Here is a 55,686-nt window from a genome sequence, read left to right as displayed (position 1 = left end):
CCCGATGGACCGGTACATGCAGTCCGAGTTCTCCAGCAGTTGCAGCACCGCGTCCCGGTTGCGCGAGGTCTCCCGCTCGATGACCTCGTCAGGCGGGTAGAAGCCGCCTCCGGAGCTGGAGGAGGGGTACATCTCGAAGGTGTACGAGAAGATCTTGTGCGTCCCCCAGAGATAGTCGTCGATCGACCCGTCGGTGATGTACAGGTCGCTCGCCTGCTCCGGCGTGTACCCGTTGCTCGCGGCCATCTTCTGCCCGACCGCCTTGAACACGGCGTTGTCGTCCGCCGTCATGCCGGTCGCCGTGTCGGAGTACGTGTACCCGTAGGGCCACAGCACCAGTTCGCTGTACGTGTGGAAGTCGATGTTCGTCTTGATCTGCTGGACGCCGCCGACGACCCGGCTGCGCACGAAGTTGGCGACCACCTTGACCTCGGGCGCCGACTCGGCGGACGGTCCCCGGTAGGTCTCGGAGGACGTCGACCCGGACGAACCGCCGCAGCAGCCCCAGCGGTAGGCCCAGTTGCGGTTGAGGTCCGTACCGACCGCCGACGAGCCGGAGTTGGGCTGCCGGTTCTTGCGCCATGAGCGGTAGGAGCCGCTGGCGATGTCGTACTCGCCGCCGTCCGGGTTGAGGTCGGGGATGATCCAGATCTCCCGGCTGTTCACCATGTTGGTGATCCGGGAGTCGCTGCCGTAGCCCGCGCCGAGTTCGCGCAGCAGGTACAGGGCCATCTCCACCGTGAGGTGCTCGCGGGCGTGCTGGTGATGGGTGAACAGCACCTCGGGCTCGGCCTCGTCGGTCGCCACGTTGTCGCTGATCTTGATGGCGACGATGTCCCGGCCCTGGTACGACGTGCCGATGACCCGCTTGCTCATGATGTTCGGGTAGGCGGCGAGACGCTGGTCGATCTCGGCGTTCATCTCGGCGTAGTTGTGGTAGCGCGAGTCGGCCGAGGGGAAGTCGTAGAGCCGGGCCTCGTCCGCCGCGGCACGGTTCGGAGCCGCCCCCACCGCGGTGACCTCGTAGCCGAGTTGACGCAGCTTTCTGATCTGGTCGGCGCGTCCGGAGACCACGACGGTCTCCTCGTCGGCCTCGTCCACCGTCACGCCCGTGCGCTGGATCGCCGTACGGGTCACGGGTGTCGAGTGCTGGTGGATCTCGTACTGGCGGACGTCCTCGGCGCCCGGTGCCGCCTTCGGGGCGCTGTCGGCGTTGGCGGAGAGCGGGGCCGCGAGGGCGAGGGCCAGAACGGCGGCGAGGGCGGCGTAGCGGGTGCCGCCGCGGGCGCCGGAACCGCGTATGCGAAGTCGCATGAAGTCTCCTGTGTTCTCCGGGGTTTCCGGGATCTCCGGAAGTGGGGGAGTGGAGCGGGGGTTGTTCAGCGACGTGCTGCCGGTGCGGGTGTGCCGCTCATCGTGCGCGTATGGCATGAGCAGGTCAAGGGCGAACAGAGGCGCGGATGGCGTGAACTGTGCGTCGGCTGTGCGTGGTTGAGGGCGCGAGGCCGGCGCAGTGTACGCGGATCCAGGTGGCCCGGCGTGGTCCCCGGGGAAGTGCACCCGCTGGTGTGAGCGGCACGTGCATATATGTAAGGGCCGGGACCACAGTGGGGTCTCCGACCACCCCCGGAGGACTGGCTGATCATGGGGCACCCGCCGGTCGAGACGACCGGTTTCGTCGCCCGGCGCGGTGGACAGGCCGCGAACTGCCCGCGCGCGGCCGCCCGGACATCCACTCACCGAAGGACCTGCCATGACCGCCGCCTTCGACCACCGCATGGCCAGCTACGGCACCGACGGCGCATTCCTCACCGCCGCCGTTCCCTTCCTCGCCGAAGCGCTCGACGTCCCCGAGGAACCCCGGCCCGTGGCCATCGCCTCCCCGCGCAACCTCGCCCTGCTGCGGGACACCCTCGGCACGGACGCCGAGCGCGTCACCCTCATCGACCACACCGAGTGGTACACCGGCTCCGCCGCGAACGCGGTCGCGCAGGGCGCCGGTTACCTCGCCGCGCACGCCGGACCCGGCGGCCGTATCCACCTCCTCATGGAGCCCGTCTGGAACGGCAGGGCCGGCAGCTCCCCCCGCGAGACCACGGAGTGGATCCGCTACGAGGCCCTCGCCAACCTCCTGTTCGCGCCGCTCGCCGCCACCGCCCTGTGCGCCTACGACCTCCGCACCGCGGGGCCCGCGATCATCGACGCGGTCCGCAGGGCCCACCCCGGCACCGGCGTGTACGAGGACCCCGTACGCCTCGCCGCCGAGCTGGACGCCGTACCCCTCGCGCCGCCCCCGCCGGACGCGGAGCTCCTCACCGACCTGTCCGCCGACGCCGTGGGACGCAGAGCGCGGGCCCGCGGTCTCGCGGCCGCCGACGCGGAGCTGTTCGCGACGGCCGTGGCCGAGGCGGCGCAGGCCGTGGGGCAGCGGTCCGGTACCGCGCTGCTGTGGGGACGGGACACGCACTGCGTCTGCGAACTGCGCTCGCAGCGCCGGGTGGGTGATCCGCTGGCGGGGTTCGTCCCGCCGGACGCCACCGACCTGGAGCCCGGACAGGGCCTCTGGTACGCCCGCCAGGTGTGCGCGTACGTCGACGTGCGCGACGACCGGGACGGGGCGACCGTACGACTGCGGTACGCGTGACCGGACGGGTGGAGCAGGTATGGAACCGCGCAGGGGCCTCGGCCCCCGTCCCCGATGTGTCGCCCCTCGCCGGCACCGACTGGAGGCAGGTCACTTGAGCGTCGAGTACGACCCCTGCCCCTCCGCCGTGCGCGAGGCCCGGGCCGAGGTGCGCAGGCAGTTGCGGGGGTGGGGGCTCGCCGGGCGGGGCGACCTGGTGGACACCGCCGAACTCCTCGTGAGTGAACTGGCCACCAACGCCCTGCTCCACTCGGCGAGCCGCTTCACGCTCACCCTGTCCGCCGCGCCCGGCGTGCTGCGCTGCGAGGTGGCCGACTCCGGCCACCTCACCCCGCAGGTCCTGGACGCCGGGTTCGCGGAGCGCGGCCGCGGGATGTTCCTGGTGGAGGCGCTCGCACTGCGCTGGGGCTGGCACCAGGACGGGACCTGCGACGGGAGCGGCAAGACGGTCTGGTTCGAACTGGGCACCTGCTGACTTCCTTCACCGCACGCCCTCTTGCCGGACCACGATCTTTAGGGTTTCTTGACCTTCATGGCGGACACCACGGACAACAAAGTGACCGGTGAGGCGAACTCCGTACCCCGCAAGTCCAGTTGGCGCTACATCGGCCCGGGGATCGTCGTCGCCGCGACCGGCGTCGGCGCCGGAGACCTGGTCGCCACGCTCATCGCGGGCAGCAACTTCGGCTACACCCTGCTGTGGGCCGCGGTGATCGGCTGTCTGGTCAAGATCTCCCTCGCGGAGGCGGCGGGCCGCTGGCATCTGTCCACCGGCAGCACCCTGTTCGACGGCTGGGCGAGCCTGGGCCGCTGGACCACCTGGTTCTTCGCCGTCTACGTGGTCATCTGGGGATTCGTGTACGGCGCGGCGGCGATGTCGTCCAGCGCGCTCCCGCTCCAGGCCCTGTTCCCGGACGTGATGGACCTCGAATGGTGGGCCATCGCCTGCGGCCTTGTCGGCCTCGTCTTCGTCTGGTTCAACAAGTACGCGGTCTTCGAGAAGGTCATGACGGTCCTGGTGGGCGTCATGTTCGTGGTGACGGTGTACCTGGCGATCAGGGTCACCCCGAACCTGCCGGACGCCTTCGCGGGCCTGCTGCCCGTCCTGCCCGACGAGAAGGACTCCGTCCTCAACACCCTCGGCCTGATCGGCGGCGTCGGCGGCACCATCACGCTCGCGGCCTACGGCTACTGGGTCAACGCCAAGGGGTGGACGAACACCGGCTGGATGAAGGTGATGCGCCTGGACAACCGGGTCGCCTACATCACCACCGGCATCTTCGTCGTCGCCATGCTCTTCGTCGGCGCGGAACTGCTGCACAGCGCAAACGTGGCGATCGCGAGCGGCGACAAGGGGCTCGTCCAGCTGAGCGACATCCTGGAGGACGAGTACGGCTCGGCGACCGCCAAGTTCTTCCTCATCGGCTTCTTCGCCACGTCCTTCACCTCGCTGATCGGCGTCTGGCACGGCGTGAGCCTGATGTTCGCGGACTTCGTGGCGCGCTACCGCGACCGCGGGGGTGCGGCGGGCTCCGGCCAGGAGGTCGCCTCCGGCTCGCGCGAGCGCTCCTGGCCCTTCCGCGTCTATCTGCTCTGGCTGACCTTCCCCCCGATGGTCCTGCTCTTCCAGGGCCAGCCCTTCCGCCTGGTCATCATCTACGGCGTCCTCGGCGCGGCCTTCCTGCCCTTCCTGGCCGGCACCCTGATGTGGCTGCTGAACACCTCCCGCACCCCCAGCCAGTGGCGCAACGGCCCCCTGAGCAACGCCATGCTGGCCATCGCGGGCCTGCTGTTCCTGGTCCTGTGCGTCAAGCAGATCTGGGACCAGCCGTGGTCGGAGTTCTTCTAACTGCCGCTCCACCACCGGGCGTCGAGCGCCATCGTCCGCATCTGGGCGATGGTCAGCGCCGGGGCCTCACGGGTGGCGGGCTCGTTCTGGGTGCCGGCGTTGAAGGCGCTGATCACCACGCGCCTGCCGTCGGCGCGCATGGTGTCGACGGTCCACATGACCTGGTGGCCCCGGTCCCCGGGGCCCTGCTTCACGGCGACCCGGGTGCCGTCGGGCAGGGTCTCGGAGCCCGAGCCGAAGAGGTCGCCGGCCGCGTCCAGCATGTCGGGCTGCACATTGACCTGGACCAGGCTCCTGCCCTTGCCGTCATCGACCACGGCGTAGGCGAAGTCACCGTCGTCGCTGCTCTTGTCGGTCACCTTCAGCCCCTTCGGCAGCAGGGCCAGCAGGTCGGTGCGGGCGTGCAGGGCGGAGCCCGGGAGCTCCGGCTCGGGCAGGGGCTCGGGGAGCGCGTCGGCCACGGTGCGCCACTCCTTCGCCGCCGCCAGCCGCGTCAACTGCGCCGGGTCCAGCGGGGGATCGGTCCGGGTGACCGGCTTGTCCTTCTCGGCGGCCGCGTTCCACTCGCTGACGCTGATGTGCTGCCCCGTCGGGGTCACCAGCTCGGCGGTCCACAGCTTGGTGTCCACCCGGCGGTCGGGGTACTCGTACCTCTGGAGCACGGTGACCACGGAGCTGTCGGCGAGCCGACTCGTCCTGCAGGCGTCGTACGGGGTGTACACCCGGTCGGGGCACTGGGTCGCCTGCCGGGCCTCCGTGCTGCCCGGCTGCACCCGGCCCACGCTGACCTCGACGGCCGCCGCGCCGTGACCGTCGTCGAAGACGAGCCCGGCGTAGGGCGCGGGCACCTTCAGGTCGTCGGTCGGCTCGGTGCCCCGCCCGCGCTCCTCGCTGAAGTCGCCCTTGGGCAACAGCTTCTTGAGGGTCCCGATCATCTGCTTCGCGGTCGCGGGCGGGGCCGTGGCGCTCGGCTTCGGCTCGGCGGAGGCCGTCGGGGACGACGGCACGGCCTCGGTCGCCGTACCGCCCGGCCGCAGGACCAGCGCCCCGCCCACGCAGGCGAGCACGACGCTCGCGGTGCCCCCGGCGACGGCGGCCCGCCGTACGAACCGCTTGCGCCGGCCCCGCACCGCGCCGCGCGCGGCGAGGGCCGTGCGGTCGGTGTCGAACCCGCCGCCCGTCTCGTGCAGGGCGGCGGCGAGCCGCTCCTCGAAGGGGTCCTTGTCCTGGTCTGCGAGCATGGGGCAGCCACCGTTCCGGGTCGGTCGGTCGAAAGGGAAGTCGGGGGACGGTCAGGGCCGGGCGTAGGCGCCGATGTCCTCGCCCAGGAGCCCGCGCAGCTGCTTGAGGGCCCGGGTGCAGCGGGTGCGGACGGCAGCCGCGCTGGCGTTCAGGACACCGGCGGTCTCCTCTATGGAGCGGTCCTCCCAGTAGCGCAGGACCACCACGGCCCGGTCCTTGGCGGGCAGCCGTGCGAGGGCGTCGAGCAGCGTCAGCCGCAGGGGCGTGTCGACACCGGCGACGGCCACATCCGGAAGGACGTCGGTCGCGCGCTCCTTGCTGCTGCGCCGGCGCTGATGGGTCAGGAACACCCGGACCAGGACGGTCTGCGCGTACGCCGCGGGGTTGCCGATGCCGGAGATCCGGCTCCAGCGGACGTAGATCCGCCCGAGCGCCTCCTGCACCAGGTCCTCCGCGAGATGGGTGTCACCCGCGGTCAGCAGACACGCCGACCGGTACAGATGACCGGCCCGGGCAGCGGCGAACTCGGCGTACTCGTCCGCGCGGGCCTGTCTCATGTATGTCCCCCTGATGCTGTGCGCCCGGCTGTGAAGAGGTCCTCACTTCACTGACGTGGTGGGGCGGGGAGAATGTTTCACATGACTTCGAAGCAGTCCGCGACGCGAGGGGACGGATGCCGATGACCACCCCGCCGCCCGGCCCGCCCTACGGCGACCAGCCGCCGCCCCCTCCCGCGCCCATGGCGCCACCGACGGCGCCGCCGCCCGGCTTCGGTCCGCCGCCCGCGCACTACGGATACGGCTACCCGGCCCCGCCCCCGCCCGCCGAGGGCCCGGAGTTCATGGCCGTCGACCGTCACAACTCCGTCGTCGTCGACTCCGCGGGCGTCGCCTTCGAGTCCCACGGCCAGACCGCCGAGTTCGCCTGGCACGAGGTGCGCAGCGTCCACTACAAGGCCGGCCCCAACGGCAAGACCCTGATGGTGGCCGTCATCCACCTCGACGGCCGCTTCTACGAGTGCGTGGTGGACGCGAAGGGCCGGGACGCGCTGGGCCAGTGGTTCGCCCGGCTGGCACCGGTACTGGCCTACTACCGGCCGCTGGTGTGAGCGTGGACGCCGAACTGCAGATCCACGAGGTGCGCGGCGCCGGGGCCACGGAGGTGACCGTGGTCGTGCGCTGCCTCCGCGGCCCCGTCCGTCTCGGCGCCCGCTTCTCGCTGGTCCGCGACACCCGGGCGCCGATCGACCTGACCGTGACGGGCATCGTGCGCTACGGCCGGCCGGACCGCGCGATCGACCCCGTGCACTCCGGCCTCGTGACACTGCGGGGCACGGGAGGGCACGAGCTGAGGCCGGTGGTCGGGGAGGCGGGCCGGGAGGTCATGCCGGTCATCCAGGGGTGACAACCCGGCCGCGCCCTGACCCGTGACTACGGCAGCCCGTGCACGTGCGGTCCCACGGCACTGGACCACGTGTTCCCGGCTGCCGCGTCCCAGTTCGTCGACCAGGTCATGGCTCCGCGCAGGTCGGGGTAGGTCCTCGACGGCTTGAAGGAGCCGCAGCCCGTGCCCTTGGTGAGGCAGTCCAGCGCGTTGTTCACCACCGAGGGCGAGACATAGCCGCTGCCCGCCCCGCTCGTGGACGCCGGCAGGCCCAACCCCACCTGGGACGGGGCCAGTCCGCCCTCCAGCTGGATGCAGGCCAGCGCGGTCAGGAAGTCCACCGAGCCCTGCGAGTAGACCTTGCCGTCGCAGCCCAGCATCGAACCGCTGTTGTAGTACTGCATGTTGACGACCGTGAGGATGTCCTTCACGTTCAGCGCGGTCTGGAAGTACGCGTTGGACGTCGACTGCATGTCGATCGTCTGCGGTGCCATCGTCAGCACCAGGCCCGACCCCGCCTTTGCCGCGAGCGATCGCAACGCCTGGGACATGTAGGTGGCGTTGAGCCCGTTCTCCAGATCGATGTCGACGCCGTCGAAGCCGTACGTCTGCATCAGCGTGTAGACCGAGTTCGCGAAGTTCGCCGCGGACGTCGGGTCGCTCACCGAGACCGTGCCGTTCTGGCCGCCCACGGAGACGACGACCTTCTTCCCGGCCGCCTGCTTGGCCTTGATGTCGGCCTTGAACTGGTCGACCGTGTACCCGCCGAGCCCGGCCGAGTCCAGGGTGAAGGTGACCGCGCCCGGAGTCGTCGTCGCGTCCGCGAACGCCACCGCGATGATGTCGTACTGCGACTGCACGGCCGACAGCTTCTGGACCGTCGCCCCGTTGTTGAAGTTCTGCCAGTACCCGGTGACCGCGTGCTTCGGCACCGCGCCGCCCCCGGTGCCCGTCGACGCGCTCGTCGTCCCCGTCACCGTGCCCGACTTCGCGGACTCACCCGCCGAGTTCACCGCCGTGACCTGGAAGCTGTACGACGTCGAGGCGGTCAGCCCCGTCACGGTCGCCGACGTCCCGGTGACCGCCGTGACCTTCGTGCCGTTGCGGTAGACGTTGTAGCCCGTCGCGCCCGACACCGTGTTCCAGGTCAGGGAGACGGACGAGGAGGACGTGCCGGAGACCGCCAGGCCGGCCGGCGTCGCCGGGACCGTGGGAGCGGGATCGCCCCCGCCGCCCCCGTCGGGGCCGTACACCGACACGTCGTCGGCGAAGTACGCGGCCTGTCCGTACCAGCCGTGCGTGTACACCGTCACCGAGGTCGTCGAGGCCCCAGTGGTGAAGGTGGTCGTCAACTGCTTCCAGGAGGCGGAGTCCGGGGTCCAGGCCGACACGTCCGTGGTGCCGGTGCCGGTCGCGCCCAGGTAGGCGTAACCGCCCTGCACCCACGCGCTCAGCGTGTACGTCGCGCCCGGCTTCACGGCCACCGTCTGGACGCACTTGGCGTTGTCCTGCCCGGCGGGCGTCGCCTTCAGCGTGGCCGAGCCGCCGTGCACGGGCGACGAGACGGTCGTACCGCTGCTCGCCGAGCAGGTCCAGTTGGTCAGGCCGGACTCGAAGCCGGCGTTCTTCGCGTTGTTGACGTCCGCGGCGGAGGCCGGTCCCGCGACACCGAGGGCGCCGCCCAGGGCGAGGGCCGCGATGAGGGCCGCGGTCCGGAACCGCGCCGGTTTTCTGCTGAGTATGGGCATGACAAGAAAGTTGGTCCAGACCAATCCCGCTGTCAAGGAGGGCGGCGGGGATGAATGCACAACTGGCCTTTCTCCGGCCCGCGCACGTGGCAAGTGCGCCCCATCTGGGCAGGAATCGCCCGCTTTTGATCCGTCGGCCCGGCCAGGAAGTCACAGAATCGCTGTTCTCCGGTCACAGAGCCGTGGTTACAGTGCTCAGGTAGTCACGCAGTGAAGTCGACCGGGTGCGACGGAGTGATCCGCCGGACCCTCGGGCATGGGATACGGGGAGCTGCGCGTGCCAACTGCCATCGCAGTGACCGGTGCCGACATGGCGCTGCCGGCACAGGACGAGCGGACCCTGCCCGCCGTCGTGCTCGACGGCCTCGACCGGCAGCCGCTCGACCACTCGCTCGCCGCCCTCCAGGCGCTGATCGACCAGCACGGCCATGTGGTCGTCGTGTACTCCCGTGCCGTGCCCCCGGCGGTGGACCAGCGGCTGCGTACCGTGCGGTCCCTGCTGGAGAGCGACCGGATCGCCCTGTTCCAGCCCGAGCTGCCGCCCCTGGGACTCGCGGTCCTCGCCCGCCAGTTGCGACAGCTCGCCTCCTGCGACCTCAGCCCCGGCGTGCTCGCCTCGGCGGGCCGGCTGCTCACCCACTACCTCCACGCGGGCGCGCTCCTCGGCTCGGTGGCCAGGCTCGACCGGATCCCCGTCGGGCTCAAGTCGCACGCCAAGTCATGGGTGCCGGGCAGCCAGTTCGCCGTGCTCGCCCATCCCCAGCCGCAGCTCGTCAGGATCGCCCCGGACGCCACGCTCGCCGGCCCGGAGTTCGCCACCTCGATGCTCGTCGCGCGCGGGCAGCTCCAGTCCGACTGGGTCTCCGGTGCCCTGGCCAGGTCCTGGCGGATCCAGGGGCTGCGGGAGGCGCCGCTGCCCGCCGAGTCCGCCGAGTGGTGGGGCACCGGCAAGCTGATCGAGTTCTGCACCTTCCTGCCCGACCTGTCCGTCCTTTACCAACTGGTCACCTCGGTACGGCAGAACATCTGTCACTGGTGCGGTATCGACGTCATCGGTGACCGCTGCGTCTTCTGCTCGGCCACCGCGCCCGTGACGCCCGTCCCGCAGCAACAGCAGCACCCGCAGCATCAGCACCAACTGCCCGCCGGGTGAGCCGTACCGGATCGCCCCCGTCCCCGATTCCGCTCGACCGAGCCCCCCAACGAGGTTGTACGGTTCATGAACTCCCGTCAGCGCCGCGGCGTGATACTCCTGCTCCTGTCGGTCCTGGGCGCCCTCGCGGCCTTCGCCGGCGTGCTCTCCGTCATCGACGACGTGAAGTCCAAGGTCGGCCCCGAGGTCACGGCGTACGAGGTCAAGAAGGACATCGAGCCCTACACCCGGCTCACCGCGGCGCAGTTCGAGAAGACCGAGATGCCCAAGCGCTGGCTGTCGGCCAACGCGGTCACCGACCTCGCCGCCGTCCGCGACAAGATCGCCGTGACGACCCTGAAGAAGGGCTCGCTGCTCCAGAGCGACATGATCGTCGACCAGCCCGCCCTGCAGCCCGGGCAGCAGGAGATCGCCATCATGATCGACGCGGCGACCGGCGTCGCGGGCAAGATCACGGCGGGCTCCTCGGTCAATGTGTACGCCACCTTCGAGGGGCAGAAGGAGGGTGATCCCGACCTTTCCAAGATCATCGTGACGAACGCGCGTGTCCTGGACGTCGGCGACCTCACCTCGCTCCAGCCCGACGCCGACGAGCGCACCCGCGCCGCCACCGAGGCCCGCCCCATCACCTTCGCCCTCTCCGCCCTCGACGCCCAGCGCATCACGTACGCCGAGTCGTTCGCCAAGCGGGTCCGGCTCGCCCTGGTCGCGCCGGGCGAGACCGGGACCGTGCCCGAGCAGGAGCGCACGTACGAACTCGCGAAGGACAAGTGAGAGGCCGCCATGCCCACGAGGATCCTCCCGGCAGTCGGCGACGCGGACGCGGTCCGCTCCCTCACCACGCTGCTCAGCCAGCTCCCGGACGCCGAGCCCGTCGCCCCGGTCACCGACTCCACCCAGCTCATCGACACCCTCGCGCGCCTGGCCTCCGAGTCGATCGACGAGCTGCCCGAGGTCGTGGTCGTCCACGAGCGCATCGGACCCGTACCGGCCCTGGAGCTGATCCGCGAGGTCGCCCTGCGCTTCCCGGCCGTCGGGGTCATCCTCGTCACCTCCGACGTCGGCCCCGGCCTCTTCCAGGCCGCCATGGACTACGGCGCCCGCGGCCTCATTGCCCTCCCGCTCGGCTACGAGGAACTCGCCACCCGGGTGCACGCGGTCGCCCAGTGGTCCACGGGCGTACGACGGCACCTGGGCGCCGCCACCGACGTGTTCACCGGAGTCGGCGGCACCGTCGTCACGGTCAGCGGGGCGAAGGGCGGCGTCGGCGCCACCACGACCGCCGTCCAGCTGGCCCTCGCCGCCCAGGCCTCCGGCCGTCCCACCGCCCTGCTCGACATGGACCTCCAGACCGGCGACATCGCCTCCTACCTCGACGTCCAGTTCCGCCGCTCGGTCGTCGACCTCGCCAGCATCACCGACATCTCCCCGCGCGTCCTCGCCGACGCCGTCTTCGCCCACGACACCGGCCTCGCGCTGCTGCTCGCCCCCGGCGAGGGCGAACGCGGCGAGGAGGTCACCGAGCGCGCCGCCCGCCAGATCGTGAGCGCTCTGCGCTCCCGCTACGAGGTCGTGGTCGTCGACTGCGGGGCGCAGCTCAGCGGGGCCGGCGCGGCGGTCGTGGAGATGGCCGACACGGCCCTGCTGGTCACCACGCCGGACGTGGTCGCCGTACGCGGCGCCAAGCGTGCCGTGCGCATGTGGGACCGCCTCCAGGTCCGCAAGGCCGAGGAGACCACCGTCGTCGTCAACCGGCACAGCCGCGGTACGGAGATCCAGCCCACGCTCATCCAGAAGATCACCGGCACCGGCGTCGCGGCGACCGTGATCCCGGCGAACTTCAAGGAGCTCCAGGGCGCGGTGGACGCGGGCCGGGTCCACGAACTCGACGCCAAGGGCACGGTCAAGCAGGCCCTGTGGACGCTCGCCGGTGAACTGGGCCTGGTCAAGGGCACGGAGGCGAACTCCCATCGCAACGGCGGCCGGGAGCGCGGCGCGCTGGCCTTCCGGCGACGCAAGGAGCTCGGGAGGTGAGGGCCGCGACCGTGTGGGCCCGGCCGACGGGCAGGGCACGTCGGCGCAGGGGACGCTTCACGGACGACCTGGGCCGTCGGCGCGAGGGGCGCTTCCCGGCCGGGTCGGCAGGGCGCCGGTGCGGACAGCCACGAGGCGGGGTTTCGGCGGCCGACGACACCGCGGCCGGGGGCGTGCTCTCCGGAGGGCCGGGTGCGGGGGGACGGCTGCCCGGGGACATGAGCACCGCGGGCGCGCTCCCCGCGGGCACGGGTGCCGTGTCCCGCGGCGCCGCCGGGCCGACCGGCCGGACGGCTTCTCGGCGGCCCCGCGAGGACGCCGGCCAGGTCACCGTCGAGTTCCTCGGGATGACCCCCCTGATCCTGATCACGCTGGTGCTGCTGTGGCAGTTCGTGCTGCTGGGGTACACCTTCACGCTCGCGGGGAATGCTGCGGACGAGGCGGCGCGGGCGGGGACGGCGGTTCCGGCCGGCGAGCGGCAGGCGGCATGCCAGGAGGCGGGTACGGACAAGCTGCCCGGCGCGTGGAGCGGCACGGTGAGCTGCGTGACCGGGGGCGGCTACGTCAGGGCCACCGTCACTCTCCAGGTCCCCGTCCTGTTCCCGGGCTCGATCGGTTTCCCCTTCGACGTGGAGGGCCACGCCGGCGCGGTGGAGGAGGACAGGGACTGAGATGCCGTACTCCGGAGAGAGCCGCGCCCGCCGCGACCGCGACCGCGGTCAGGTCGCCCTCGAATACCTGGGGTTCATCCCGATCCTGCTCCTCGTCGCCATGGCCGGCGTCCAGATCGGGCTCATCGCCTACACCGCCCAGCAGGCCGGCACGGCGGCCAGGGCCGGGGCGCGGGCCGCCTCGCTCGACCTGAGCGCGCAGGACGGCTGTGTCAACGCGATCAGCGACTGGCTGTCCGTCGACTGCGCCGAGGGCGGGGGCGGCGACTCGGTCACCGTCACCGCCACCGTCCAGATCCCGTCGATCGTCCCCGGCTGGAGCTTCGACCCCGCGGTCAAGACCGCCACCATGCCGCTCGACCACTGAACGAGGTACCCCCATGAGTCTGCGGTCCCGCATCAACACCCCCGAGGAGAACGGCAACCGGGGCGAGGACGGCCACCTGGTCTCCTCCTACCGGGCCAAGCTCCTGGAGGAGATCGACCTCGCGGAGATGAGCTCGCTCGCGGCCGCCGAGCGCCGGGCCCGGCTGGAGCGGGTGCTCGGGCACATCATCAGCCGCGAGGGACCGGTCCTGTCGACCGTCGAACGCTCGCAGCTGATCCGGCGGGTGGTCGACGAGGCACTCGGCCTCGGCATCCTGGAACCGCTGCTGGAAGACGCCTCCATCACCGAGATCATGGTCAACGGACCGGACTCGATCTTCGTCGAACGCGGGGGCCGCGTCGAGCAGTTGCCGCTGCGCTTCCCCTCCCACGACCAGCTGATGCAGACCATCGAGCGAATAGTCTCCACGGTCAACCGGCGGGTCGACGAGACCAACCCGATGGTCGACGCGCGCCTGCCGTCCGGGGAACGCGTGAACGTCATCATCCCGCCGCTCTCCCTGACCGGCGCGATCCTCACGATCCGCCGCTTCCCGCGCTCCTACACGCTCCAGGAACTGGTCGGCTTCGACTCGCTCGACGAGAACATGCTGTACCTGCTGGCGGGCCTGGTGCAGGCCCGCTTCAACATCATCGTGTCGGGCGCCACGGGCACCGGGAAGACGACCCTGCTCAACGCGCTGTCCGGGCTCATCCCGGAGGGCGACCGGATCATCACCATCGAGGACTCGGCCGAACTCCAGCTCCAGCAACGGCACGTGGTCCGGCTTGAGGCGCGGCCGCCGAACGTGGAGGGCCAGGGCCGGGTCACCATCCGCGACCTGGTCCGCAACTCGCTGCGCATGCGCCCCGACCGGATCGTGGTCGGCGAGGTCCGCGGCGGCGAGTCCCTCGACATGCTCCAGGCGATGTCGACGGGCCACGACGGCTCCCTCGCCACGGTCCACGCCAACAGCGCCGAGGACGCGCTGATGCGGCTGAAGACCCTGGCCTCGATGTCGGAGGTGGAGATCCCCTTCGAGGCGCTGCACGACCAGATCAACAGCGCCATCGACGTGATCATCCAGCTCACCCGGTTCGCCGACGGCGCCCGCCGGATCACCGAGATCGCCCTGCTCGACAGCAACGGCAGCGAGCCGTACCGGCTGGCGACGGTGGCCCGCTTCGACGCCCAGCCCATGGCCGCCGACGGCCGGATCTACGGCCGGTTCACGTACTTCCCGCTCCCGCGCCGTACCGTCGACCGCCTCTACATGGCGAGCCAGCCCACGCCCCAGGCCTTCGGGGTGGCCCAGTCCGCGGCCCAGTTGGCCCTCCGAGAAGCCAGGTAGGACCCCCTCCCATGGACCTCCAGACCCTAGTCGCCCTGACCATCGGCGCCACCCTGCTCACCTGCGCCCTCGCCGTCGTGGGCGTCCACATCTACGCCAGGGGGCGGGCGCAGCGGGCGGCACTGGTCGACCGGCTGACGGCCGCGAGCCAGGTGCCGTACACCGGCCGCCGCCGGCACTTCCGCGACCTGGACCGCAGGCTGCGCCGCACCCGGCTCGGCCGGGAGCTGGAACTGCGGCTGGCGGCGACGGGCCTCGACGTGACGCCGGGCGAGTTCTTCGCCGCGATGATCGGGCTCGTCGGAGGCCTGTGGCTGATCGGCCAGGCCACCCTGGCACCCTTCTTCGGCCCGCTGGCAGGCCTCGCGGGCGTCTGGGCGGCGGTGCAGTTCCTCAACTGGCAGCGCCAGAAACGCATCGAGAAGTTCATCAACCAACTCCCCGAACTGGCCCGCATCCTGGCCAACGCCACCCACGCCGGCCTCGCCCTGCGCACCGCGATCGGCATGGCGGCGGAGGAGCTGGAGGCACCGGCCGGCGAGGAACTGGCCAACGTGGCGAACCAGTTGGCGGTGGGCGTGGCGATGGAGGACGCGCTCGACGAGATGGCGAAGCGGCTGCCGTCCCGGGAACTGGTGGTCCTGGTGACGACCCTGGTCCTGTCCAACCGCGCCGGCGGCCAAGTGGTCAGTGCCCTGCGCAACCTGACCGAGACGCTCGAGGAGCGCAAGGAGACCCGGCGCGAGGTCCGCACCCAGCTCTCCCAGGTGAGCATGACGTCGTACGCGGTCCCGGTCCTGGGCATCGGCTCGCTGTTCCTGATGAACGGCGTGAAGGACGGCGCGCTGGCGCGGATGACGGGCTCACCGCTCGGCCAGGGCGCGGTGATCATCGCGTTCGCCCTCTACGCGGTGGGCTTCGTGCTGATCCGCCGCATGTCACGGATCGACGTCTGAGGAGGGGGCGGCTGTGATCGGTATCGGACTGGCCCTGTTGATGGCCGTGAGCGTGTGGGGCGTCTTCGCCGGCATCCGCATGTACCGGGCGGAGGCGAAACTGCCGAACGACCTGGTGCTGGCACTGGAGGTCGGCTCGACCCGCACCGGCGCGGTCGACTCCCTGATCGACCGCATGGGCATGCGCTACGCCCCCGCCGTCCTGCGCCTGATGGGCCCCAAGCAGGTCGCCAAGTACCGCCGCAGGATCGACCTCGCGGGCAACCCCGGCGGCCTGACCATCAACCGCTACGCGGCCCGCAGGGCGGTCTACGGCGCCCTCGGCACCGTGGGCTTCCTGGTCTTCCTCCTCCGCGGCCAGATCCTGGTGGCCCTGCTCCTGCTGGCCTTCGGGGCGTTCTGGACGGAGGTCGGCATCTGGTCGGCGATCCGGGTCAGGAAGGACGTCATCGAGCGCACCCTGCCCGACTTCCTGGACGTGCTCGCGGTGGTGGTGAGCGCGGGCCTGGGCTTCCGCCAGGCACTGGACCGGGTGGCCTCCAAGTACGAGGGCCCCTGGGCGGACGAACTGCGCATCACGCTCCGCCAGATGGACCTCGGCATGAGCCGCCGCCAGGCCTTCGCGGAGCTGCGCCGCCGCAACGACTCCGAACAGGTGGCGATGTTCGTGACGGCACTCCAGCAGGGCGAGGAACTGGGCGCCCCCATCGTGGACACCCTGGTCTCCCTGGCCAAGGACATGCGCCGCACGGACGCCCAGAACGCCCGCCGCAAGGCCGCCCGCGCGGTCCCCAAGGCCACCATGATGATCACCACCTTCATGGTCCCGGCCACGATGCTCCTGCTCGCCGCGGGACTGCTGCTCGGCTCGGGCACCGACTTCGGCACGATCACGGGGAAGTAGGGGACCGGGCGATGTCGATGACGGAGGCGCGCAGGCAGTCACGGGTGACGGCGGGGGTTGCGGCGGCGGTGCGGGGCGGGGGCACGGGCGGACGCGGTGCACCGGAACCGGGATCGGGGCAGGTACCCGAACCGGGACCAGGGCTGGAATCGGGACCGGGGCTGGAATCGGGACCGGGGCTGGAATCGGGACCGGGGCAGGTACCCGAACCCGGCGCTCATGCCGCTCCGGGACCGGTACCCGAGCCGGGCGCTCATGCCTCTCCGGGGCAGATGCCCTCCGACGTACCCGCACTGGACATCCAGGTCAACGCCCTCCAGGCCATGTGCCGCCAGGTCTTCGGCTTCCGCCTGGCGATGATCGCCCTGGCCGCCCCCGCCGCCCTCCTCAACGCCAACCCCGGCCTCGGCACCCGCCTGGTCGGCGCCGCGGTGGTCATCACCTTCATCACCTCCTACGCCCTCTTCAGGGACTGGGAACGCTTCGGTCCCCTCCTCCTGCGTCACCCCACCCTCCTCGCCGCGGACACCCTCTTCGCCAGCCTGCTCCTGATCTCCGCGGGCCCCGACACCACGCTCGCCTACGTCAGCGTCTGCACCCCGCTCCTGGCCGGCATCGCGTACAGCTGGCGAGGCGCCGCGGTCTTCGCCTCCCTCCAGTCCCTGATCCTCCTGCTGGCCCAGACGGCCCTGCCGCACCCGAACACCACCCCCGCGGACTTCCTTCTCCTCCCCGGCTTCTGCGTGATCACCGGAGCGGTCGGTTCCACCCTGCGCAATCTCCTGCTCCGCTTCGGCACCGCGACCCAGGCCCTGACCGCGATGAAGGCCCGCCTGGCCGTGACGGAGGCGATCAGCGAGGAACGCGCCCGTCTCGCCCGGGAGATGCACGACTCGGTGGCGAAGACGCTCCACGGCGTGGCCCTGGCGGCGGAGGGCCTGGCGACGTCGGCGGCAGCCCCCGCCCCGGACCCGGCCCTGCTCAGGCAGCAGGCCGAACTCGTGGCCCGGGCGGCCCGCAGAGCGGCGACCGAGTCCCGCGAACTCCTCACCGACCTGCGCCGGGACCCGGCCCCCAGCACCGACGTACTCGCCGAACTGGCCACCCGCACCACGAACTTCAACGCCCGCACCACGCTCCCCACGACCTTCCGGCCGCCCGGCCCCCCGCACCGCGCACTCGCCGTCCCGCACCCGGTGGCCCGCCAGCTCCTCACCATCACCGAGGAGGCGATGGAGAACGCCCACCGGCACGCCGAGGCCACGCGCATCGACGTCACGGTGGACGTCGACCCCGAGCGTGAACTGCTCAGCATCAGCGTCCGGGACGACGGCCGCGGCCTCCCGCCGGACACGAGCCTCGACGACCTCCGCCGCTCCGGCCACTTCGGCCTGGTCGGCATGGTGGAACGCGCCGAGTCGGTGGGGGCCCGTCTCCGCGTCGGCGAGGGCGCGGAGGCGAGGGGCACGGAAGTACTCCTGGAACTGCCCTTGTCACCCCCGCGGCCGGACCGATGACAGCCGGACCACCGACCCCCCACCCCACCACGAGAGGAGGCCGCGACATGCCGGACGGCCCCCAGCACCCCACCCCACCGATCGCGCTGTTCCCGACCGCCCCGGCCACCCCCGTCCGGATCGTCGTCGCCGACGACAACCCGGTGGTCCGAGCGGGCCTCACCGCCCTCCTCTCGGGCCGCGCCGACATCACGGTCGTGGCGGAGGCCGCGGACGGCCGGGAGGCCTACGAGGCCGCGAGCCGGCACCGCCCGGACGTGATCCTGCTGGACGTCCGGATGCCGGGCGTCGACGGGATCTCGGCGCTCCCGTACCTGGTGCCGATCGCCCCGGTGCTGATGCTGACCTACAGCGGGGAGCCGGAGACCGTCCAGGAGGCGCTGCGCAGGGGAGCCGACGGCTACCTCGTCCACGGCGAGTTCACGGCGGACCAACTCGCCTCGGCCGTACGGGACACCGTGCAGGGCCGCACCCACCTCACGCCCACGGCGGCGGGCGCGCTGCTCACCCACCTACGCGATGCGAATGCACACGTAAACTCTCATGTCCCGCCCACCTCAAGGAGATTTCCCCTCAAAGGGCTTTCGCAACTGCAACCATCTATGGGACAGTCGTCATCGGACAGGTCGCGTTTCCAACTCAGCGCGAGGGAGGCGGAGATCATGGACCTCATCGCATCCGGCATGACCAACCAGCAGATCGCCGCCGCCTGCTTCATCAGCGAGAAGACGGTCAAGAACCACATCAACCGCATCTTCGCCAAGCTCCACAGCACGAGCCGCTCCGAGGCCGCCGCGAAATGGCTGGGCACGGCGCCGAGTTCGGGCCGAGGGGTGGGATGAGCCGTGCCGATGCGAGGTTGGGCCCGCATTTGGGCCCAGGGACCCTGCGCCGACCGGAACCGGCGGGGCTACGCTCCGGTGGCCGATGGCGGCGACACCGAAGGGTCTCACGATGAGCAACCGGTTCAACGACGACAAGGGCCAGACCGCGGTCGAGTACCTGGGCATCATCGCGGTGGTGGTGGCGATCGTGCTGGCGATCACGGGGACGGACATCGGCAACACGATCTACACCGCGATCGTGGACAAGGTCAACGAAGTCATCAGCGGCTGACCGGGGACCGCAGACACAGCGACGCAGGGCAGGCTTTCCCCATCTACATCACGGTGGTGGCGGGCCTGCTCTTTCTCGCGTTCGCTTTCCTGGCAGTCGGTCAGGCAGCGGCGAATCGGAACGGCGCCCAGACGGCGGCCGACGCGGCGGCCCTGGCAGCGGCCCTGGACACGCGGGACAAGCTCACCGACAAGTGGGTGGAGAACGTCCTCGATCCCACCAAGTGGCAGGCCATCTTCGACGGTGTGGGGGTGGAGTTCGACGGTTGCGCACGGGCGGACGAACTGGCCGCACAGAACGACGCCACCCTGCTGACCTGCCAATCGCGGACGGGATTGCCTTCGGGCTACACGGTCGAAGTCAGGACGAACAAGACCGTCGGTGATTCCATTGTCCCCGGAGTCGAGGGCAAACAGTCGACCGAGAGAGCCACGGCGGTCATCGAAGCGGTCTGCGACTTCAAACTGCCTGGCGAAGACGCGGACGCGCTGCCGAAGCTCACCTGCAAGGACGGTGTCGAGTGGAATCTGGACCCGGACGACCTCACGGATCTGCCCGGACCGGAGGACCTCTTCGACGTCCACCTGGCACAAGCGAACGACGAGTGACGAAGGAAGCGGAGTGATGAGCATTCGGTTCACGGCGAAGGCCCGCAAGGGGGTGGTCGCGTTGACGATCGTGGCCGGACTGGCCGTCGGTGTGGCCGGTTGCGGTGGTGGAGGGGACGACGACAAGAAGCCGGAGGCGTCGGCATCGGCCTCCCGCACGGGCGGGTCCGGCCCGAGTACTCAGGACGGCGAGTCCGACGAGCCGATCGCGGAACTGAAGGGATCGAGCGGGCTGCTGCTCCAGATCACCTCGGCCACTCGGGACGCCGGTGGCTTCGTCACGGTGAACGGCAACCTGAAGAACGACGGCGCCAAGCGCATCACCATTCCGCCGGCGGTACGCGGAGACGAGACGGAGATCCTCCGGCACGGTATGTCACTCGGAGGCGCGACCCTCGTGGACGCCGCCTCGAAGAAGCGCTACTACGTGCTGCGCGACACGGACGGCCGACCGCTGACGACGACAGGCTTCTCGTCCCTGCAACCTGGTGAATCCCTGGCCGTTTTCGTCCAGTTCCCCGCCCCCCCGACGAAAACCACCGAAGTCACCTTCCAACTCCCCACCTTCGCCTCCGCCCCCATCCAGATCTCCGGATGACGCCGACCATGACCGCCACCCGAACCCCACCGCGCCTGGCCCTGGCCATCACGGTCGCCTCGCTCATGGCGGCCCTGACCCTCACCCCGGCCATGGCCGACGACGGCCCCAGCGTCCCCCCGGGCACCGAGCCCTCCGCCACCGCACCCGTCGAGGTGGACCCCAACGACCCGGACCTGAAGCTCCCGGAAGGCGCCACCCTCGCCGAACCGAAGGTGCTGGACATCAAGCAGGTCGTGGAGGACCAGAGCGGGGACGAACGCCGCGAGGACACCAACGCGGACGTGAAGTTCGCCCTCCAGGCAGAGGTCCTGTTCGGCAAGGACAGCGCGAAGCTGAACGGCGAGGCGAGGGCACGTATCTCCGCGATCGCGGCGGAGATCAAGAACCAGCACGCCACCCGGATCCGCGTCTTCGGCTTCACCGACAACCTGGGCAGCTACGCCCACGGCCGCACCCTCTCCCGCCAGCGCGCCAACGCCGTACAGGACGTCCTGGACGAGGAGTTGAAGGACTCGGGCATCACCTACGAGGTCCGCGGCTACTCCGAGGACTACCCCATCGCCTCCAACGCCACAGAAGCGGGCCGCAAGAAGAACCGCCGGGTGGAGGTGTCGTTCCCACGGGGGGAGAACTGACCGACCGCCCCTACCAGGTCACCGGACCGCACAACCGCTTCTCGGTCCACAACTTCCCGAACGCGGGTCATCCGGGTCCCTCGCACCCCGCCTGTGTGACGGACGTCCTGCACGGTTTGCCGCACACCGGCGGGGACCTCTCCCACCTGGTGCCGCCAGTGGCGAAAACCAGGCGACGCCCAGGGGAGGCAGTGCGCCGCGATGGTACTTTGCGCTTTCTCACCACTGATAATTCGCGATCGAAAGTTCCGGCCGACAAGGGGCGGAATTGAACATGGGGGACGCGGCGTGTCGAGCGGAACGGACATCGAGAATCCGGCAGCCCTGAACCGTGCGGGCACCGGCGCGCAGGAGATGGCGGGACGGACGCGGACCACTGGCACCCACCCGGTGGACGAGACCCGCTCGGCGTCCAAGGACTTCGGCAGTGGCAACTGGGACGGCGGCCTCGGCGGAGCACTCAGCGCCCTGGCCGAGACCTGGTCGAGCCAGGTCTCGGCGCTCGCGTCCAAGTGCGACAGCCTCTCCCGCCAGTGCGGCGGCTCGGGCCTGCTCTACCAGAGCACCGAGACGACGAACACGCAGACGATGCGCTCCCTGTCGGGTGAGCCGTCGCCGTTCGGCTGATCCGGCCCGAACCCGCCATCGCCCACCGCGCAATCACCACACCACGGGGACCCACCACAGCCATGCCGACGTATGAGCAGCTGTACCACCTCAACCTCAGCAACCTCAAAGCGGCCGCCGACCGCTGGCAGCAGACGGCCACCAAGTTCAAGGATCTGCACACGGCATACGGCGACGAGGTCGCGGCGCCTTTCAAGCAGGCGGGCTGGCACCAGCCGGTCCTCACGGCGGCCAAGGCCGACAGCGATGTACGGGACGCCCAGCAGGAGTTCGCGGACGCCCAGAAGGAGGCGGAGGGCATCGCCGGTGTCCTCGCCTCGCTCCACGGGGAATTGACGAAGGCGAAGAGCGATCTCCACACCCTGGCCGAAGTCGAGGCCAAGAAGCAGGACTTGCACGTGAGCGCGACCGGTGTCGTCACCCCACGCAACGACGCTTCCCAGGACCCCATCGGCCGCCGGGACCCCGACGGCCAGGCCCTGATCCACGAACAGCAACAGGCCTGCGACGCCTTCGCCCGCCGTATCGAAGCCGTCCTCCAACAGGCCGCCGACGCCGACGAGACCGCGTGCTGGGCCCTGCGCCGCGACCTCGGCGGCTACACGGACAACTTCAACTCCAAGGTCGTCACGTCCCTGGACTCGGCCGACGCCACCCACGCGGCCGAGCTGATGAAGAAGGGCGACAAGCTCACCGACAAGGAGCTCACCGAGCTCAACCACCTGCTCAAGTCCAATCAGGGTGACGCGGAGTTCTCCACCGCCTTCTACAAGCAGCTCGGTCAGAAGGGCACCCTCCAGCTCTACGGCCAGCTTGCCCTGCAGACCGCCGACGCGAGTGACGGACGCAAGGAGTTGCTCCAGCAGCTTCAGCGCACCATGGGAAACAACCTGGCCACCGCCACCAGCCCGGCCAACAAGCCGCACCTGGACGAGCAGTGGACCGCCGAGCTGCGCAAACTCGGCACCCAGCACATCCCGCTGTACCCGGACAGCATGCGCGAGGGGCCCTACGGCTACCAGCTCCTCGGCGGCATCCTGCGCTACGGCGACTATGACTCTTCCTTCCTCACCCCGATCGCGGAGCACGTCACCCAACTCCACGCCAAGGATCCGTTCTTCTTCGCCAACACGAAGTACGACATCGGCGACCCGGACTACGGCTTCAACCCCTCCGGCAAGAACGGCGCCGGCTTCGACCCCATGAACAGCGTCCTCGAAGCGCTGGGGCACAGCCCACAGGCGGCCACGGACTACTTTTCGCCACCCATGCAGGAGTACGCAGAGGACGGCTCCCCGAAGGGCAGGCCTCAGCAGACCCTGGACGTCGACGGTTCGAGCAACTACCTGGACTATCTCGTCAACAAGGACTACGACTCGTTCCCCGACATCACCGGACACGACCCCGACGCCGTGAAGAAGTCCATGAACGACTTCCCCGACTCCCTGGGCCACGCCCTCGAAGCGGCCACCACGGGCCGTCCCGCCGGTGCCGACCCTTCCACGGGCCCGCTCGCACATAGTCCCGAGCAGGCTGCTCTCGCTTCCCAAGTGATCAACAAGTTCAGTGGCCCGGATGCCGGCGGACTCCTCAACAGCGACGAGGGGACTGCCCCCTACGCAGCCGCGAGCGACAGCCTTGGCAACATCGGCGCCGAGTACATGGGCGACATCCAACGCTCGATCAGCGGCCAGAACGGTCTGCCGGTTCAAGGTACGGGTGCTGATCTGGACCCCGAGGTGACCAAGGAATTCCTCTATCAGGTCAGCCAGGATCCTGACGCCTATGCCGCGCTCACTGGTTCTCAGCAGGCCTACACGTCGGCAGTCATCGACGCGGAGATCAAGGGACCGGATGACAGCGACGTCTCACTCACGCAGCGCGTCTCCTCCGCCGCCCACCCGGGGGCGGAGGTCGCGGGCATCATGAGCGCTGCCCGTGCTCACTCCGTTCATGACACCCACGCGCACGGGGACGCCGAGTACAACGAAGGTGTCGACACCGCCAACAAGTGGGTCGGTCGCGGCCTGGGCCTGGCCACAGGTGCCATCAAGGTCCCCGTCGTCGGCGACGTCGCCGGCTGGGCGATCGAGGATATCCAGGAGAACGTGGCCAAGAGGCTGTACCAGGACACTACCGGCGAGGCCCAAAGCGAGGCGGGCAGAAGTTACACCGGCGGCGAGTCGGCGCTGCGGGAGGCGGTCCGCGCTGACATCGCCCGTTCCGGAGGGAGCGAGGACTTGCAGGACGCTGTGGGCCGAGAGGTTGACCAGAGCCACGCCACCGGCGCCGAGTGGGGGGACCAGTACCATGGCTGACCGTTATTCCAGCCGCCGTATGGGCTGCGCAGTACTTTCTGCCACCGCGCTCCTCCTTACGGCCTGTTCTGGTGAGGAGAAGCCCGAAGTCGCGTACGCCTTGCCTGACACCTTGTGCGGAGCACACGTCGGAAAGAAGGCTGTCGAGCCCTTCTTCCCGCCAGGGAACAAGCTGACGCACACCGGCGACGCCCTCGACAACGGCAAGTACGCCTCGGGGTGCGACTATGCGGTCGACAACGCCAAGACACTCCTCGTCAGCAGCTTCTTCCACGAGGACAGACCAACTGCCCGCCAGATCGCCGAGAAGAGGGCCACCGACTACGGGGGCAGAGACAAGAAGATCACCGTCGACGCCTCCGGCAACATCGCCTTGTACTCCCGTGGTGCTGTGGCGGTGGCAGCGTGCCCCGGGTATTCACCCGATGCGGACGGTCTGCCCAGAACCAGTTTCTCTGTGGAGATCCTGGCGTTCTACCCCAAGGATCTCTCCAAGGCGGACAAGACGCTCACGCAGTTGGTGCGAAAGCTCGTTCCGGTGGTGGCCAAGGCCAACGGCTGCTGACCGAACCTTCAGGGCCCACGGTTCGCGGTGAGTTGACCGTCCGCGATTACCGGGAGAGGCGAGCTACGCCTCTCCTTTGCTCTGCCTCTCCGAACCGTTCGGGGGACGGCGCCTCCTGCTCCGATGCGCAGTACGCCCGCCGACCACCGCATCCTGAGGGCGGCGGGTCCCTTCCTGTGGTGGACGGCGTTCGAGACCAGCTCACCTGCCAACTCTTCTGGCGACCACAGACAGAACGAACATCACAACACACACGCAAGATTCAAGGCGGCACGCGCATCGCCCGCACCGTCGGCAAGGGCAACTCCACGAGCCCCGCCTCGTCACTCCACCACGATCTCCACCCGCACCCCCACCCCCACCCCCCACCCCTCCATCACCCCCGCCTCCGCCTCCAGCACATGCCGTGACCGCAGTCGCGGCAAGCCCAGGCGGCCCGGCTGCATCGTGCGGACGGCGATGACGCGGAGGTGGCGGTCGAGGTAGGCGACGTCGATGGGGAAGCGCATGCGGAAGGTGTGCACGCTGCCCGCGGGGGAGAGGAGCAGGGCCCCGTCGACGGAGTCCCGGCCCAGGAGTCCCTTCGTCCGGGCCCGGTAGGAGGTCGCCAGCTCCAGTGGCACGGTGAACCCGTCCCGCTCCCCGTGCACGACCAGCCTGCCCCGCCCGTCCAGCCAGCGCCCCATCCCGGAGCCACCTCCCGCCATGGCGTTCCCACGCCGTCCCTGTCGCTCCCGTTACCTTGGGAGTCGATCCTCTCTCCACTGCCCAGGCCAGGTGTCCGATGCGGAAAATCGTCCTGATGATGTCCGTGTCCCTCGACGGGTACATCGAGGGCCCCGACCGCGACATCAGCTGGCACCGGGTCGACGACGAGCTGCACAGACACCTGAACGAGACGGTCGGGAGCATGGGCGGCCTGCTCCACGGCCGGGTCGTCTACGAGCTCATGGCCGACTATTGGCCCACCGCCGACGCCGACCCCGACGCCCCCGCGTCCGTCCGGGAGTTCGCCCCGATCTGGCGGGACCTCCCCAAGTTCGTCTACTCCCGGACCCTCACGCACGTCGACTGGAACTCCACCCTCGTGCGTGCGGTCGTACCGGAAGAGGTCCGTGCGCTCAAGGAGCAGCCGGGCGGTGATCTCGCCCTCGGCGGGGCCGAGTTGGGGGAGGCCTTCCTGCGGTACGGCCTCGTCGACGAGCTGCGGATCTACGTCCACCCCGTCCTCGTCGGCCGGGGCAGGCCCCTCTTCCCGCAGAGCGACACGCAGACCTCCCTCCGGCTCGTCGAGTCGCGCACCTTCGGCAACGGCGTCGTACTGCTGCGGTACGAGCCGACGCCGTAAAGGAGGTGTCCCGGTCCCCGCGCCCTGGGTAGGAAGGGCGGCATGACCGGACTCGGCGCGGTGTTCCGTCCCCAACTCCCTCCCGAGCGGCTGCGGGCCCTCGCCCGGCTCGCCGACGAGAGAGGGCTCGAAGAGCTCTGGCTGTGGGAGGACTGCTTCCGGGAGGGCGGGATCTCCACGGCCGCCGCCGCCCTCGCGTGGACCGAGCGGGTGCGGATCGGCGTCGGCCTGCTCCCCGTCCCCCTGCGCAACGTCGCCATCACCGCGATGGAGGCGGCCACCCTGCACCGGATGTTCCCGGGACGGGCGGCCCTCGGCATCGGCCACGGAGTGCAGGACTGGATGGGGCAGGTGGGAGCGCGGGCCGAGTCGCCCCTCACCCTGCTGCGCGAGCATCTCCTCGCACTGCGGGCCCTGCTGGCAGGAGAGCGCGTCACCACCCGCGGGCGGTACGTCACCCTGGACGACGTCGCCCTCGACTGGCCGCCCGCCGGCCCCGTCGAGGTGCTCACCGGGGCCACCGGCCCGCGCACCCTCCGCCTGTCCGGCGAGGCCGCCGACGGCACGGTGCTCACCGCCGGCACCCCGCCCGAGGGCGTCCGCCGGGCCCGGCGGCTCATCGACGAGGGACGGCTGAAGGCGGGCCGCACGCAACCGCACCGGGTCGTCGTCTACCTCCTCACCGCCACCGGGCCCGACGCGACCGCCCGGTTGCGCGCCGAACTCACCGAGGAGGGCCTCGCCGACGTGCCCGACCTCGGGGCCGCCGGAGACGCGGATGCCGTCGCCAAGGCCGTCCAGCGGCTCGCCGACGCCGGCGCCGACACGGTCGTCCTCCAGCCGACGGCCGACGAGCCCGACCCGGAGGGCTTCATACGCTTCGTGGCGCGCGACGTCCGGCCGCTGGTGCCATGAGGGACCGCCGCAGTACCGGCGCCCGCCCCGGTGCCGAAAACGAGCGGTGGCGAAAATGAGCACCGCTGCAATCCAGGGTGGCGAAAATGAGGGGCGCCCGCCTCCACCCCCCTGCCACGATCACCCCATGACCTCCCGACACGCCCGCACATTCGAGGACCTCGTAGCCGAGGGCGCCGCCGTGCCCACCGAGGGCTGGGACTTCTCGTGGTTCGCGGGGCGGGCCACCGAGGCGCGGCCGTCGTGGGGGTACGCGCGTGCCCTCGCCGGACGGCTGGCCGCGGCCACCGCCTTGCTCGACATCCAGACCGGTGGCGGCGAGGTCATGGACTTCGCCCTCGGCCAGGGGGTCAAGACGCCCGTGCTGGCCGCGGCCACCGAGGGCTGGCCACCGAACATCGCCAAGGCCACCGCGCTGCTGCGCCCGCGCGGCATCGTGGTCGTCGCCGCCCCGGAGGACGCGCCGCTGCCCTTCGCCGACGGCACCTTCGACCTGGTCAGCAGCCGGCACCCGGTCAGCCCCCAGTGGCCGGAGATCGCCCGTGTGCTCCAGCCCGGCGGCACGTACTTCGCTCAGCACGTCGGCCCGCGCAGCGTCTTCGAGCTGGTCGAGCACTTCCTCGGGCCGCAGCCCGCGGGACAGAGCTCGGACCGCCGTCCCGAGCGTGAACGCGCCGCCGCCGAGGCCGCCGGACTGGAGATCGTCGACCTGCGTGCCGAGCGGCTGCGGGTCGAGTTCCACGACATCGCCGCCGTCGTCCACTTCCTGCGCAAGGTGGTGTGGATGGTCCCGGGTTTCACCGTCGAGGAGTACGAGCCCCGACTGCGGTCCCTGCACGAGCGGATCGAGGCCGAGGGGCCCTTCGTCGCCCACAGCAGCCGTCATCTCTTCGTGGCCCGCAAACCCTCGGCCTCGTAGCGAGCCCAGATGACTGCAAAGCGGACAATGGGTTCAACGAGGGCCGATCTGCCCCGTATATCCATGGTCTTCACGGGGTTTCCACATCGTTATCCCAGGCGGCTCGCTTCCGGACCTCGGCTGACGTAAATTCAAGGAGAGGCAATTCGCGCCAGCAAAGCTGCGCGGTGGCACCGCGCAGAGGAGGGGGCTGCGCGGTGCCGCGCCCACTTCCCGGCGTCAAAGAAACGTTCCGACCCGGAGTCACCCGCTTGGGCGATGCCTCACGCCCCCATGATTCCGCCGCGATTCGGCCACGAAACCCCCATGAACAGGGCTTCGGCCGGCCACCGCGCCGTCGCCACCCGACTCCGGAGAGTAGTTGTGGCACGCCGATGCACCCGCCATCCCTCACGAAGGGTTATGGTGGAAACCCCCCCTCGGGCCGGTCCGTCTCCCCCCCACGGACCGGCCCGTTTTTTTGTGCTCCGAGACACGCATGACAGGGTCGGCCGGGGTACCCGCCAGGGCGCGGGGCACAGGCCGGCAGACGCTCCGCCGCAGGGGTGCGGCCGGTCCCCGACGACCCGCGGCCGCCCAGGCGCCAGAAGGCCCCGCGCAGTTGGCGCCCGGAAGCCCCCGGTACGCTCTAGCCGCGGGGACCGCCATCTCAAAGGGGCTGACTTTCACGTGAACCTGCGCGACAAGCTGCGCGGCCTGCTGGTCAGGCTCTACGCACGCCGGGTGGAGGGCCACCTGGACCACGCCCAGGTGCCCAAGCACATCGGGGTCATCGTGGACGGCAGCCGGCGCTGGGCGAAGGCCGCCGGTTCCACCCCTGTCGACGGCCACCGCGCGGGCGCGGAGAAGATCGAGGAGTTCCTCGGCTGGTGCTCCGAGACGGATGTCGAGGTCGTCACCCTCTGGCTGCTGTCGACGGACAACTTCAACCGTCCGCCGGAGGAGCTCGGCCCCCTCCTCGGCATCATCGAGGACGTCGTGCGCACCCTCGCCGCCGACGGCCGCTGGCGGGTCCACCACGTCGGCACCCCGGACCTGCTGCCCGCCCCGATGCAGACGGCGCTGAAGGAGGCGGAGGAGTCCACCGCCCACGTCGACGGAATACTCGTCAATGTCGCCATCGGCTACGGCGGCCGCCAGGAGATCGCCGACGCCGTACGGTCGATGCTCCTTGACGCGCACGACAAGGGCGCCTCGATGGAGGAGCTCGCCGAGGCCGTCGACATCGACATGATCGGCCGCCATCTCTACACCGGCGACCAGCCCGACCCCGACCTCGTGATCCGTACCAGCGGCGAGCAGCGGCTGTCCGGATTCATGCTGTGGCAGACCGCCCACTCGGAGTACTACTTCTGCGAGGTCTTCTGGCCGGCCTTCCGTAAGGTCGACTTCCTGCGCGCGCTGCGCGACTACGCGGCCCGCCACCGGCGCTACGGCGGCTGACGGGCGCCCCGCAAAGAGTGCTCGACTACCCCGTTCGGGACAGAAGTAACTAGGAGTTCACCAGGGCGCCGTCATATGCACTGGCATGGCACCGCATGTTCGAGGGCATAAGCCAGTCAGGTCGACGCCCGAACCACGGGTGTCGGATCTCAGCGGGCGGCACGGGGCCGTCCGCCCGGGAGGCCCTTTGCACCAGCCTTACCGTGCGGTCTCGGCACGGAAGAAGCAGTGGAGGGCCGGTTCCCGGCCCGTGCAAACGGGCCGTCGACCGGTCCAGCTCCACTCCGTCGCTCCCCGACCTCTTCCGAGGGGGTACGTCCTTCCGTGGTGACCAGCACAAAGCGCCACAAGCCAGACCGGCGCACTTATGTCCTCGACACCAGTGTTCTGCTGTCGGACCCCAACGCCCTGAGCCGCTTCGACGAGCACGAGGTCGTGCTTCCCATCGTCGTGGTGACGGAACTGGAGGCCAAGCGGCACCATCCCGAACTCGGCTACTTCGCCCGGCAGGCCCTGCGCCTGCTCGACGACTTCCGGGTCCGGCACGGCCGTCTCGACGCACCCATCCCGATCGGGGACCTGGGCGGAACCGTTCGTGTCGAGCTCAACCACTCGGACCCCAGCGTGCTGCCCAGCGGCTACCGCCTGGGGGACAACGACTCCCGCATCCTCGCGGTCGCCCGCAACCTGCAGGCCGAGGGGTACGACGTCACCGTCGTCTCGAAGGACCTCCCGCTCAGGATCAAGGCGTCCTCGGTCGGTCTCCTCGCCGAGGAGTACCGCGCCGAACTCGCCATCACGGGCTCCTCCGGCTGGACCGGAATGTCCGAGCTGACCCTGGCCGGCGAGCAGGTGGACATCCTCTTCGACGAAGGCCATGTCTACGTCCCCGAGGTGTCCGACCTGCCCGTGCACACGGGGCTGACCATCCACTCCGAGCGCGGCAAGGCGCTCGGCAGGGTCTCGCCCGAGGGCAACGTCCGCCTGGTGCGCGGCGACCGGGAGGCGTTCGGCATCAAGGGCCGCAGCGCGGAGCAGCGCATCGCGCTGGACATCCTGCTGGACCCGGACATCGGGATCGTGTCGATGGGCGGCCGGGCCGGCACCGGCAAGTCGGCGCTCGCGCTGTGCGCGGGTCTGGAGGCGGTCCTGGAGCGCCGCCAGCACAAGAAGGTGATGGTCTTCCGGCCGCTGTACGCGGTGGGCGGGCAGGAACTCGGCTATCTGCCGGGCTCCGAGTCCGAGAAGATGAGCCCCTGGGCGCAGGCGGTCTTCGACACGCTGTCCGCGGTCACCAGCCGCGAGGTCATCGAGGAGGTCACCGCGCGCGGGATGCTGGAGGTCCTGCCGCTCACCCACATCCGTGGCCGCTCGCTCCACGACGCGTTCGTGATCGTGGACGAGGCGCAGTCCCTGGAACGGAATGTACTTCTCACCGTTCTGTCCCGAATCGGCGCGAATTCACGGGTCGTTCTGACCCATGACGTGGCCCAGCGGGACAATCTGCGCGTCGGTCGCTACGACGGTGTGGTCGCCGTGGTGGAGAAGCTGAAGGGGCACCCCCTCTTCGCCCACGTCACGCTGACGAGGTCCGAGAGGTCCCAGATCGCGGCCCTTGTGACCGAAATGCTCGAAGACGGCCAGATCTAAGGCAGTTCGGGGAAACCCGAAGCAAGTCGGCGCCGTCCGGAAAGGCCAAGAGCCTAGCCGGGCGGCGCCTTCGCGTGTCGAGGTTTCTCGAAATCCCTGGGGTCAAACGGGATGTGAGCTTTCACACGCAACTCAGAATTGCCACCCGGCGTCCGGTTACGGCAGAGTCTCGGTTCTGTCAGGCCCCGCATACGGCACACCTGTACCCCTGGGGGTACCCCCGCACTTTTGGTAGCGGGGGAGGTACGGCACCACAGCAACACCACGACCAACTCCATACCGTCCGTCGTATGCCGCCCGCGCACCACGCGGCGCTCCCTGCAAGGGAGTTGCCCACCGGGCCCGCGCCTCCCGTGACCCCGCAGTTGGGAGGCCAGTGTTCAGGGGCACGATTGCGTCCGCCAGGGTCACCGAAGCGGGCGATGCTGGAAGGAAACCGTGTGAGCCCGATTTCGGTCCGGGGATTCGCAGTGGCCTCCGCCACCGCGGTCACCGCTGTCGGAAGCGTTGTCGGAGTTGCCTCCGGCAGTGTCGCGCAGCCGAACGACGCCGAGGCGACGGCAGCCGACATGACGCTCCTGGCGGACATCCCCGCGGGTGAGCAGGCTCAGGTGCAGACCGCGTCCCTCACGCAGCAGGCCGACACTCAGGCCATCGCCGCGGACGCGAGCGCCAAGAAGGTCGCGGAGGAGTCGGCCCGCAAGGCCGCCGCCAAGTCCGCGATCGAGAAGAAGGAGGCTGCCGAGCAGGCGGCCAAGGAAGCCAAGGAGCGCGCCGAGGCCAAGGAGAAGGCCAGCCGCAGCTCCTCCAGCTTCCCGGTGCAGAGCTCGTACACCGTCGCGCAGATCCAGGCGATGGCTTCCTCGATGGTGCCGAGCGGGCAGTTCCAGTGCTTCAGCAACATCGTGGACCACGAGTCCAGCTGGAACTACCGGGCCGTCAACGCCTCCTCGGGTGCCTACGGTCTCTTCCAGGCCCTGCCGGGCTCCAAGATGTCGTCGGTCGGCGCCGACTGGCAGACCAATCCGGCCACCCAGATCAAGTGGGGCCTCAACTACATGGACAGCCGGTACGGCAGCCCCTGCGAGGCCTGGTCGTTCTGGCAGGCCAACCACTGGTACTGAGCCGGACATGAGCCGGACCTCCGCGCGTGGACTCGCCGTGGTCTCGGCCACGGCGGTCACCACTGTCGGTGCCGTCATGGGAGTCGCCCAGGCGGGCACCGCACCGTCCGCCGGCGACGACCAGGCGTCGGCGGGCGACGCGACGCTCCTCGCGGACATACCCGAGGGCCGGCAGGCCCAGGTGCAGACGGTCGCGCTGACCCGGCAGGCCGACACACAGGCCGTCGCCGCGGACGCCGTCGCCAGGACATCGGCGGAGGAAGCGGCTCGCAAGCAGGCCGCCGAGGCCGCGGTGGCCAAGCGGCAGGCCGCCGAGGAGAAGGCGAAGAAGGAGCGCGAGGCCAAGGCAGCCTCCGGCGTCTTCCCGGTGCGGAGTTCGTACACGGCCGCGCAGGTTCAGGCGATCGCGCGCCAGATCGTGCCCGGCGGGCAGTTCCAGTGCTTCAGCAACATCGTGGACCACGAGTCCACGTGGAACTACCTGGCCGTCAACCCCTCGTCCGGCGCCTACGGCCTCGTCCAGGCCCTGCCCGGCTCCAAGATGGCGTCGGCCGGCGCCGACTGGCAGACCAACCCGGCCACCCAGATCAAGTGGGGCCTGAACTACATGAACGTCCGCTACGGCAGCCCCTGTGACGCGTGGGCCTACTGGCAGGCTCACGGCAACTACTGATCACGGACCGCCCCCGGCCGCTCAACCTCCCGCAGCCCCTCCCCGTCCTAGGGGGAGGGGCTTGTGCCATGTACGGTCGGACCGGACGACTCCAGGGGGGAGTGGTGAGGAGAGACGGGGGAAGAGGACGGATCATGTCGCGAGTGCCAGGGTGGATCGGCCGGCTCGGTGCCCGGCTGACCGATGTGGGAGACCGGCTGGACGAGCGCCGGGCGGAGGTGGCCCGCGAAGAGGCCGAGGCCGACGCCGCCGCACCGCCTGAGCGCAGGCGGAAGAAGCCGGCGAGCACCGCCTCCCGCCCGCCCGTCGTGCTGGTGCCCCGCCCCGACCCGGCGCAGGCCGTGCCGTGGGGCGTACGGGTCGCCGCCGAGGCCGGCTGGCGGCTCCTGATCCTCGCGGGCACCGTCTGGGTGCTGATGCGGGTCATCAGCTCCGTACAGCTCGTTGTCTTCGCGTTCGTCGTCGCCCTGCTCATCACCGCTCTGCTGCAGCCGACGGTGGCCCGTCTGATGCGGCACGGTGTCCCGCGCGGCCCCGCCACGGCTCTCACCGCGATCCTCGGCTTCGTCGTCATCGGGCTCATGGGCTGGTTCGTGACCTGGCAGGTCATGGAGAACATCGACGACCTCTCCAACCAGATCCAGAGCGGCATCGACGATCTGCGCAACTGGCTGCTGAAGAGCCCCTTCCACGTCACCGACAAGCAGATCAACCAGATCGCCAAGAACCTGCGCGAGGCGGTCGGCGCCAACACCGACCAGATCACCTCGGCGGGCCTGGAGGGCGTCCAGGTCGTCGTGGAGGCCCTCACCGGCATCCTGCTGACCTTCTTCTCCACCCTCTTCCTGCTCTACGACGGCCGGCGCATCTGGGAGTGGACGCTGAAGCTGGTCCCCGCGGCCGCCCGTCCCGCCGTGGCCGGCGCCGGCCCGCGCGCCTGGCGCACCCTGACCGCCTACGTCCGCGGCACGGTCCTGGTGGCGCTCATCGACGCCGTCTTCATCGGCATCGGGATCTACTTCCTCGACGTCCCCATGGCCGTACCGCTGGCCGTGTTCATCTTCCTGTTCTCGTTCATCCCGCTGGTGGGCGCGGTCGCCTCCGGTGCGCTGGCGGTGCTGGTCGCGCTGGTGACGCAGGGCGTGTTCACGGCGGTGATGACCCTCGCGGTGGTCCTCGCCGTCCAGCAGATCGAGGGCCACATCCTGCAGCCGTTCATCCTCGGGCGCGCGGTGCGCGTCCACCCGCTCGCGGTGGTCCTCACGGTCGCGACGGGCGGCATGGTGGCCGGCATCGGCGGCGCGGTGGTCGCCGTACCGCTGGTGGCCGTGACCAACACGGTGGTGAGCTACCTCAAGGCCTACGCCGAGGAACAGTCGGAGCCACCCGAGATCGAGGATGAGGTCGTCACCGGCGAGGAGAGCGCCGCGGAACCGCCACCGGACCCTGAAAAACCTGCCTCCGATTCGGTCAAATGAGCGCCGAACAGAATGTTTTGAGCGGCCCGCCAACTCAACTTCCGTCAACTAACGGCAGGTAGCAAACCCGCCCTCGGAATATGCGCCCGGACTGATACACCTTCCCTCCTCAGTGCTACGCGTCAGGCGTATGTGCGAGACGGCGGGGGGTGCGATGTCGGGCCACGAACACCTGGCTCAGGCCCTGGCCGCGTGCGGTCGTGACGGTTTCACCGGAGAGCTGCGCGTCACCGGGACACCGGGCGGCACCTTCCACTTCGGGGACGGCCGGGTGGTCGCCGTGGAGTCGCCCGGCGCCCCGGGGCCCGAGGCGCTGCTGCTGCGCTCCGGGCGGGTCAGCGGCGAGCAGTGGGCCGAGCTGGTGCGGGAGTCGGGCGGCTCGCGCTGGCCGGCCACCGCGCTCATCGCGCACGGCTACGCGGGGGCCGCGCAGCTGAGGGTGGTGTGCGCGCTGGCCCTGCACGACGCCGCGTTCGCGATGGCCGCGGGCCGGGTGCAGGAGTGTGAACGCCACGCCACCGCGGAGCCGTTCGCGCAGGTCCCGCTGGGTGAGCCGCCCCTGCGGCTGCTCCAGGACGCGCTCCGCAGGCTCACCGCCCTAGCCGCCCTGCCGCACCCCGTGCACCCCGACCGGGAACGCCCCGTGCGCTCGGGCACGGACGCCGGACCGGGGTCCCTGCGGAGCGAGTTGCTCACGCACGCCGACGGCCGCAACACGGCCCGCGACCTCGCGTTCCGGGTCGGACGGGGCGTCTACACGGTGTCGGTCGAGGTGGCGCGGATGCTCGACGAAGGGCTCCTGGTGTGCGCGGGACCGCCCGCGCCCGTCGCGGTGCGCCCTCTCCCCGACGGCGACGAACTGCGGCCCCGCAGGCCCCCGCCGGTGGAGCAGTCCCCGGCTCCGGCGAGAACCGATCTGCCCCGCCGAAAACCCGGCAATTTCTTCCGACTCCGAAACGGAACACCCACATGAAAAAGCCGATCAGACGCGAACAGAATCAGGGGAGTTGAATCTATGGATCACCAAGCTCTGGCGCTCGAAATGCGCGGTCTGCGCGAACAGGTCACCGGAATCACGGATACCGCGCTGGCCGCCGCGGACGGGCTGCTCATCGCCGCGGACACCGCCGACTCGATCGACCCGGAAGGGCTCGCCGCGCTCGCCGCGGCCGGCCTCGGCCTCGCCCGGCGCACCGCGCAGGCGTCCGCCCGCGGCACGCTGCGCCGGACCGTGACGTACGGCAGCCACGGCTGCGCCGCCTTCTACGCCGTCGGCGACACCGCCCTGATGGTCGTGCTCGGTGACGAGGGCATGGACGTGGACCACCTGCACCGGGCGACCCAGCCGACCCTGAACCGGATCGGCTCGATCCTCACGGACCAGGCGACCGAGAAAGCACCAGAAGGAGTCTGAAGGGATGGCGACGAAGCGTATGACCTCAGGTTTCTCCGACCAGGTGATGGGCCTGGTCAAGTCCCTGCGCACCGATGCCCCCGACTGTGTCGCGTCCGGTGTGGTCGACATGTCCACCGGCATGCTGCTGTCGTACGAGACGGTGGAGAACCACCCGCCGGAGGTCCTGGATCTCCTGGCGGGTGCCACGCTCGACCTGTTCCAGGGCCGTACGGTCGTGATGATCGAGGACGTCTTCAAGGAACGTCGCGGGATGGCCAGCGACAACCACTTCTTCCAGGAGATCCTGGTCAACAGCGAGAACCTCACGCACCTGTTCGTGCGGATGAACGAACAGCAGGACGTCGTGGCCGTCGTGGTCTGCCGCAAGTCGGTCAACGTCGGCATGCTGTTCGCCCAGGTCCGGCGGGTGGTGAAGGAGTACAGCCTCTGAGCGGACGCCCGGCTGCGGGCGGCTACTCCGTCCGCAGCCCGTCCGGCCGCATCAGCCTCAGCAGCGGCGGCAGGCTCAGCAGGGTCACCACGAGGACCACCGCCGCCCCCGCGCCGGTCATCGACAGCACGCTCGGCCAGTCCACGCGCACCGCGGTGCCCGTCATCCGCAGCAGGACCACGCCCAGCGCCAGCCCCACCGCCAGGGCCAGCAGCAGACCGAGCACGATCGGGATCGCCGTCTGCCACAGCACCGACAGGCTCAGGGTGCGCCGCCGGGTCCCGAAGGCCACCAGCGCCGACAGCAGCTTCTTGCGCTCACGCAACTGCTCCAGCTGGGAGACCAGCAGGCTCGCCCCGATCAGGGCCAGCACACAGACGGCGCCCATGAACAGGCCGGTGCGGATGGTGTCGAAGCGGTCGTTGCGCTTGACGGACACCCAGGTCATCGGCTCTTCGAGCGGGTCGATCCGGGCCGCCGTGTTGCGGACGTACTCGCGGGCGTCCGGCATCGACTCGTCCAGGTGCACGTAGATCTCGCCGCGCACCCCCGCCGCGGCCTTCGCGGAGAAGGCGCCCGGGGTGACCAGGATGCCGCCGCGCCGGTAGCCCGTGGGGTCCGGGATCGACCGGGCCTGCTTGAGGGTCTTCGGCAGGGTCCAGGTGACCGAGGTCGGCTTCGCCGGGTCCTCGGAGGTGTCGAAGTAGAGCGTCTTGCCGGGCTTGGCCGCCACGCCCGACTCGCCGTCGGCGTTGTGCTGGCCGGAGCCGTCCGCGTCCGGTGCGACGTGGGAGGCGAAGACGTCGCCGTCGTGGCAGGAGGGCAGTTCGGCCACCTGTCGCAGGGACCTGCAGTCGGCGACGGTGACCCGGCCGAAGTGCGCGTCGTCGCCCTGCCCGTCGTTGGCGTATCCCTCGTCGAAGGCGTACACGTCCTGGACGCCCTTGGTCGCGGCGAGCTGCCGGGCGGTCGCGGCGAGCGTCTTCCCCTCAGGAACGCTCACCTGCATCTGCGCCCGGGAGACGTCGTATCCGGTGTCCTCCGAGTAGTCGCCCTCGACGCCGGCGAACAGCATCTGGAGCGCGATCGCCCCGGCCACCGCCACGGCGATGCCGTTGACCATCCGGGCCGCCGTACCGCTGCTCAACTGCAGCCTGCGCACGGCCAGTTGCCAGGAAACTCCGCCCGCGCCGAGCCGGGCGACGACCGCCTCGACGATCCACGGCAGCAGCGCGGTCACGCCGACCAGCAGCAGGACCACCCCGCCGGTGACGAGGTACTGGTTGAAGTCGCCGCCGTCGCGGCCCTGTCCGACCATCGGGTAGAGCATTCCGAGCCCGGCCAGCGGCAGCAGCAGCCGCCACCACAGCCGGCGCCGCGAGGGCTTCGCCGTTCGCACCACGCCGAGCGGCTCGATCACCACTCCGCGCAGGGCGAGCAGGGTCACCAGGACGGCCGCGGCGGGCACCGCGAGACCGACCAGCAGGGCGAGCAGGGGAGAGGGGTCGAGGTAGCTCGGGAACACGCTCTCCCCGAACACCTCCACGGAACCCGCCACCTGACGTGCGATCAGGAAGAACCCGGTGCCCAGGACCAGTCCCAGCACCGCGCCCGCGAGCGCCTCGCCGGCGGCGATCCGACGGGTCGAGCGGCCGTCGGCGCCCACCAGGCGCAGGGCCGCGAGCCGCCGGTCGCGACGCTCGCCGCCGAAGCGCACGGCGGCGGTGATGAACACGGCGACCGGCATCAGCAGCACCACGAAGACGACGAGGACCAGCAGGACCAGCACCGGGTCGGTGCGTTCCTGGACCGGGCTCGGGTTCCCGAACCGGTCGATGCGGGTGATCCGTCCGCCGGTGATGCCCTGCGCCGCGAGTCCCTCGGCGCCCCGGTAGTAGGCGAGTTCGGCGGAACCGATCAGTCCGCTCTCACCGATGGTGCCGACGATCCGCTGCGGCAGCCGCGCGCGCAGGAGCTTGCCGTCGCTGGAGTCCAGCAGTTCCTTCAGCGCGGGGGAGACCACCATCTCCCCGACCGCCGGGAACTTCCCGACCCCCGGCGGCAGGGGCGCCTTCGGGCCCTCGGGTTCCAGCTCGCGCCCGCGGATGTCCGTGTCGCGGAAGGTGGTCCCGCTGGAGGCCACCAGCAGGGTGTCGGCCGCCTTCGGGATGATCTTGTCGCTGTACGTGATGTCCGTACGGTCGGCCTCGCGCTGATGCCGGACCGCCACCGCGCTCGGCAGCGCGGTGGTCAGCAGCAGCAACGCCACCCCGAGCCCGACCCCGACCGCGGTCAGCAGCGCCCGCACCCATCCCTCACGGCCGCCCGCGAAGGCGAACCGGACCCCCATGGCGAGGTCCCGCCACCACTGCCTGAGACTCATACGACCCGCTCCATGTCCCGGGACTTCCCGTCCCGTACGACGATCTCGCGGTCGGAGTAGGCGGCGACCCGTGCCTCGTGCGTGACGAGGACGACGGCCGCGTTGGTGGACCGGGCGGCCTCGGTGAGCAGCTCCATGACCCGCTCGCCGTTGAGGGAGTCGAGGGCGCCGGTCGGTTCGTCGGCGAACAGCACCCGCGGGTTGGTCACCAGGGACCGGGCCACGGCCACGCGCTGCCCCTGGCCGCCGGAGACCTCACCGGGCCGCTTCTTCCTCAGATCGTCGACCTCCAGGCGCTCCATCCAGCCCAGGGCGGCCTTCTCGGCCTCCTTGCGGGGGGTGCCGTTCAGCCTGAGCGGCAGCGCCACGTTCTCCACACAGGTCAGCTCGGGGACGAGCTGCCCGAACTGGAAGACGAAGCCGAACTCGGAGCGCCGCAGAGCGCTGCGCTCGGCGTCGTTCATCGTGGCCATCTCGCGGCCGTTGTACGTGATCGAGCCCGAGTCCGGCGGAACGATCCCGGCGAGACAGTGCAGCAGGGTCGACTTGCCGGACCCGGAGGGGCCCATGACGGCGACGACCTCGCCGGGGTGGATGGAGAACTGGGCGCCGTCGAGCGCGACGGTCGGACCGTATGTCTTGCGCAGCTCGTCGGCGACGAGCAGAGAACCGGCCGGGGTCACTTGACCACCACCTCCGCGAGCTTGTCGAGACGCGCGGCGGTCAGCTCCAGCCAGCGCAGGTCGGCTTCGAGATGGAACAGGGCGTGGTCGCAGATCAGCTGGTCGGCGAGGTCGCCCTTGCGCTTGCGGTCGGTGAGGATGCGCATCATGCGCAGGTGCTCGGCGCGCTGGTTGTCGAGGATGTCGCCGGCGTCCCGGTGCGTGAGCAGCGCGAGGACGACCTTGGTGTACAGCGTGGACTGCAGGTACGGCTCGGGCTTCTCGGGCGTCGCGAGCCACTGCTGCACGTCGGTGACCCCGGCGTCCGTGATGGCGTACCGCTTGCGCTCGGGGCCGCCGCCGGGCTCGATCCCGTCGACTTCGACGAGCCCGTTCTTCAGCAGCCGCGACATCGTCGAGTAGACCTGGCCGTAGTGCAGCGGCCGGTCGTGACCGAACTTCTCGTCGAAGGCCCGCTTGAGGTCGTAACCGTGGCGGGGCCCGGACTCCAGGAGCCCTAGGAGGGTGTGACCGATGGACATGGAGAGGACTGTACACGCGGTGTATACCCACTATGTATACGCGGAGTGTGTAGGTGGTTCCCAGGGGGTGAGCAGCCGCAGGTGAGGGCCGATTGTCACGGTTCTGCTACGCGGGCTCTACGCGTCCCCGGCACCCCCGGCGTCGTCGGCGCCCTTGGCGCCCTTGGGTGGACGCCCCCGGCGCGGCAGCGGCCCGGTGTCGCCGGGCAGCCGGCCGGCCTCCCTCAGAGCCCTGCGCAGCAGGAACTCGATCTGCGCGTTGGCCGACCGCAGCTCGTCCCCGGCCCACCGGGCCAGGGCCTCGTACACCAGCGGGTCCAGCCTCAGCAGCACCTGCTTGCGCTGCTGAGGCCGCCGCTCGGGGGAGCCCCCCTCGGACGGTGCCGTCACTGGTAGAGCGTCCCGGTGTTGAGGACCGGCTGCGGGGCGCGGTCACCGCACAGCACCACCATCAGGTTGGACACCATCGCCGCCTTGCGCTCCTCGTCCAGCTCCACGATGTCCCGCTCGGTGATCCGGGCGAGCGCCTCCTCGACCATGCCGACCGCGCCCTCCACGATCTGCCGCCGGGCGGCGACCACCGCGCCGGCCTGCTGCCGCTGGAGCATCGCCGAGGCGATCTCGGGGGCGTAGGCGAGGTGCGTGAAGCGGGACTCGATGATCTGCACGCCGGCCGACTCCACGCGCGCGTGCAGCTCGGTGGCGAGCTTCTGGGTGATCTCGTCGGCGTTGCCGCGCAGCGAGAGCCCGTCCTCCTCGTGGGCGTCGTAGGGGTACTCGATGGCGATGTGGCGTACGGCCGTCTCGGTCTGGGTGGCGACGAACTTCACGAAGTTGTCCACCTCGAAGGTGGCCTGCGCGGTGTCCTCGACCTTCCACACCACGACAGCGGCCAGTTCGATCGGGTTGCCGTAGGCGTCGTTGACCTTGAGGACGGCGGTCTCGTGGTTGCGGACCCGGGTGGAGACCTTGGTCCGGGAGGTGAAGGGGTTCACCCAGCGCAGGCCGTCCTGGCGGATGGTGCCCTTGTAGCGCCCGAAGAGCTGGACGACCCGGGCCTCGCCCGGCGCGACCGTGTTCAGGCCGCGCAGGGAGATGAGCGCGGCGATCAGCACGAGGACCCCGCCGACGGCGAACCCGGGGCTCTCCCCGCTCGCGGCGAACAGGAAGACGGCGAGCAGCAGCCCGACCAGGCCCAGCAGCAGCGCGAGCGCGCCCCCGATGCTGTGCGCGGCGAACTCCCGCACGCGCGGGGCGGGCATGTCGGGTACCGAGTCGTCCATGGACATAGGGGTCCCCCATCCTTCGATCTCACGGAGAGCGGCTAGCGCTGCTCTATCTAAGTGATATCACTTTACCCCGTTCCGGCAACCTTGACGCCCTCTCGGAGGTCTGGTTCCGAGGAGGCGGGTGCTGATTCTCACGCCCGCCCGGGGCCGGATCGAGGGCCCTGTGTCATATGGACCGGTGTTAGCTTTCTGAGCTGACCTGTGCCACGAACCTGTGTGGCCGCCGATGAGGAAGCGGAGCGAGTCGACCCATGGGACGAGCGGAAGAGAGAAGAGCACGTCAGCGCGGTGGCCGCCGCGCGGCGCCGCCCACGCGCTCGTCCGGGACGCCGAGCGAGGGCATCGCCACCGGCGGCAGGGCCGCGGCGCGCAAGGCCGCCGCCCGAGGTAAGAAGGGCGCGAAGAACGGTAAGAGCGGCATACGCCGGCTCTTCACCTGGAAGAAGATCCTCGGCACGTTCTTCGCCTTCTGCCTGCTCGGCATCGGCGCCTTCGTCGTGATGTACATGATGATCGACGTGCCGAAGGGCAACGCGAAGGCTCAGGAACAGAGCAACATCTACAAGTACAGCAACGGCTCGGTCATGGCCCGTGAGGGCGACACCAACCGCGAGATCGTCGACCTCTCCGAGGTGCCCAAGCCGGTGCAGCGCACCTTCGTGGCCGCGGAGAACAAGACCTTCTACACGGATGCGGGAGTCGACTTCAAGGGCATCGCCCGCGGACTGTTCAACACCCTGTCGGGCAAGGGCAAACAGGGCGGCTCCACGATCACCCAGCAGTACGTCAAGAACTACTACCTCGATCAGGACCAGACCGTCACGCGCAAGCTGAAGGAACTGGTCATCTCGCTGAAGGTGGACCGAGAGACGCCCAAGGACAAGATCCTCGCGGGCTACATCAACACCAGCTACTACGGCCGCGGCGCCTACGGCATCCAGGCCGCCGCCCAGGACTACTACCGCGTCGACGCCAGCAAGCTCAGCGTCGAGCAGGGCGCCTATCTCGCCGCGCTGCTCCAGGCTCCGAGCCAGTACGACTGGGCGGCCGCCAGCGACACCGGCAAGAAACTGGTCACGGCCCGCTGGAACTACGTCCTGGACAACATGGTCAAGCAGGGCTGGCTGGACAAGACGAAGCGCGCCGAGATGACCTTCCCGGTGCCCAAGGAGCCCAAGGCCGCCCCGGGCATGGAGGGGCAGAAGGGCTACTTCATCAAGCTCGCCAAACAGCAGCTGGAGAAACAGCTGGTGGCCAAGGAGGGCATCACCCAGGACGAGGCGGAGGCCCGGGTCGAGAACTCGGGGTGGACCATCACCCTGAACATCGACAAGAAGAAGCAGGCCCAGCTGGAGAAGGCGGTCAAGACCCAGCTGACCAGCCAACTCGACCCGAAGAAGCGCAAGGTCGACAAGAACGTCCAGGCCGGCGCCGCCTCCGTCGACCCCAAGACGGGGAAGATCGTCGCCCTCTACGGCGGCTCGGACTACACCAAGCACTACATCAGCAACGCCAACCGCACCGACTACCAGCCCGCCTCGACCTTCAAGCCGGTCATCCTCGCCGCCGCCCTGGAGAACGCCTCCGAGACACAGGACGGCAAGGCGATCGGCGCCAACACGATCTACGACGGCACCAGCAAGCGCCAGGTCGTGGACAGTAACGGCAACAAGGTCGGCTTCGGTCCCGAGAACGAGGACGACGCCGACTACGGCAAGGTCACCGTGCAGACGGCGATGAACAAGTCCATCAACTCCGTCTTCGCGCAGATGGGCGTGGACGTCGGCATGGACAAGGTGCTGGCGACCGCCACCAAGCTGGGCATGGACACCGGCAAGCTGAGGCCGCTGCCCGCCTACACCCTGGGCACGATGGGTGCGAGCCCGATCCAGATGGCCGGTGTGTACGCCACGCTCGACAACCACGGCAAGCAGGTCACGCCGACCATCATCAAGGCGGCGGAACAGGGTGGCACCGAGTTCCAGATGCCCGACCCGATCGGCGAACAGGTGATCAGCCGCAAGGCCGCCGACACGGTGACCTCCGTGCTGACCGGCGTGGTCGACGACGGTACGGCCAAGAAGTCCGTCCAGCAGAACCCGGCCCGCGACGGCCGCAAGGTCGCCGGCAAGACCGGTACCTCCGACGACAACAAGTCGGCCTGGTTCACCGGCTACACCCCGGACCTGGTCACCTCGGTCGGTCTGTTCGGTGAGGACTACAAGACCCACGGGCAGAGCAAGCTGTACAACACGGCCGGCCTCGACCGCGTCAACGGCGGTGGCTTCCCCGCGGAGATCTGGGCGGCGTACACCTTCGGCGTCGCGGGCGAGAACATCAAGTTCGACCTGGACACCGACCAGGGCGCCGCGGTCCAGCCGACCTGGACCCCGACCGCGTCGAACACGCCGAGCCAGACCCCGTCGGAGACGCCCACCACGGAGAAGCCGTCGGAGACACCGAGCGAGACGCCGAGCCAGACGCCGTCGCAGACCCCGTCCCAGACGCCGTCGCAGACCCCGCCGACCGGTGAACAGAGCACTCCGGCAGAGATCACGACCACGCCGGAGAACCCGTTCGACCCGAACGGCGATCAGTAGCGAGAGCACGAGGAGGGGCGCCCGGTTCTCACCGGGCGCCCCTCCTCGCTTTTCACCGGACCGCGTCAGCCCCTGTTGAGCTCGAACCACACCACCTTGCCGGTGCTCAACCGTGTGGCGCCCCACCGCCGGGCGAGCCGGTTGACGAGGTAGAGCCCGCGCCCGCCCTCGTCGGTGGCCCGCGCCTGCCGCAGCCGGGGCAGCTGCGGCACGTCGTCACCGACCTCGCACCGCAGCACATCGGTCCGCAGCAGCCGGAGGGTCACCGGACGGGTCGCGTACCGCACGGCGTTCGTCACGACCTCGCTGACCAGCAGCTCGACGGAGTCGGTCAGATCCTCCATGTCCCAACGCGACAGCGCCCGCCGCGCCAGCCGCCGGGCCCGGCCCGGTGCCGCGTCCTCCGGCTCCAGGAACCAGTACGCCACGTCGCTCGGCGCGATCCCGTCGAACCGAGCCGCGAGCAGCGCGATGTCGTCGTCCCGGTCGCCGGGACCGAGCATGTCGAGCACCTCGTCGCACAGCGCCTCCAGCGGCGGCGGATGGTCCGGACCGGTGAGCTGCGCGGTCGCGGCGAGCTTCTCCCGCAGCTGCTCTATCCCGGTCCACACGTCCCGCAGCCGCGACTCGACGAGCCCGTCGGTGTACAGCAGCAGGGTCGCCCCGGCCGGCGCGTCCAGCTCCACGGCCTCGAAGTCCACGCCACCGACACCGATCGGCGCGCCCGGCGGCACCCGGAGCACCTCGGCCCGCCCGCCCAGGTGCAGCAGCACCGGCGGCGGATGGCCCGCGTTGGCGATGGTGATCCGGTGCGACACCGGGTCGTAGACCGCGTACAGGCAGGTCGCCATACGGTCCGTACCGAGCCGCTGGGCCTGCTCGTCGAGGTGGTGCAGCACCTCCTGCGGGGGCAGGTCGAGCCCGGCCAGCGTCTGGGCCGTGGTCCGCAGCTGGCCCATGATCGCCGCCGACGTCATGGAGTGCCCCATCACATCACCCACGACCAGCGCGACCCGGCTGCCGGGCAGCGGGATCGCGTCGTACCAGTCACCGCCCACCCGGGCCGTCTCGGCGGCCGGCAGATAGCGCGAGGCCAGCCGTACCCCGGTCGGCCGGGGGAGCGTCTCGGGCAGCATGGTGCGCTGCAGCTCGTCGGCGATGTACGCCTCACGGCCGTAGAGGACCGCCTTGTCGATGCCCAGCGCGCTGTGCGTGGCGAGCTGCGCGGCCACGAGCAGGTCGTCCGGGTCGAAGGGGACACGGTCGGGGCGGCGCAGGAACAGGGCGGCGCCGATGACCCGGCGCCTGCCGCGCAGCGGGGCGAGGATCGCCCGGCGCCCGCCGGGGACGGCGAACTCGCACCCCTCGCCGAGCAGTTCCGGCAGCGCGGCATGGGCAGCGGGCGTGTCCGTGAAGACCGGCCGCACCCCACGCAGCACCTCGGCGAGCGCGCTGCCGGGCTGCACCTCGCACAGTTCGGTGCCGAGCGCGTCCAGCTCGGTCGGGTTCTCCGGCACCGGCACCGGAAGGATGCCGTCCTCCAGGTCCCGCTCCTGCTGCGGGATGCGGTCGCTGCGCCGCAGCCGGAGCACCAGCGGGCCGGTGGGCCGCTCGTCGCCGACCGGCAGCGGGTCGCGCAGATAGACGAGGATCGCGTCCGAGAAGGTCGGCACGGTCGCCCGGCACAGACCCATGACGATCTCGTCCAGGTCGATACCGCGGGCGATCCGACGGGTCGCCGCGCCCACGAAGCGCAGCCGGTCCCCGTCGCGCCGCATCGGCGTGGGCCGGCCCGGGGGCAGCGTCTGGCCGGTACGGCGTTCGTCGCCGCTCTGGGACGGCCGCTCGTCCGCACCGCCCGGCTGGACCGGGACCCCTTCGGTGACGGGCCGCGGCCGGTGCGGGTCCGGCTCCGCGGCGGCCGGCTGGGAGTGCTCGGGGCCGGTACCGGCCGGGTTCATGCCCATGTCCTTGTGGTTGCCGGTCCTCCCGGTCGTGCTGTTGCTGCTCTGGACCACGGGTGCCGCCTCCGGCGTGGGATCACCGGAGCGGGCCTGAACGGGTAAAGCGGCCGGCGCCTCGACGCCCTGGGCGGGCGGTGGCGCCGGGGAACGCAGGAGCGCCCCGCGGGGGTCCGTGGGGTCGACGCCCGGCTGGGGGCGTTCGAAGGAGGTCGGGTGCTCCGTCACGCGTGTCGAATCCGTCCGTCCGGGGCTGCACGCCGTACGCGCAGTTGGTCCCGCCGAAATCCCGATACCCGGAATGCGTGTCCCAGGAACGGAATTCCCGCGTGGTCAGGGGCTGTTCCTGCGTTTTTGGTCAACCTTCCGCGGCCCGTACCGGTGTTGCCCTCGTACCCCACGCTCACGTCCTGCCGCCCCTCGGTGACGATCGGTCAAGCACAGTGCCCGCTCCGGTAGTTGTCGCTGCGCGCTCTTGCGGAGGACGATCCTACGTTTGCAGCCCGGGGGCGCATCAAGGGTCTCATGAGGACAAGTGCGCGGGCGTACGGTCCCAGTCTTCCGGAAGGAGCGGCACAGTCCAGGACGGATCGGGCCGCCAGTCGGGCCAGCCGTCCGAGAACGGCGGGCCCCAGGCGCGGATCACCTCCACCGCGGAACGCCCCGCCGACCGGACCTGTTCGGCCAGGTCCGGGCCCATCAGCCCGTCCCGCTGGGCCTGCGCGAACTCGTCCTCGTCCCGCCACTGCCAACCGCGGTCCGGATCCACGGTGATGTCCAGGAAGTGGTCCTCGGAATCCACACCCCCGGCCCAACGCGTCAGCGGCTCCTCAAGGTTCACGTACCAGTTCTTGAACCGCCAGCCCGGCTCCCAGAACAGCCACACCGACCATGGCAGCCCCGGCCGCGCCAGCTTCAGCACCCCGGTGCCGAACCAGCGGTCCCGCTGGACCGAACGCGGCTTGGTGTAACGGGACTCCAGCGGCTCGGCATGCACCGGCGTGCCGTCGGCCAGCACCGGTCTCACACACTCGGTGCCCGGCGCCAGCCACACGGCGAGCAGGTCCTCGTCGTCGAGTACGACCGTGACGGGGCGGGCGATGTGGAAGTGCGCGCCCGCGTTCTCCCGGTAACGCCACAGGATCTGACTCCCGGGCTCCCAGAAGTGCGCCGACGTACCTGCTTCCACCGCTCTCACCGCTCCACCGTCTGCCATGAACAGATATTAGGTGCCATAGGCATACGACGCTGCGGTGCGTGTCACGGTTCACGCCGCCGCCGGGAAAGGTTACGGCCGTGTCATCCGCAGGACATCCAGCGCCTCGTCGAGCTGCTCGGCCGTCAGGTCGCCCCGCTCCACATAGCCGTTCTCCAGCACGACCTCGCGGATCGTCTTCCGCTCCGCGAGTGCCTTCTTGGCGACCTTCGCGGCCTCCTCGTACCCGATGTACTTGTTGAGCGGGGTGACCACGGAGGGCGAGGACTCGGCGTACTCCCGGGCGCGTTCGCGGTGGGCGACGATGCCGTCGACGGTCCGGTCGGCGAGCAGCCGGGAGACGTTGGCGAGCAGCCGGACCGACTCCAGGACGTTCTTCGCGATGACCGGCAGCATGACGTTGAGCTCGAAGTTGCCGGCCGCTCCGGCGGTGGCGACCGTGGCGTCGTTCCCGATGACCTGGGCCGCGACCATCAGCACCGCCTCCGGGATCACCGGGTTGACCTTGCCCGGCATGATCGAGGAGCCGGGCTGGAGGTCGGGCAGGGAGATCTCGGCGAGCCCGGTCCTGGGGCCGGAGGACATCCACCGCAGGTCGTTGGCGATCTTCGTCAGCCCGACCGCGATGGTCCTGAGCTGCCCGCTGGTCTCCACGATCCCGTCCCGGGCGCCCTGCGCCTCGAAGTGGTCCCGCGCCTCGGTCAGCGGCAGCCCGGTGGTGCGGGCGACCTCCTCGATGACGGCGGCGGAGAAACCGGGCGGGGTGTTGATGCCGGTGCCGACCGCGGTACCGCCCAGCGGCAGCTCGGCGAGGCGGGGCAGGGAGGCGTTGAGGCGCTCGACGCCGTACCTGATCTGGGCGGCGTACCCGCCGAACTCCTGGCCCAGCGTCACCGGGGTGGCGTCCATGAGATGCGTCCGCCCCGACTTCACGACGTCGGAGAACTCCTCGGACTTCCGGCCGAGGGCGTCGGCGAGGTGCTGGAGCGCGGGGATGAGATCCCGGGTGACGGCGGCGGTGGCGGCGATGTGGATGGAGGAGGGGAAGACGTCGTTGGACGACTGGGAGGCGTTGACGTGGTCGTTGGGGTGCACGTCACGGCCGAGCCGCTCGGTGGCCAGTGTCGCGATGACCTCGTTGGTGTTCATGTTGGACGAGGTACCGGAGCCGGTCTGGAAGACGTCGATCGGGAAGTGCGCGTCCCAGTCCCCGCGGGCCACCTCGTCGGCGGCCTCCTGGATCGCCTCGGCGATGTCCTTGTCGAGCACGCCCAGCCGCGCGTTCACCTTCGCGGCGGCCCCCTTGATCCGGGCCAGCGCCTCGATGTGCGCCCGCTCGATCCGCTGCCCTGAGATGGGGAAGTTCTCCACGGCCCGCTGGGTCTGGGCCCGCCACCTGGCGTCCACCGGGACACGGACCTCGCCCATGGAGTCGTGCTCGATGCGAAACGCCTGTTCCTGCTGCTCGTCGGCCACTGCCGATCACCTCCGTCGTGGTCAGCGTCCGTGACCGCCGGGGCTATTCCTGCCGCAGATCGCCGGACCGATCACTCCGCTGATCTGGTGCCTTTTCGGTGGTTGGCGTTGAAGCGCGCCTTCTTCTGGCGGTTCCCGCAGGTGTTCATGTCACACCATTTGCGGGTGCGGCTCTGGCTGGTGTCGAAGAAGGCGGCTTGGCAGGTCGGGGAGGCGCACAGGGCCAGTTTTCCGTCTCGTTCGCCCGCGATGATGCTGATCGCGTCGGCGGCGATCACGCCGAGGGCGTCTTCCACACGGGAGGCCGAGCTGAGCCGCCATCGCCGCTCGCCCTCGGGCGTCAGAACCGGCGCGGCCCTGCCCTGAATACTGCGGTCGTTGATGACCTGGACGGCGGACGCAGGGAGCGCGTCCTGGATCGCGGCCGCCGTCGCGGCGGCGTGGATCGACTCCCGCAGTTCCCGGGCGAGGTCGAGCTGGGCAGGGGTGCAGGAGTCCACAGTGAGGCCGTTCACCGCCAGCCAGTCGACGAGTCGGTGCGGCGTGGGAATGCGCTCCACAGCGTCGCCATGACGCTCCGACAGGGTCCCCGTGAAGCTGGTCGCCAGCACCTTGCCGAGGCGGAAGTCAGGGAAGTCGGCGCGCATGGAACCACCTTAGCCGGTTGCTTGTTGGCGGGAAGACCTGTCACGCTGGAACCGTCTTAGACGGTTCCACGATGGCCAGGAGGTCTCATGTCCCGTCCGACCGGCGACGTGCAAGCATGTGAAGCCCGCGCGACCGACGCCGACCTCGACGACCTGCGCGCGCGACTGGCCGCCGCGCGACTGCCGGAGGCCGAGACGGTCCATCGCGCCGCGCCCGGGGCTCGCCGATGGGAACAGGGCGTTCCGCTCTCCGACCTCGTCGACGTCGTGAACTACTGGCGCACCGGGTACGACTGGCGGTCGTTCGAGGAGCGCCTCGACCGAATCGGCCAGTTCCGCACGACCATTGATGATCTGGGAATCCACTTCCTGCACCGCCGGTCCGCGCGCGCGGAGGCCACTCCTCTGATCCTGACGCACGGCTGGCCGGGCAGTATCGCCGAGTTCGTCGACGTCGTGGACGAGCTGGCAGATCCGCAGGACGCGGACGCGCCGGCGTTCCACGTCGTGGTCCCGTCGCTACCGGGCTTCGGCTACAGCGACAAGCCGGCCACCACCGGGTGGGGCACCGAAAAGATCGCGGCCGCGTGGGTGGAACTGATGGGAAGGCTCGGCTACAGCAAGTTCGCGGCCCACGGTGGGGATTGGGGAGGCAACATCACCACGGTTCTCGGCGGCAGGTTCCCGGAGCAGGTGCTCGGCATCCACACGTTGTTCGCGGAGGCGCCGCCCGGATTGACCACGGAGGGGCTGACGGCGGTCGAACGCAAGTGGACCGAGGAAACCCGCGACTTCTGGCGGCACCGAGCGGCGTACGCGAAGCAGCAGGCGACCCGGCCGCAGACCATCGGCTACTCGCTCGTCGACTCACCGGTCGGGCTTCTTGCCTGGATCCTCGACAAGTTCGCCGAGTGGTCGGACACCGAAGACAGCCCGTTCGAGACGCTGTCCATGGACAGGATCCTTGACGACGTCACCCTGTACTGGCTGACGCGGACCGGCGCATCGGCGGCCCGCATCTACTACGAGAGCCACAACTCGCTGGACCCCGGACTTCGGGTCGACGTCCCGTCGGCCATCACCATGTATCCCCGCGACATCGAGAAGTCTCCGCGCCCCTGGGCACAGGAGCGGTACCGACAGATCGTCCGATGGAGGTCGCCCGAAGCCGGGGGACACTTCCCGTCGCTGGAGGTGCCCGAGTATTTCGTCAAAGACCTGCAGGAGGGCCTCGCCGCAGTGCTGGCCGCCAACCGGTGAACGCAGCTCCAGCCCCCCCGGCGTCCGCCGGGGGGGGGCTGGAGGCTTCTACCGGGGCCGCCGATCGTCGGGCAGCGGATCCGACGTCGTCCGGATCCTGACTGCCGTGGCGGGCGCTGCCATGGCGCCGGGCGCGGCAAGGAGCGCTCGCCGACCAGGCCGAAGCCGCGAGGCAATCGTGGCCCGACGCGGCCAGGGACCGCGACTCAGGCCAGGCCAGGACCCCGGACCGGGATGCTGGTGAACGTCGGCGCGGGTGCCGGGTCCTGGAAGAAGTCGTTGCCCTTGTCGTCGACCACGATGAACGCCGGGAAGTCCTCGACCTCGATCTTCCAGACCGCCTCCATGCCGAGCTCCTCGTACTCGACGACCTCGACCTTCTTGATGCAGTCCTGGGCGAGGCGGGCGGCCGGGCCGCCGATGGAGCCGAGGTAGAAGCCGCCGTGGGTGTCGCAGGCCTTGGTGACCTGGGCGGACCGGTTGCCCTTGGCCAGCATCACCTTGGAGCCGCCCGCCGCCTGGAACTGCTCGACGTAGGAGTCCATGCGGCCGGCCGTGGTCGGGCCGAACGAACCGGACGCGTAGCCCTCGGGCGTCTTCGCCGGACCGGCGTAGTACACCGGGTGGTCCTTCAGGTACTGGGGCATTTCCTCGCCCGCGTCGAGGCGTTCCTTGATCTTGGCGTGCGCGATGTCACGCGCCACGACCAGCGGACCGGTGAGCGAGAGCCGCGTCTTCACCGGGTACTTGGTGAGCGCGGCGAGGATCGACTCCATGGGCTGGTTGAGGTCGATCCGGACGACGTCGGAGGCCTCGTCCAGGTGGTCGTCCGTCGTCTCCGGCAGGAACCGCGCCGGGTCCGTCTCCAGCTGCTCCAGGAAGACCCCCTCCGCGGTGATCTTCGCGACGGCCTGGCGGTCGGCCGAGCAGGAGACCGCGATCGCGACGGGGCACGAGGCGCCGTGCCGGGGCAGTCGTACGACCCGCACGTCGTGGCAGAAGTACTTGCCGCCGAACTGCGCCCCGATCCCGATCTTCTGCGTCAGCTCGAAGACCTTCTCCTCCAGCTCCTTGTCCCGGAAGCCGTGCCCGAGTTCCGAGCCCTCGGCGGGGATCTCGTCCAGGTAGTGCGCGGAGGCGTACTTGGCGGTCTTCAGCGCGTACTCGGCGGACGTGCCGCCCACGACGATCGCCAGGTGGTACGGCGGACAGGCGGCCGTACCCAGCGAACGGATCTTCTCCTCCAGGAACTTCATCATGGAGGCCTCGTTCAGGACGGCCTTCGTCTCCTGGTAGAGGAACGACTTGTTGGCCGAGCCGCCGCCCTTCGCCATGAACAGGAACTTGTACGCGCCGCCGTCGGTCGCGTACAGCTCGATCTGCGCGGGGAGGTTGGAGCCGGTGTTCTTCTCGTCCCACATGGTCAGCGGGGCCATCTGCGAGTAGCGCAGGTTGAGGTTCAGGTACGCGTCGTAGATGCCCTTCGACAGCGCCGCCTCGTCACCGCCCTCGGTGAGGACGTTCTGCCCGCGCTTGCCCATGACGATCGCCGTGCCGGTGTCCTGGCACATCGGAAGGACGCCCGCCGCCGCGATGTTCGCGTTCTTCAGCAGGTCCAGCGCGACGAACTTGTCGTTGCCCGACGCCTCGGGGTCGTCGATGATCCGGCGCAGCTGGGCGAGGTGGGCCGGGCGCAGGTAGTGCTGGATGTCGTGGATGGCCTCCTCGGCGAGCTTGCGCAGCGCCTCCGGCTCCACCTTGAGGAAGGTCCGCCCGTCGGCCTCGAAGGTGGAGACACCCTCGGAGGTCACCAGCCGGTAGGGGGTGGTGTCCTCTCCCATGGGGAGCAGATCGGTGTACGCGAACTCAGGCATCTCAGCCCATTCCTCACTCTGCGGGTCGACCACCCGCCTCCGTTGGCGGGCCTCACCAGCCTAGAACCTGTCCAAGCCCGGCAGCTTGTGAGGTAAGGCTCAGTCGGTTCGCCAAGAGTTGTCCACAGCCCTAGTCGCGATCTATCGCGTTTCGGTACGCTGCTGCGGTGGACCTTCAGAAGCCCGACCAGAAGCCCGCGGCCCCCGCACCCGCGGCCCCCGCACCCGCGGCCCCCGCACCCGCGGTGGCCGACCTGCGCGCCTCGGACGCCGACCGCGACCGTATCGCCGACATCCTGCGCGAGGCGCTGGCCGAGGGCCGCCTCTCCGCGGACGAGCACGCCGAGCGGGTCGAGGGGGTGCTGAGCGCCAAGACGGTGGGCGAGCTGGAGGTCTTCATACGGGACCTGCCCGCGGCCCACCAGCGCGTTTCCGCCCCGCCCTGGACGCCCGCCCCCAATCGCCCGACCGACGCGATCCCCCCGGACCCGGAGGACAACGTGGTGGCGGTCTTCAGCGCCGCCGTCCGCAAGGGCCGCTGGCGCGCGGGCCGCCGTATCCACGCCTACGCGGTCTTCGGCAGTGTGGAGATCGACCTGAGCGAGGCGATCTTCGAGTACCGGCAGGTCGTCATCAAGGCGTTCTCCCTGTTCGGCAGCGTCGAGGTGCGCGTCCCGGAGAACATCTCGCTGCGCGGCACGGGGGTCGGTGTCCTCGGCGACTTCCAGGTCGACACCCTCGACTCGGCGGAGCCGGACGCGCCGGTGGTCTATGTCGACGGCTGGGCCGTTCTCGGCAGTGTGGATGCGAAGCCCAGGCGCGGCAAGCTCGTCGCGGACATCCTCGATCGGGTTCAGCGCGCGGTCGATCGCAAGGTCGACAGGAGTTTGCGCAAGCACCTGGATCGTTGACGGTTGTGAATCCGGGCGTGTCCGAAGCCGTGGAGTCCGCCCCCGGCCGGCTCCCGGAAGCGCACGCGACCGCACGGAATCCAGCGGTTGGGGACTCAGTGCATAGGCGCGCGCACAGCGGGTAGGGCTTGCTGCATCGTCTCTCGCTCGCGAAGCCGTCGTCAGGAGTAGACCGTGCTGCAACCGCCGCATTCGTCCCTGCAGGTAGCTGCCGTTCCTGCCCAGCGGGTGCCAGTGCGGGACAGGGACCAAGACGCTCCATGGCACACCGAGGCGGTGTGCCGGCGCGACGAGGCCGGCCTGTTCTTCGCCCCGTCCAAGGAACCCACCGCCGCCAGGCTGTCCCGCGAGGAGGCCGCGAAGCGCGTCTGCGCCCGCTGTCCGGTCATGGTCGAGTGCCGCGAGCACGCCCTGCTCCAACCCGAGCCCTACGGCGTCTGGGGCGGCCTCACCGCGGCCGAACGCCGTGTGGTCCTGGCCCGGCGCAGGCGCCGCGACCTGGAACTCACGAAAGCGGCGCGGGCCGCGCGCATAGCCCAGGCGGGCTGAGCACCCGTACGGAAAAAGGCGCCCCCTCCGCACCGGGGGCGCCTTTTGAACTGGGCCTGAGCGGACTGCTCAGGGGTGCGGGGAACTGCGGACAAGCCGCAACCCGCCCGCACCCGCTCAGGCTTGCCACGCACCGAGCTATGTGGCGCGGCGCTATTTGGCGCGGTCGAAATCGATCGCGCTGTAGGCCCGCAGCTTGCTGAGCCGGTGCTCCGAGTCGATCCGCCGCACCGTCCCGGACTTCGACCGCATCACGATCGAGTCGGTGGTCGCGGTCTCCGACCGGTACCGCACGCCCCGCAGCAGCTCACCGTCGGTGATGCCGGTCGCCACGAAGAAGACGTTCTCCCCGGAGACGAGATCGTCGGTGGTCAGCACCCGGTCGAGATCGTGTCCGGCGTCGATCGCGCGGGCCCGCTCCTCGTCGTCCTTCGGCCACAGCTTGCCCTGGATCGTCCCGCCGAGGCACTTGACGGCACAGGCCGAGATGATCCCCTCGGGCGTACCGCCGATGCCCAGCAGCATGTCGACGCCGGTGCCTTCGCGCAGCGCGTAGATCGATCCCGCCACGTCACCGTCGGAGATCAGCTTGATGCGCGCACCCGCCTCCCGGATCTCCTTGATGATCCCTTCGTGCCGGGGCCGGTCGAGGATGACCACGGTCACGTCCTCGGGGGTGGAGCGCTTGGCCTTGGCGACCCGCCGGATGTTCACGGAGACCGGCGCGTTGATGTCGACGAAGTCCGCGGCCTCGGGACCCGTGACGAGTTTGTCCATGTAGAAGACGGCGGACGGGTCGAACATCGAGCCCCGGTCCGCGGCGGCCAGTACCGCGATCGCGTTCGGCATGCCCTTGGCCGTCAGCGTGGTTCCGTCGATCGGGTCGACGGCGATGTCGCACTCGGGGCCGGTCCCGTCGCCCACGCGCTCTCCGTTGAAGAGCATCGGGGCCTCGTCCTTCTCGCCCTCGCCGATGACGACCACGCCGTTCATCGACACGGTGGAGACGAGGGACCGCATGGCGCGCACCGCGGCACCGTCGGCGCCGTTCTTCTCGCCCCGGCCGACCCAGCGGCCCGCGGCCATCGCGGCGGCTTCGGTCACCCGGACGAGTTCCAGGGCGAGGTTACGGTCGGGGGCCTCGGAGGGGACTTCGAGTTCGGACGGCAGATGATGATGCTCGGTCATCGGAGCGCACCTTTCTGATACGACGACGGCCGGATGAGGGTTCGACCGTCGACTCTATCCTCAGTCCGACAAAATGAGCAGGGGGCCCCACGGATGAGCGGACCGGGCACCTGCGACGATAGGGGGCGTGGCAGGTTCGAACGGCAAGCAGAAGACGGTCCGGGACATGATTCTCTCCCTGGGCCTGATCGGGATCGCGGCGGCGGTCATCTACGTGTTCATCCCGCACGACGACTCCGCTCCGGACATCAAGACGGTGGACTACCGCGTCGAGCTGCTCACGGCCCGCCGCGCGGCGTCGTACCCGGTGGCCGCGCCCGAGGGGCTGCCGGCCGGCTGGAAGGCGACCTCGGTGCGCTTCCAGGGTGAGCAGTCCGACGCCTGGCACCTGGGTTTCCAGGCCCCCGGTGACGAGTACGTGCAGATCGAGCAGTCGACTCAGAAGCCGTCGGCGTTCATCGACGAGGCGAGCCAGGGTGCCCGGGCGACGAAGCAGACCCAGCAGATCGCGGGCCGCACGTGGACGCGGTACACGGGCGGCCGCTACGACGCCCTCGTGCACCGGGGCGACGGCGCGACGACGGTGGTCGCGGGCACGGGATCGCTCGCCCAGCTGACCGAGATGGCGAAGTCCCTCAAGATGGCGTGAGAGCGCGCGAGAGGGCCCGGCCGCCAGGCGGCCGGGCCCTCTCGTCGCGTGTCAGCCGTCTCAGACGGTGGTGACGACCTCGTCGTAGGCGAGGCGGGGGGAGCGCGGGAACCAGGCGTCGTCGCCCGGCTTGCCGATGTTGACGACCATCAGCGGGGTGTGGTCGTCGTCCAGGAACTCCTTGCGGACGCCCTCGAAGTCCAGACCGGTCATCGGGCCGGCGGCGAGACCCGCGGCGCGGACACCGATGATGAAGTACGCGGCCTGCAGGGCGGCGTTCAGCCCGGCGGCACCCTCACGCGCGGGGCGCTCGCTGAAGAAGACGTCCTTGGCCTGCGGGAAGTGCGGGAAGAGCTGCGGCAGCTCCTCGTGGAACTCGTTGTCCGCGGAGAGGATCGCGACCAGCGGGGCGGTGGCGGTCTTCGGCTGGTTGCCCTCGGCCATGTGCTGCACCAGGCGCTCGCGGGCCTCGGCGGAGCGGACCAGGGTGATGCGCAGCGGGCTCTGGTTGAAGGCGGTCGGGCCGTACTTGACCAGGTCGTAGATCGCCTGGATCTGCTCGTCGGTCACCGGCTCGTCGGTGAAGGTGTTCGCGGTGCGGGCCTCGCGGAACAGCAGGTCCTGGGCGGCGGGGTCAAGAACGAGAGACATGGAGGAACCTTCTCGGGATGTACGTCGGTCCCGTAAACGGACCGTGGACCGGTTGACGTCTCCGACCGTACGCGAGTGAAGTTCAACCTTCAACCAAAAGCGGGGCGTGGTGATCCGCTTCACAGGATCACCGGGACCTCCT

The 55,686-nt window shown here is 70.1% G+C and carries 56 protein-coding genes (2 of these 56 cut by a window edge); 38 read left to right on the top strand and 18 right to left on the bottom strand.

Features of this window, described 5'->3' with window-relative positions; genetic code table 11:
- Positions 1–1,314, bottom strand: the 5' portion of a protein-coding gene (locus AQI94_RS09330) for a M14 family metallopeptidase (RefSeq protein WP_031039306.1). The gene continues 21 nt to the left of window position 1, outside the view; only the first 1,314 of its 1,335 coding nucleotides appear in the window; the start codon lies at positions 1,312–1,314; its stop codon lies off the left edge, out of view.
- A 439-nt stretch (positions 1,315–1,753) separates the two neighbouring features.
- On the opposite strand from AQI94_RS09330, the gene AQI94_RS09325 reads away from it, so the two are divergent.
- The 3 genes from AQI94_RS09325 to AQI94_RS09315 all read left to right on the top strand — a co-directional run bounded on the left by AQI94_RS09325 (position 1,754) and on the right by AQI94_RS09315 (position 4,493).
- Positions 1,754–2,644 carry an MEDS domain-containing protein gene (locus AQI94_RS09325; protein ID WP_031039308.1) on the top strand — a complete coding sequence of 297 codons (891 nt, stop codon included), beginning with the start codon at positions 1,754–1,756 and terminating at the stop codon, positions 2,642–2,644.
- 94 nt (positions 2,645–2,738) lie between these two features.
- Positions 2,739–3,119, top strand: coding sequence for an ATP-binding protein (locus AQI94_RS09320; RefSeq protein ID WP_031039310.1), 381 nt, complete (start codon positions 2,739–2,741; stop codon positions 3,117–3,119).
- Positions 3,120–3,176: 57 nt separating this feature from the next.
- The gene (locus AQI94_RS09315; protein ID WP_031039312.1) at positions 3,177–4,493 is read left to right on the top strand and encodes an Nramp family divalent metal transporter; all 1,317 of its coding nucleotides are present in this window, start codon (positions 3,177–3,179) and stop codon (positions 4,491–4,493) included.
- Here the strand turns inward: AQI94_RS09315 and AQI94_RS09310 are convergent.
- Entirely contained in the window at positions 4,490–5,734 is a 1,245-nt protein-coding gene (locus AQI94_RS09310) for a hypothetical protein (protein WP_031039314.1), read from the bottom strand. The two genes, AQI94_RS09315 and AQI94_RS09310, sit on opposite strands and share 4 nt — an antisense overlap.
- Positions 5,735–5,785: 51 nt before the next feature.
- Positions 5,786–6,292, bottom strand: a complete 507-nt coding sequence (locus tag AQI94_RS09305; protein WP_031039325.1) for a SigE family RNA polymerase sigma factor — start codon at positions 6,290–6,292, stop codon at positions 5,786–5,788.
- Positions 6,293–6,414: 122 nt separating this feature from the next.
- Here AQI94_RS09305 and AQI94_RS09300 point away from each other — a divergent pair, with 122 nt between their 5' ends.
- Positions 6,415–6,843 carry a hypothetical protein gene (locus AQI94_RS09300; RefSeq protein WP_031039329.1) on the top strand — a complete coding sequence of 143 codons (429 nt, stop codon included), beginning with the start codon at positions 6,415–6,417 and terminating at the stop codon, positions 6,841–6,843.
- Positions 6,844–6,845: 2 nt separating this feature from the next.
- Positions 6,846–7,139 carry a hypothetical protein gene (locus tag AQI94_RS09295; RefSeq protein ID WP_051831935.1) on the top strand — a complete coding sequence of 98 codons (294 nt, stop codon included), beginning with the start codon at positions 6,846–6,848 and terminating at the stop codon, positions 7,137–7,139.
- 26 nt (positions 7,140–7,165) lie between these two features.
- Here the strand turns inward: AQI94_RS09295 and AQI94_RS09290 are convergent, their stop codons facing one another.
- Positions 7,166–8,866, bottom strand: coding sequence for a chitinase (locus AQI94_RS09290; RefSeq protein WP_031039335.1), 1,701 nt, complete (start codon positions 8,864–8,866; stop codon positions 7,166–7,168).
- Positions 8,867–9,122: 256 nt separating this feature from the next.
- Between AQI94_RS09290 and AQI94_RS09285 the strand changes: the two genes are divergently transcribed.
- From AQI94_RS09285 to AQI94_RS09205, 17 genes are all read left to right on the top strand, one after another.
- Positions 9,123–10,019: a hypothetical protein gene (locus AQI94_RS09285; protein ID WP_078902627.1), complete on the top strand. Its 897-nt coding sequence runs from the start codon at positions 9,123–9,125 to the stop codon at positions 10,017–10,019.
- Between the two features lie 66 nt (positions 10,020–10,085).
- On the top strand, positions 10,086–10,793 hold the full coding sequence (gene cpaB / locus AQI94_RS09280; RefSeq protein ID WP_031039341.1) for a Flp pilus assembly protein CpaB: 708 nt from the start codon (positions 10,086–10,088) through the stop codon (positions 10,791–10,793).
- Between the two features lie 9 nt (positions 10,794–10,802).
- Positions 10,803–12,053 (top strand): AAA family ATPase, encoded by a 1,251-nt coding sequence (locus AQI94_RS09275; protein WP_031039343.1) that lies wholly within the window; start codon positions 10,803–10,805, stop codon positions 12,051–12,053.
- Positions 12,054–12,400: 347 nt separating this feature from the next.
- The gene (locus tag AQI94_RS09270) at positions 12,401–12,724 is read left to right on the top strand and encodes a pilus assembly protein (protein WP_225890178.1); all 324 of its coding nucleotides are present in this window, start codon (positions 12,401–12,403) and stop codon (positions 12,722–12,724) included.
- Position 12,725: 1 nt separating this feature from the next.
- Complete coding sequence (locus tag AQI94_RS09265; protein ID WP_031039347.1) at positions 12,726–13,091, top strand: TadE/TadG family type IV pilus assembly protein; 366 nt, start codon at positions 12,726–12,728, stop codon at positions 13,089–13,091.
- Positions 13,092–13,104: 13 nt separating this feature from the next.
- Positions 13,105–14,442: a CpaF family protein gene (locus tag AQI94_RS09260; protein WP_031039349.1), complete on the top strand. Its 1,338-nt coding sequence runs from the start codon at positions 13,105–13,107 to the stop codon at positions 14,440–14,442.
- A gap of 11 nt (positions 14,443–14,453) precedes the next feature.
- Entirely contained in the window at positions 14,454–15,398 is a 945-nt protein-coding gene (locus AQI94_RS09255; protein WP_031039352.1) for a type II secretion system F family protein, read from the top strand.
- A gap of 16 nt (positions 15,399–15,414) precedes the next feature.
- Positions 15,415–16,302 carry a DUF5936 domain-containing protein gene (locus AQI94_RS09250; protein WP_031039355.1) on the top strand — a complete coding sequence of 296 codons (888 nt, stop codon included), beginning with the start codon at positions 15,415–15,417 and terminating at the stop codon, positions 16,300–16,302.
- A gap of 272 nt (positions 16,303–16,574) precedes the next feature.
- Complete coding sequence (locus AQI94_RS09245; protein ID WP_051831936.1) at positions 16,575–17,819, top strand: sensor histidine kinase; 1,245 nt, start codon at positions 16,575–16,577, stop codon at positions 17,817–17,819.
- Positions 17,820–17,866: 47 nt separating this feature from the next.
- On the top strand, positions 17,867–18,661 hold the full coding sequence (locus AQI94_RS09240) for a response regulator (RefSeq protein WP_031039375.1): 795 nt from the start codon (positions 17,867–17,869) through the stop codon (positions 18,659–18,661).
- Between the two features lie 85 nt (positions 18,662–18,746).
- The gene (locus AQI94_RS09235; RefSeq protein ID WP_031039377.1) at positions 18,747–18,935 is read left to right on the top strand and encodes a Flp family type IVb pilin; all 189 of its coding nucleotides are present in this window, start codon (positions 18,747–18,749) and stop codon (positions 18,933–18,935) included.
- Positions 18,932–19,543 (top strand): pilus assembly protein TadG-related protein, encoded by a 612-nt coding sequence (locus AQI94_RS09230; protein WP_031039398.1) that lies wholly within the window; start codon positions 18,932–18,934, stop codon positions 19,541–19,543. The genes AQI94_RS09235 and AQI94_RS09230 overlap by 4 nt, the downstream gene beginning before the upstream one ends.
- A gap of 16 nt (positions 19,544–19,559) precedes the next feature.
- Positions 19,560–20,141: a hypothetical protein gene (locus AQI94_RS09225; RefSeq protein WP_031039379.1), complete on the top strand. Its 582-nt coding sequence runs from the start codon at positions 19,560–19,562 to the stop codon at positions 20,139–20,141.
- Positions 20,142–20,149: 8 nt separating this feature from the next.
- Entirely contained in the window at positions 20,150–20,779 is a 630-nt protein-coding gene (locus tag AQI94_RS09220; protein ID WP_031039380.1) for an OmpA family protein, read from the top strand.
- 288 nt (positions 20,780–21,067) lie between these two features.
- The gene (locus tag AQI94_RS09215; protein WP_031039384.1) at positions 21,068–21,406 is read left to right on the top strand and encodes a hypothetical protein; all 339 of its coding nucleotides are present in this window, start codon (positions 21,068–21,070) and stop codon (positions 21,404–21,406) included.
- Positions 21,407–21,468: 62 nt separating this feature from the next.
- Complete coding sequence (locus AQI94_RS09210; RefSeq protein ID WP_037941550.1) at positions 21,469–23,724, top strand: DUF6571 family protein; 2,256 nt, start codon at positions 21,469–21,471, stop codon at positions 23,722–23,724.
- On the top strand, positions 23,717–24,289 hold the full coding sequence (locus AQI94_RS09205; RefSeq protein WP_158806175.1) for a hypothetical protein: 573 nt from the start codon (positions 23,717–23,719) through the stop codon (positions 24,287–24,289). Before AQI94_RS09210 ends, AQI94_RS09205 begins: the two co-directional genes overlap by 8 nt.
- A 323-nt stretch (positions 24,290–24,612) precedes the next feature.
- Here AQI94_RS09205 and AQI94_RS09200 read toward each other — a convergent pair whose 3' ends face one another.
- Positions 24,613–24,975 (bottom strand): DUF192 domain-containing protein, encoded by a 363-nt coding sequence (locus AQI94_RS09200; protein WP_062229678.1) that lies wholly within the window; start codon positions 24,973–24,975, stop codon positions 24,613–24,615.
- A gap of 98 nt (positions 24,976–25,073) precedes the next feature.
- Between AQI94_RS09200 and AQI94_RS09195 the strand changes: the two genes are divergently transcribed.
- The 11 genes from AQI94_RS09195 to AQI94_RS09145 all read left to right on the top strand — a co-directional run bounded on the left by AQI94_RS09195 (position 25,074) and on the right by AQI94_RS09145 (position 35,686).
- A complete protein-coding gene (locus AQI94_RS09195) occupies positions 25,074–25,637 on the top strand; it encodes a dihydrofolate reductase family protein (RefSeq protein WP_031050587.1) in 564 nt (187 codons plus the stop codon).
- A 42-nt stretch (positions 25,638–25,679) separates the two neighbouring features.
- A complete protein-coding gene (locus tag AQI94_RS09190) occupies positions 25,680–26,552 on the top strand; it encodes an LLM class flavin-dependent oxidoreductase (RefSeq protein ID WP_031050590.1) in 873 nt (290 codons plus the stop codon).
- A 127-nt stretch (positions 26,553–26,679) separates the two neighbouring features.
- On the top strand, positions 26,680–27,471 hold the full coding sequence (locus AQI94_RS09185; protein WP_031050593.1) for a methyltransferase domain-containing protein: 792 nt from the start codon (positions 26,680–26,682) through the stop codon (positions 27,469–27,471).
- 669 nt (positions 27,472–28,140) lie between these two features.
- The gene (locus AQI94_RS09180) at positions 28,141–28,914 is read left to right on the top strand and encodes an isoprenyl transferase (RefSeq protein ID WP_031050596.1); all 774 of its coding nucleotides are present in this window, start codon (positions 28,141–28,143) and stop codon (positions 28,912–28,914) included.
- Positions 28,915–29,238: 324 nt separating this feature from the next.
- Complete coding sequence (locus AQI94_RS09175; RefSeq protein WP_031050599.1) at positions 29,239–30,564, top strand: PhoH family protein; 1,326 nt, start codon at positions 29,239–29,241, stop codon at positions 30,562–30,564.
- A gap of 440 nt (positions 30,565–31,004) precedes the next feature.
- Complete coding sequence (locus AQI94_RS09170) at positions 31,005–31,688, top strand: aggregation-promoting factor C-terminal-like domain-containing protein (protein WP_031050601.1); 684 nt, start codon at positions 31,005–31,007, stop codon at positions 31,686–31,688.
- A gap of 7 nt (positions 31,689–31,695) precedes the next feature.
- On the top strand, positions 31,696–32,361 hold the full coding sequence (locus AQI94_RS09165; protein ID WP_031050603.1) for an aggregation-promoting factor C-terminal-like domain-containing protein: 666 nt from the start codon (positions 31,696–31,698) through the stop codon (positions 32,359–32,361).
- 134 nt (positions 32,362–32,495) lie between these two features.
- On the top strand, positions 32,496–33,839 hold the full coding sequence (locus AQI94_RS09160) for an AI-2E family transporter (RefSeq protein WP_062229677.1): 1,344 nt from the start codon (positions 32,496–32,498) through the stop codon (positions 33,837–33,839).
- Positions 33,840–33,993: 154 nt separating this feature from the next.
- Positions 33,994–34,812, top strand: coding sequence for a hypothetical protein (locus AQI94_RS09155; RefSeq protein ID WP_037941846.1), 819 nt, complete (start codon positions 33,994–33,996; stop codon positions 34,810–34,812).
- A gap of 42 nt (positions 34,813–34,854) precedes the next feature.
- Positions 34,855–35,253, top strand: a complete 399-nt coding sequence (locus tag AQI94_RS09150) for a roadblock/LC7 domain-containing protein (protein WP_037941850.1) — start codon at positions 34,855–34,857, stop codon at positions 35,251–35,253.
- Positions 35,254–35,257: 4 nt separating this feature from the next.
- Positions 35,258–35,686 (top strand): hypothetical protein, encoded by a 429-nt coding sequence (locus tag AQI94_RS09145; RefSeq protein WP_031041985.1) that lies wholly within the window; start codon positions 35,258–35,260, stop codon positions 35,684–35,686.
- Positions 35,687–35,708: 22 nt separating this feature from the next.
- Here AQI94_RS09145 and AQI94_RS09140 read toward each other — a convergent pair whose 3' ends face one another.
- The 5 genes from AQI94_RS09140 to AQI94_RS09120 form a co-directional block, all read right to left on the bottom strand.
- Positions 35,709–38,069: an FtsX-like permease family protein gene (locus AQI94_RS09140; protein ID WP_031041988.1), complete on the bottom strand. Its 2,361-nt coding sequence runs from the start codon at positions 38,067–38,069 to the stop codon at positions 35,709–35,711.
- Positions 38,066–38,752: an ABC transporter ATP-binding protein gene (locus tag AQI94_RS09135; protein WP_031041991.1), complete on the bottom strand. Its 687-nt coding sequence runs from the start codon at positions 38,750–38,752 to the stop codon at positions 38,066–38,068. The genes AQI94_RS09140 and AQI94_RS09135 overlap by 4 nt, the downstream gene beginning before the upstream one ends.
- Positions 38,749–39,273, bottom strand: a complete 525-nt coding sequence (locus AQI94_RS09130; RefSeq protein WP_031041994.1) for a PadR family transcriptional regulator — start codon at positions 39,271–39,273, stop codon at positions 38,749–38,751. The genes AQI94_RS09135 and AQI94_RS09130 overlap by 4 nt, the downstream gene beginning before the upstream one ends.
- A 117-nt stretch (positions 39,274–39,390) precedes the next feature.
- A complete protein-coding gene (locus tag AQI94_RS09125; RefSeq protein ID WP_031041997.1) occupies positions 39,391–39,663 on the bottom strand; it encodes a hypothetical protein in 273 nt (90 codons plus the stop codon).
- A complete protein-coding gene (locus tag AQI94_RS09120; RefSeq protein ID WP_031042000.1) occupies positions 39,660–40,562 on the bottom strand; it encodes an SPFH domain-containing protein in 903 nt (300 codons plus the stop codon). Before AQI94_RS09120 ends, AQI94_RS09125 begins: the two co-directional genes overlap by 4 nt.
- Before the next feature lie 251 nt (positions 40,563–40,813).
- On the opposite strand from AQI94_RS09120, the gene AQI94_RS09115 reads away from it, so the two are divergent.
- On the top strand, positions 40,814–43,162 hold the full coding sequence (locus AQI94_RS09115; protein WP_031042003.1) for a transglycosylase domain-containing protein: 2,349 nt from the start codon (positions 40,814–40,816) through the stop codon (positions 43,160–43,162).
- A gap of 65 nt (positions 43,163–43,227) precedes the next feature.
- On the opposite strand, the gene AQI94_RS09110 is transcribed toward AQI94_RS09115, so the two are convergent.
- From AQI94_RS09110 to AQI94_RS09095, 4 genes are all read right to left on the bottom strand, one after another.
- On the bottom strand, positions 43,228–45,351 hold the full coding sequence (locus AQI94_RS09110) for a SpoIIE family protein phosphatase (RefSeq protein ID WP_031042005.1): 2,124 nt from the start codon (positions 45,349–45,351) through the stop codon (positions 43,228–43,230).
- Positions 45,352–45,646: 295 nt separating this feature from the next.
- Positions 45,647–46,339, bottom strand: coding sequence for a cytidylyl-2-hydroxypropylphosphonate hydrolase (gene fomD / locus AQI94_RS09105; protein WP_031042007.1), 693 nt, complete (start codon positions 46,337–46,339; stop codon positions 45,647–45,649).
- Positions 46,340–46,411: 72 nt separating this feature from the next.
- Entirely contained in the window at positions 46,412–47,815 is a 1,404-nt protein-coding gene (locus AQI94_RS09100) for a class II fumarate hydratase (RefSeq protein ID WP_031042011.1), read from the bottom strand.
- Positions 47,816–47,886: 71 nt separating this feature from the next.
- The gene (locus tag AQI94_RS09095) at positions 47,887–48,462 is read right to left on the bottom strand and encodes a CGNR zinc finger domain-containing protein (protein ID WP_031042014.1); all 576 of its coding nucleotides are present in this window, start codon (positions 48,460–48,462) and stop codon (positions 47,887–47,889) included.
- A gap of 87 nt (positions 48,463–48,549) precedes the next feature.
- Between AQI94_RS09095 and AQI94_RS09090 the strand changes: the two genes are divergently transcribed.
- Complete coding sequence (locus AQI94_RS09090; protein ID WP_031042017.1) at positions 48,550–49,722, top strand: epoxide hydrolase family protein; 1,173 nt, start codon at positions 48,550–48,552, stop codon at positions 49,720–49,722.
- A 206-nt stretch (positions 49,723–49,928) separates the two neighbouring features.
- Here AQI94_RS09090 and AQI94_RS09085 read toward each other — a convergent pair whose 3' ends face one another.
- On the bottom strand, positions 49,929–51,596 hold the full coding sequence (locus AQI94_RS09085; protein ID WP_031042019.1) for a fumarate hydratase: 1,668 nt from the start codon (positions 51,594–51,596) through the stop codon (positions 49,929–49,931).
- Positions 51,597–51,763: 167 nt separating this feature from the next.
- Between AQI94_RS09085 and AQI94_RS09080 the strand changes: the two genes are divergently transcribed.
- A complete protein-coding gene (locus tag AQI94_RS09080) occupies positions 51,764–52,507 on the top strand; it encodes a DUF1707 SHOCT-like domain-containing protein (RefSeq protein WP_062229676.1) in 744 nt (247 codons plus the stop codon).
- Positions 52,508–52,681: 174 nt separating this feature from the next.
- Complete coding sequence (locus AQI94_RS09075; protein WP_078902679.1) at positions 52,682–53,056, top strand: WhiB family transcriptional regulator; 375 nt, start codon at positions 52,682–52,684, stop codon at positions 53,054–53,056.
- A gap of 153 nt (positions 53,057–53,209) precedes the next feature.
- Here the strand turns inward: AQI94_RS09075 and glpX are convergent, their stop codons facing one another.
- Entirely contained in the window at positions 53,210–54,244 is a 1,035-nt protein-coding gene (gene glpX, locus AQI94_RS09070) for a class II fructose-bisphosphatase (protein ID WP_031042027.1), read from the bottom strand.
- A gap of 127 nt (positions 54,245–54,371) precedes the next feature.
- Between glpX and AQI94_RS09065 the strand changes: the two genes are divergently transcribed.
- Positions 54,372–54,893, top strand: a complete 522-nt coding sequence (locus AQI94_RS09065) for a DUF4245 domain-containing protein (protein WP_031042029.1) — start codon at positions 54,372–54,374, stop codon at positions 54,891–54,893.
- Between the two features lie 60 nt (positions 54,894–54,953).
- On the opposite strand, the gene AQI94_RS09060 is transcribed toward AQI94_RS09065, so the two are convergent.
- Both AQI94_RS09060 and AQI94_RS09055 read right to left on the bottom strand, forming a co-directional pair.
- Positions 54,954–55,544, bottom strand: a complete 591-nt coding sequence (locus AQI94_RS09060; RefSeq protein ID WP_031042031.1) for a malonic semialdehyde reductase — start codon at positions 55,542–55,544, stop codon at positions 54,954–54,956.
- 140 nt (positions 55,545–55,684) lie between these two features.
- Positions 55,685–55,686: a 2-nt sliver of an exodeoxyribonuclease VII small subunit gene (locus AQI94_RS09055; protein ID WP_031042033.1), read on the bottom strand. Its footprint extends 232 nt past the window's final position; just 2 of its 234 coding nucleotides fall inside the window; its start codon lies beyond the right edge, outside the window; only part of the stop codon is in view: it crosses the right edge, with 2 bases visible at positions 55,685–55,686.

Source organism: Streptomyces pseudovenezuelae (genome assembly GCF_001513955.1).
Lineage (GTDB): Bacteria > Actinomycetota > Actinomycetes > Streptomycetales > Streptomycetaceae > Streptomyces > Streptomyces pseudovenezuelae.
Note: the sequence above shows the minus strand (reverse complement) of the source record. Positions and strands in the feature narration are given on the sequence as shown.

Excerpts from the sequence above, each read along its gene's own strand:
- AQI94_RS09325 (WP_031039308.1), top strand. The coding sequence starts at position 1,754 with ATGACCGCCGCCTTCGACCACCGCATGGCCAGCTACGGCACCGACGGC.
- AQI94_RS09315 (WP_031039312.1), top strand. The coding sequence starts at position 3,177 with ATGGCGGACACCACGGACAACAAAGTGACCGGTGAGGCGAACTCCGTA.
- AQI94_RS09310 (WP_031039314.1), bottom strand. The coding sequence starts at position 5,734 with ATGCTCGCAGACCAGGACAAGGACCCCTTCGAGGAGCGGCTCGCCGCC.
- AQI94_RS09305 (WP_031039325.1), bottom strand. The coding sequence starts at position 6,292 with ATGAGACAGGCCCGCGCGGACGAGTACGCCGAGTTCGCCGCTGCCCGG.
- AQI94_RS09300 (WP_031039329.1), top strand. The coding sequence starts at position 6,415 with ATGACCACCCCGCCGCCCGGCCCGCCCTACGGCGACCAGCCGCCGCCC.
- AQI94_RS09290 (WP_031039335.1), bottom strand. The coding sequence starts at position 8,866 with ATGCCCATACTCAGCAGAAAACCGGCGCGGTTCCGGACCGCGGCCCTC.
- AQI94_RS09285 (WP_078902627.1), top strand. The coding sequence starts at position 9,123 with ATGGGATACGGGGAGCTGCGCGTGCCAACTGCCATCGCAGTGACCGGT.
- cpaB (WP_031039341.1), top strand. The coding sequence starts at position 10,086 with ATGAACTCCCGTCAGCGCCGCGGCGTGATACTCCTGCTCCTGTCGGTC.
- AQI94_RS09275 (WP_031039343.1), top strand. The coding sequence starts at position 10,803 with ATGCCCACGAGGATCCTCCCGGCAGTCGGCGACGCGGACGCGGTCCGC.
- AQI94_RS09270 (WP_225890178.1), top strand. The coding sequence starts at position 12,401 with ATGACCCCCCTGATCCTGATCACGCTGGTGCTGCTGTGGCAGTTCGTG.
- AQI94_RS09265 (WP_031039347.1), top strand. The coding sequence starts at position 12,726 with ATGCCGTACTCCGGAGAGAGCCGCGCCCGCCGCGACCGCGACCGCGGT.
- AQI94_RS09260 (WP_031039349.1), top strand. The coding sequence starts at position 13,105 with ATGAGTCTGCGGTCCCGCATCAACACCCCCGAGGAGAACGGCAACCGG.
- AQI94_RS09255 (WP_031039352.1), top strand. The coding sequence starts at position 14,454 with ATGGACCTCCAGACCCTAGTCGCCCTGACCATCGGCGCCACCCTGCTC.
- AQI94_RS09245 (WP_051831936.1), top strand. The coding sequence starts at position 16,575 with ATGCCCTCCGACGTACCCGCACTGGACATCCAGGTCAACGCCCTCCAG.
- AQI94_RS09240 (WP_031039375.1), top strand. The coding sequence starts at position 17,867 with ATGCCGGACGGCCCCCAGCACCCCACCCCACCGATCGCGCTGTTCCCG.
- AQI94_RS09235 (WP_031039377.1), top strand. The coding sequence starts at position 18,747 with ATGGCGGCGACACCGAAGGGTCTCACGATGAGCAACCGGTTCAACGAC.
- AQI94_RS09225 (WP_031039379.1), top strand. The coding sequence starts at position 19,560 with ATGAGCATTCGGTTCACGGCGAAGGCCCGCAAGGGGGTGGTCGCGTTG.
- AQI94_RS09220 (WP_031039380.1), top strand. The coding sequence starts at position 20,150 with ATGACCGCCACCCGAACCCCACCGCGCCTGGCCCTGGCCATCACGGTC.
- AQI94_RS09210 (WP_037941550.1), top strand. The coding sequence starts at position 21,469 with ATGCCGACGTATGAGCAGCTGTACCACCTCAACCTCAGCAACCTCAAA.
- AQI94_RS09205 (WP_158806175.1), top strand. The coding sequence starts at position 23,717 with ATGGCTGACCGTTATTCCAGCCGCCGTATGGGCTGCGCAGTACTTTCT.
- AQI94_RS09200 (WP_062229678.1), bottom strand. The coding sequence starts at position 24,975 with ATGGGGCGCTGGCTGGACGGGCGGGGCAGGCTGGTCGTGCACGGGGAG.
- AQI94_RS09195 (WP_031050587.1), top strand. The coding sequence starts at position 25,074 with ATGCGGAAAATCGTCCTGATGATGTCCGTGTCCCTCGACGGGTACATC.
- AQI94_RS09190 (WP_031050590.1), top strand. The coding sequence starts at position 25,680 with ATGACCGGACTCGGCGCGGTGTTCCGTCCCCAACTCCCTCCCGAGCGG.
- AQI94_RS09185 (WP_031050593.1), top strand. The coding sequence starts at position 26,680 with ATGACCTCCCGACACGCCCGCACATTCGAGGACCTCGTAGCCGAGGGC.
- AQI94_RS09165 (WP_031050603.1), top strand. The coding sequence starts at position 31,696 with ATGAGCCGGACCTCCGCGCGTGGACTCGCCGTGGTCTCGGCCACGGCG.
- AQI94_RS09160 (WP_062229677.1), top strand. The coding sequence starts at position 32,496 with ATGTCGCGAGTGCCAGGGTGGATCGGCCGGCTCGGTGCCCGGCTGACC.
- AQI94_RS09155 (WP_037941846.1), top strand. The coding sequence starts at position 33,994 with ATGTCGGGCCACGAACACCTGGCTCAGGCCCTGGCCGCGTGCGGTCGT.
- AQI94_RS09150 (WP_037941850.1), top strand. The coding sequence starts at position 34,855 with ATGGATCACCAAGCTCTGGCGCTCGAAATGCGCGGTCTGCGCGAACAG.
- AQI94_RS09145 (WP_031041985.1), top strand. The coding sequence starts at position 35,258 with ATGGCGACGAAGCGTATGACCTCAGGTTTCTCCGACCAGGTGATGGGC.
- AQI94_RS09140 (WP_031041988.1), bottom strand. The coding sequence starts at position 38,069 with ATGAGTCTCAGGCAGTGGTGGCGGGACCTCGCCATGGGGGTCCGGTTC.
- AQI94_RS09130 (WP_031041994.1), bottom strand. The coding sequence starts at position 39,273 with ATGTCCATCGGTCACACCCTCCTAGGGCTCCTGGAGTCCGGGCCCCGC.
- AQI94_RS09120 (WP_031042000.1), bottom strand. The coding sequence starts at position 40,562 with ATGTCCATGGACGACTCGGTACCCGACATGCCCGCCCCGCGCGTGCGG.
- AQI94_RS09115 (WP_031042003.1), top strand. The coding sequence starts at position 40,814 with ATGGGACGAGCGGAAGAGAGAAGAGCACGTCAGCGCGGTGGCCGCCGC.
- fomD (WP_031042007.1), bottom strand. The coding sequence starts at position 46,339 with ATGGCAGACGGTGGAGCGGTGAGAGCGGTGGAAGCAGGTACGTCGGCG.
- AQI94_RS09095 (WP_031042014.1), bottom strand. The coding sequence starts at position 48,462 with ATGCGCGCCGACTTCCCTGACTTCCGCCTCGGCAAGGTGCTGGCGACC.
- AQI94_RS09090 (WP_031042017.1), top strand. The coding sequence starts at position 48,550 with ATGTCCCGTCCGACCGGCGACGTGCAAGCATGTGAAGCCCGCGCGACC.
- AQI94_RS09085 (WP_031042019.1), bottom strand. The coding sequence starts at position 51,596 with ATGCCTGAGTTCGCGTACACCGATCTGCTCCCCATGGGAGAGGACACC.
- glpX (WP_031042027.1), bottom strand. The coding sequence starts at position 54,244 with ATGACCGAGCATCATCATCTGCCGTCCGAACTCGAAGTCCCCTCCGAG.
- AQI94_RS09060 (WP_031042031.1), bottom strand. The coding sequence starts at position 55,544 with ATGTCTCTCGTTCTTGACCCCGCCGCCCAGGACCTGCTGTTCCGCGAG.